The organism is Streptomyces sp. NBC_00385, from assembly GCF_035917155.1.
Classification (GTDB): Bacteria; Actinomycetota; Actinomycetes; order Streptomycetales; family Streptomycetaceae; genus Streptomyces; species Streptomyces poriferorum.
This window is the reverse complement of sequence record NZ_CP107951.1, coordinates 7,287,719-7,345,389: the sequence shown is the minus strand read 5'-3', so window position 1 is coordinate 7,345,389 and position 57,671 is coordinate 7,287,719. Positions and strand designations below refer to the sequence as shown.

The window sequence follows — 57,671 nt, the reverse complement described above, 5'->3', positions numbered from 1 at the left end:
GCCGTCTTGGTGAACTGGGTCTTCTTCCCGTCGAGCGAGATGAAGAACATCCACCCGCCGGCAGTGGGACTCAGCGTCGCGCGCAGGGCCTCGTCCCCGGGGTTGCCGATGGGCCCGGGCGGAAGACCGGCGTGGTAGTAGGTGTTGTAGGGATCCGGGTTGGTCCGGATCTCGTTCGACCTGATCTTGATCTCGCTCTGGTTCTTGAGGTAATTGAACGCCGAGTCGAATTCGAGCTTGCGGTTGGTGGCCACGTTGTCAGGCTTCAGGCGGTTGTAGACGACCTCGGCCATCTTGCGGAAGTCGTCGTGCGTGAGGCCTTCCGCCTGGACGAGGCTGGCCACGGTGAGTACCTGCCACGGGCCGTCCAGCTTGTACTTCTTGGCGGCCGCTTCGAGGCCGAGGTCCTTGTACTCCTCGTTCGACCTGGAGACCATCTTCTCCAGAATCGCCTCGGGCTTGGTCTCCTTCGTCACCGGGTACGCGGCCGGGTAGAGGAATCCTTCCAGCGGGTCCTTGATGTCCTTGTTCCTCCCGGCCCAGTCGGGCAGGCCGAGGTCGGACTTCTTGGACTTGGCGACGGCCTGCGTCGTGCCCTTCTTGAGGCCCAGCTTCTTGTCGACCATCGCGTAGACGGCCACATTGCGGGTTCCCTCGGGAATCACCAGAAGGTTCTGGCTCTTCGGGTCGACCATCATCTTCACGGCCTCGGACGCCGACATCTCCTCGTGGAGGAGATAGACCCCCGCCTGGATCGACTTTCCCTTGGGGTTCTCGTTCTGCGCGGAGACGAACGCGTCGACGCTCTTGACGACACCGGCCTTCTTCAGGATGTTGCCGATGTCGTACCCGTACGCGCCCTTCGGGATCTCCACCTCGACGGACCCCGAGCCGCTACCCGCGTAGTCGGGCGCCGAGCCGAACTTGTCCTTGTAGAAGGAGTAGCCGAAGTAACCGACTCCGCCGAGGCCGCCGGCCAGGACGAGGGAGACGACCAGACAGGCGCAGCCGCTGCGCCCCTTCTTCTTCTTGCCCTTGCCGCGGCGCTCGCCGTCGCCGTTCCCGCGGCGGGACTCACGCGGGTCGTCGTCGTACTCGTCGTCGTCCTTGGCTTCGCCGTCGTCCGCGCCCGTGAAGAACGGGTGGGTCTCCTCCGGCTGGACCTCGGGGTCCCAGTCCGGGTTCTGCGCCGGGGCCGCTGCGGGTTCGGCCTCCCGGCGGCCCGGGGGCTGCGGCGGCGGGTACGCCTCGGGGGTGCCGTAGTAGTCATTCGTCTCGCCGTAGCCGTACGAGGCGCCGGGCTGGCCCTCGTACGGCATCGCGGCGGGCTGCTGACCGGTGTCCCAGCCGCCGTTGTAGGAAGGCTGCTGGGCGTACGGGTCCTGCTGCTGACCGTACGAGGGCTGCTGCTGGTACTGCGGCTGCTGCTGGGCGTACGGATCCTGCTGGTGCTGCTGGTGCTGCTGCTGCTGCGCGTAAGGGTCCTGCGGCTGCTGCTGATACTGCTGCTGGGCGTACGGGTCCTGCGGCTGCTGCTGGGCATACGGGTCGGGCTGTTGGCCGCCGTACTGGCTCTGGCCGTGGGCAGGCTGCTGGCCTCCCCATCCCTGGTCCCCGTACAGGGGATCCTCGGGATGCCACGGTTCGGAGCCGGGGCCCCGGCCATACTCAGTCATCGATCCCCTTGAGCCGCGAGACGAGGTTCCGTCTCTTTGCTGTGCGGTGTTTGTTCGAACACCGCCGCATCGCGCGGAACGTTACCGTATCGCGATCAGACAACCACTTCGACGCCCTCGCCGGGTGGATTGCCCGAAGCCCGTTCGGACTCCAGAGCGTTCTGGAGGATCACCACAGCGGCAGCCTGATCGATGACGGATCGGCCTTTTCTGGACTTCACGCCCGATGCGCGCAGCCCTTGACTGGCCGTCACTGTGGTCATCCTCTCGTCCACCAATCGCACCGGAATGGGTGCAACCGCGCGGGCGAGCACATCGGTGAACGCGCGGACCTTGGCCGCGGCCGGGCCCTCACCGCCGCCCAGGGAGCGGGGCAGACCGACGATGACCTCGATCGGCTCGTACTCCGCGACGATCTGCCCGAGCCGCCGGTGGGCGGCCGGGACGTCGCGTCCCGGCACGGTCTCCACCGGCGTGGCAAGGATCCCGTCGGGGTCGCACGAGGCGACCCCGATGCGGGCGTCCCCGACGTCGATCGCCAGCCGGCGACCGCGGCGCATCGTCATGTCCGGCGTCACGCCGTCTCGGTGACGAGGCGTTCGACAGCGGCGACGGCGTCGCCGATGGCGTCCGGGTTCTGGCCGCCGCCCTGGGCGACGTCCGGCTTGCCGCCGCCACCGCCGCCGAGCGTCTTGGCGGCGGTACGGACCAGGTCACCGGCCTTGAGACCGCGCTCGCGGGCGGCCTCGTTGGTGGCGATGACGGTGAGCGGGCGCCCGTTGGCCGTGGTGAACAGGGCCACGACGGCCGGCCGGCCGCCCTGGATGCGCCCGCGGACGTCGAGGACGAGCTTGCGCAGGTCGTCGGCCGAGGTGCCGTCCGGCACCTGGCCGGTGACCAGGGCGACGCCCCGTACGTCCTTGGCGGAGTCGACCAGCCCGGCGGCGGCCGCCAGGACCTTCTCCGCGCGGAACTTCTCGATCTCCTTCTCGGCGTCCTTCAGCTTGCCGAGCATGGAGGCGATCTTCTCCGGGAGCTCCTCGGGGCGGCCCTTGACCAGCTCCTGGAGCTGGGCGACGACCGTGTGCTCCTTGGCGAGGAAGTTGTACGCGTCGACGCCGACGAGTGCCTCGATACGGCGCACACCGGAGCCGATGGACGACTCGCCGAGCAGCTTCACCAGGCCGAGCTGGGCCGTGTTGCCGACGTGCGTACCACCGCACAGCTCCTTGGAGAAGTCGCCGATGGTGACGACGCGGACCCGCTCGCCGTACTTCTCGCCGAACTCGGCGATGGCGCCCTGCTTCTTCGCCTCGTCGATCGACATGACCTCGGCCTGGACGTCGAGCTCCCGCGACAGGACCTCGTTGATCTTCTGCTCGACGTCGACGAGGACCGTGCCGGGTACGGCGGCGGGCGAACCGAAGTCGAAGCGGAAGCGGCCCGGGGAGTTCTCCGAACCGGCCTGGGCGGCCGTCGGTCCGAGCGCGTCGCGCAGCGCCTGGTGCGTGAGGTGGGTGGCGCTGTGGGCGCGGGCGATGGCGCGCCGGCGGGTGTTGTCGATGGCGGCGAAGGCGGGGGCGCCGACCGTCACCTCGCCGACCTGGACCGAGCCCTTGTGCACGGAGACGCCGGGGACCGGCTGCTGGACGTCGCGCACCTGGATCACGGCGCCGTTGTCGAGCCGGATCCGGCCCTGGTCGGCGAGCTGGCCGCCGCCCTCGGCGTAGAACGGGGTTCGGTCCAGGACGACCTCGACCTCGTCGCCCTCGGAGGCGGCGGGCGAGGAGACGCCGTCGACGAGGAGACCGACGATGGTCGACTCGCCCTCGGTGGAGAGGTAGCCGGTGAACTCGGTGACGCCCGAGTTGTCCGCGACCTCGCGGTAGGCGGAGAGGTCCGCGTGACCGGTCTTCTTGGCCCTGGCGTCGGCCTTCGCCTTGTCCCGCTGCTCCTGCATGAGGCGGCGGAAGCCGTCCTCGTCCACGGAGAGGCCCTGCTCCGCGGCCATCTCCAGGGTGAGGTCGATCGGGAAGCCCCAGGTGTCGTGGAGCAGGAACGCCTTGTCACCGGCGAGGACCTGGCCGCCGGCGGCCTTGGTCTCCGTGACGGCGGTCTCCAGGATGTTGGTGCCGCCCTTGAGGGCCTTGAGGAAGGCGGCTTCCTCGGCGAGCGCGACGGTCTCGATGCGCTTGCGGTCGGTGATCAGCTCGGGGTACTGCTGCCCCATCGTGTTGATCACGACGTCGACCAGCTCGTTCACGACCGAACCGGTGGCGCCCATCAGCCGCATGTTGCGGATGGCCCGGCGCATGATGCGGCGCAGCACGTAGCCGCGGCCCTCGTTGCCGGGGGTGACGCCGTCGCCGATGAGCATGACGGAGGTACGGATGTGGTCGGCGACCACGCGCAGCGAGACGTCCGTGCCGGCGGCGGCGCCGTAGCGGACCCCGGTGAGCTCGGTGGCCTTGTCCATGACGACGCGCAGGGTGTCGGTCTCGTACATGTTCTGTACGCCCTGCAGGATCATCGCAAGGCGTTCGAGGCCGAGCCCGGTGTCGATGTTCTTGGAGGGCAGGTCGCCGAGGATCGGGAAGTCGTCCTTGCCGTCGCCGGCGCCGCGCTCGTACTGCATGAAGACCAGGTTCCAGATCTCCACGTACCGCTCGTCGTTGACGGCCGGGCCGCCTTCGACGCCGAACTCGGGGCCGCGGTCGTAGTTGATCTCGGAACAGGGGCCGCAGGGGCCGGGAACGCCCATGGACCAGAAGTTGTCCTTCTTGCCGAGGCGCTGGATGCGCTCGGCCGGGACACCGATCTTGTCGCGCCAGATCTGCTCGGCCTCGTCGTCGTCGAGGTAGACCGTGATCCACAGCCGCTCGGGGTCGAGACCGAAGCCGCCGTCCGCCACGGAGCTGGTCAGCAGCTCCCAGGCGTACTCGATGGCGCCTTCCTTGAAGTAGTCACCGAAGGAGAAGTTCCCGCACATCTGAAAGAACGTGCCGTGCCGGGTGGTCTTGCCGACCTCCTCGATGTCCGGTGTACGGACGCACTTCTGCACGCTGGTGACGCGGGGTGCGGGCGGCTTGACCTCGCCCAGGAAGTACGGCTTGAAGGGCACCATGCCGGCCGGGACCAGCAGCAGAGTCGGGTCGTCCGCGATGAGCGACGCCGAAGGGACGACGGTGTGACCGCGCTCCTCGTAGAAGCTCAGCCAGCGGCGGCGGATTTCTGCCGACTCCATCAGTGGTCCTCATTCCGGTTGTACGAGTTGTAGGTGCGTGACGTGGGGGGAAGTCTGCGGGGCGCCTCGGGCTCGGCCGCCTCGACGGCGAAGTGGCGCTGCACGGGGAGATCGGGGTCGACGGGGGCTTCGAGCCCGAGCGCCTCGCCCAGTTCGGCCTCGCGTCTGGCCATGCCCTCGCGGACGTCCAGGGCGAAGTCCTTGAGCTTGTGACCGGCCACGAGCGCCTTGTCGGCGGCCTGCGCCGCGAGGCTCTCGGGGGTCAGCTGCTTGATCTTCCGGTTGACCTTGGCGGTGGCCCAGACGCCGGCGGCTGCGCCGGCGGTGAACCAGAACGTACGGCGGAACATCGCTGCGTCAGTCCTTCGATCCGCGGGAGTTTCTGCCGTTGCGCTTCCTGCCACGCGCGGACGGCACGGTCCGGCCGACGATCACCGAGCGCCGGGAGCGCGCTTCCGGTTCGGGGCTCGCCTTGCGGCCGATGGCCTGCCGGACCCCGTAGCCGAACGCCGCGACCTTGACCAGCGGGCCGCCGAAGGTGGAGGCGACGGTGGTGGAGAGGGCCGAGGCGTTGGAGGTGACTTCCTGGACGTCCGTCGCGATCGCGTCGACCTTGTCGAGCTGGGTCTGCGCGGATCGTACGGTCGCGGAGGCGTCGGCGAGCAGCGGGACGGCCTGTTCGGTCACGTCCGCCACGAGTTTCGTGGTCGCCCTGAGCGTCTGGGCGAGCCTCACCAGTACGACGGCGAGGAACGAAACCAGGATCGCCCAGAAGACGGCCACCAGGATCCCGGCCACCTCACCACCGGACACAGTGCACCGCTCTCTGGCTTGTCGTCTGTCTGTCTTGTTTCCTGCTGTTCGGCGGGGCCGTCGCGGCGGCCGGTCGCCGTGCCCCGAGCCTATCGCGCCGGGGCTCGCGCCCTGTACCGCATGACCGGTCGGCCGGGCGGGAGTTCCGGCAACGAGATTGTACGGAGCGCTTTCGGGCCAGTACTCTGCGTGTTTCATGCGACGCACTCAGCGCCCCTTTCCGTCCTCCGACGATCCCGGCCCCCCGACCGCCTCCCCCGGGGCTGCGACGCCCCGCCACCCGGGCAATCTGCCGGCGGAGCTGAACAGATTCGTGGGTCGCGACAGAGAGCTGGCCGATGTCGCCGGGCTGCTGGAGGAGTCGCGGCTCGTCACCGTCGTCGGGGTGGGCGGCGTCGGCAAGTCCCGGCTGGTCACCAGAGTGGCGGCGCTCCTGGAGAAACGGTACTGCGACGGCGTCTGGCTGGTGGAGCTGTCGGCGGTCCACGACGCGGCGCTGCTGGAGCACGCCCTGGTCGACGCGCTGGGCCTCACGGACCATACGAGCAGGCCGCCCCGCTCGACACTCCTCGAACACTGTGCCGAGCGCCGGCTCCTGCTGGTGATCGACGGTTTCGAGCATCTGGTCGACGCCTGTGCGGAGTTGGTACGGGATCTGCTGCGCCGCGCACCGGGGCTGCGGGTACTGGCCGCGGGCCGGCTGCCGCTGGACCTCGACGGCGAGAGCGGCTACCCGCTCGCGACGATGCGCGACGAGGACGCGTTGCTGCTCTTCGCCGAGCGGGCCGCCTCGGTGCAGCCTGATTTCCGGCTCTCGGAGCACAGCCGGGGGGCCGCCCTGGAGCTGTGCAGGCGCCTCGACGGCATTCCGCTCGCGCTGGAACTGGCCGCCGGCCGGCTGCGGGCGCTGTCGACGGAGCAGGTGCTGCAGCGGCTGGACGACCGGTTCCGGCTGCTGACCGGTGGCAGCCGCAGTGCGCTCGGCCGCCACCAGACGCTCCGCACGGCCATCGGCTGGAGTCATGAGCTCTGTGCGCCCGAGCAGCGGCTGCTGTGGGCACGGCTGTCCGTCTTCGCGGGGCAGTTCGACCTGGAGGCGGCCGAGTACATCTGCAGCGGTCCCGATCTGCCGGCCGACTCGGTGCTGGACGTGCTGTCCGGGCTGCTGGCGCAGTCCGTGGTCCTGCGCGAGGAGTCGGCCGTGGGCGCCCGCTACCGGATGCTGGACACGGTGCGGGAGTACGGCTCCGAGTGGCTCGCGGCCACGGGTGACACGGACCGGCTGCGCCGCCGTCACCGGGACTGGTTCCTGGGGCTGGCGACCTGGTGCGAGCTCGACTGGTTCAGCCCGCGGCAGGCGGAGGTGGCCGCCCGGGTGGAGAGCGAGCTGCCGAACCTGCGGCGGGCCATGGAGTGTTCGCTGGAGAGCCCCGAGGAAGCTCACCTCGCCCAGTACCTGGCGGGCACGCTCTGGTTCCTGTGGGTCGGCTGCGGACGCCTCTCGGAGGGCCGGCACTGGCTGGAACACGTACGGGAGGAGGAGACGCCGTACGACACCTCGCGGCTCAAGGCGCTGTGGGTGCTCGGCTACGTCGCGGTCCTCCAGGGCGATCCGGTGGGCGCGATCTCCGCGCTGACGGAGTGCCGGGAGGAGGCGGATCTGGCGGGGGACGCGGTGGCGTCGGCGTACGCGGTGCACCGCACGGGCTGCCTGGCCCTGGTCACGGACGACATGGCACGCGCACACGAACTGCTGCAGGAGGCGCTCGGCCGCTACCGGGAGCTCGGCGAACTGAACAGCAACGTGCTGATGGCCCAGATCGAACTGGCCATGACGGTCGGGTTCCAGGGCGATCTGGACGGCGCGGTCGTGATCTGCGAAGAGGTACGGGAGATCTGCGAGGACCACGGGGAGCGGTGGGCGCTCAGTTACGCGCTGTACGTCCTGGGCTTCGCGGCGCTGCAGCGGGGCCGGCCCGCCCGGGCCCGCGAGCTGCTCGGGGAGTCGCTGGCCATCAGCCACACGTTCCATGACCGCCTGGGCACCGTGCTCACCCTGGAGCTGCTGGCGCTCGTGACGGTGGTCGAGGGCGACCCGGCGGAGGCGGCTCTGCTGCAGGGGGCCGCCGACCGGATCTGGCCGTCGGTGGGGCTGCCGCTGTTCGGCTCGGCGCACTACGGCGGCCCCCGGGCCCGGTGCGAGGAGCTGGCCCGCCACGAGCTGGGCGAGGCCTTGTACGCGTCGGAGCGGAGCGCGGGTGCCGGGCTGGGCATCGACGCGGTGGTGGCCAGGGCCCTGTCGGGCAGGCCCGGCGAGTCCCGGCCGCAGCCGCCGGGGCAGCCGTCCCCGGCCGGGACAACGCGAAAGCCCGCCGCCTCCCCGATCGGAGAGGGGCGGGCCTGAGCGCCGGTGTTGAGCGGCTACGCCTGAATCAGCGGGCGTAGTACTCGACGACGAGCTGCTCGTCGCAGATCACGGGGATTTCCTTGCGGTTCGGGTCCCGGTCAAGGCGGAAGGCCAGGGCCTTCAGGTTCACCTGCAGGTAGCGCGGGGTCTCACCGTCGGTGTCGTAACCACCCTCGCGGGCCACCTGGAAGGGGTACTTCTCGCGGCTGCGCTCGCGGACCATCACGATGTCGTCCGGACGGACACGGAACGACGGCTTGTCGACCTTGCCACCGTTGACCTCGATGTGGCCGTGGACGACCATCTGGCGCGCCTGGTAGATCGTCTTGGCGATACCGGAACGCAGGACCAGCGCGTCGAGGCGGCGCTCGAGCTCGACGACCAGCGCCTCGCCCGTCTTGCCTTCGGCCTTCTTGGCGCGGTCGTAGGCACGCGCCATCTGGCGCTCGCTGATGTCGTACTGGGCGCGCAGACGCTGCTTCTCGAGCAGACGGACCTTGTAGTCCGAGTTCTGCTTGCGGCCACGGCCGTGCTCGCCCGGCGGGTAGGGGCGGGCCTCGAAGTACTTGACGGCCTTCGGCGTCAGCGCAATGCCGAGCGCGCGGCTCTTCTTGACCTTGGGACGCGACTGATTAGGCACGTTCTCCAGACCTCCGTTGTAGGTTAGGTTAGGCTCACCTTACTCAAGGAGATCGCATGTCTCGCCCTGGGAACACCACACACGTCACGGACAGCACAGACAGCGGCAGCACACAGAAAAGTGCTGCTACGACGGAAGGCCGATCTGATCGTGGTCAGCCGCGTCCCAGCGGGCTTGAAAACACACGGATGCCGTCAGCAGCCGAGCGCACACGAACTCTCGTACAGAGTACCTGCTCCGCGGTGCTGCTCATCCCCGGGCTGGAGACAGCGGGCTCGGACCAGCTGATGCCGCTGTCCCGGACCGTGGGTCCGGACGGTGACCTCTTCCTCGAATTCCCCGCTGACTCCCCGGCTGTGCGGGCCGCGACGCACGCCCAGGACGACGAGCTGGCGGCCGTGCTGGAGATCACGGACGTCGCTCCGGTCTCCGTCCCGCACCGCATCCGCGGCCGGGCCCGCGTCTGCGGATGGCTCACGTCCGTACCCGGAATGGCCGGCCCCGGCCGGATGCTGCTGCGGCTGGAGACGGGCGAGGCCCACGTCGAGGACCTGTGGGGTGCGGAGGCGGTCGAGCCCGAGGAGCTGCGGGACGCGGCCACCGACCCTCTCGCCGCCCACGAGGCGGAGCTGCTGCAGCATCTGCACGCGGCCCACGGCGAACGGCTGGGAACGCTGTGCGAACTCCTCGGCGACCGGTCCGCGGCCGGGACCGGGAGCCGGCCCTCCGTCGTGCCGGTCGCACTGGACCGTCTCGGACTGCGGGTCCGCTTCTTCGAGCGGAACGGGCCCTGCTTCGACGCCCGCTTCGAGTTCCCCGAGCCGGTGCGCGACATGACGGAGCTGCGCCACGCCATGCGCACCCTCTTCGATGCGGCCGCCCACTGAGCCCCGCCCGTCCGGAGCACCGTCGCGGCGGGGCACCGGGACCCGGCCGCTACGAACCGTCCGGCGTGCTCGCGCCGCCGTCGGTCTCCGTACGGCCCAGACGCTCGCGGACCCGGTCCGCCACATCGGCGTAGCGCGCCTCGGCCCCGTAGCGCGTGGGCCGGTAGTAGCGCCTGTCGCGGACGGCGTCCGGGGCGTACTGCTGGGCGGCGATGCCGCCGGGGACGTCGTGCGGGTAGACGTAGCCCTGCGCGTGGCCCAGCTTGGCGGCGCCCTTGTAGTGGCCGTCGCGCAGATGGGCCGGGACCGGACCCGCCAGCCCCTTCCGCACGTCGTCCTGAGCTGCGGAGATCGCCAGCGTCGCCGCGTTGGACTTCGGGGCGAGCGCCAGCGCGATGGTGGCGTGGCTGAGCGTGAGCGCCGCCTCGGGGAAACCGATCATCGCCACCGCCTGGGCTGCCGCGACCGCCGTGGGCAGCGCCGTGGGGTCGGCGAGACCGATGTCCTCGCTGGCCGAGATCATCAGCCGTCGGGCGATGAACCGGGGGTCCTCACCCGCCTCGATCATCCGGGCCAGATAGTGCAGCGCCGCGTCGACGTCGGAACCGCGGATCGACTTGATCAGCGCACTCGCCACGTCGTAGTGCTGGTCCCCGTCCCGGTCGTACTTCACGGCCGCCCGGTCGACGGTCTCCTCCAGGGTGACGAGGGTGATCTCCGCCTCCTGCTTGGACAGCGCCGCACCGGCCGCCGCCTCCAGCGCCGTCAGCGCCCGGCGCGCGTCGCCCCCGGCGATGCGCAGCAGATGCTCCTCCGCGTCCCCCGGCAGCGTCACCGCGCCGCCGAGTCCGCGCTCGTCGGTCAGGGCCCGGTGCAGCAGGCCGCGAAGATCGTCGTCGGTCAGTGACTCGAGCGTCAGCAGCAGCGAGCGCGACAGCAGCGGGGAGATGATCGAGAAGTAGGGGTTCTCGGTGGTCGCGGCGATCAGGGTGACCCAGCGGTTCTCCACGGCCGGGAGCAGCGAGTCCTGCTGCGCCTTGGAGAAGCGGTGGATCTCGTCCAGGAAGAGGACGGTCTCCTTGCCGTAGCCACCGGTGGCCCGGCGGGCGCCCTCGATGACGGCGCGCACTTCCTTGACGCCCGCGGTGATCGCGGAGAGCTCGACGAATCGTTTGTTCGTGGCCTTGCTGACCACGTACGCCAGGGTCGTCTTCCCGATGCCGGGCGGGCCCCAGAGGATCACCGACGAAGGGCCGGCCGGTCCCCCGCTCCCCTCGCCGACGAGGCGGCGCAGGGGCGAGCCCGGCTTCAGCAGATGCTGCTGACCCACGACCTCGTCGAGGGTACGCGGACGCATCCGGACAGCGAGAGGGCTGCTGGACGGGTCCTTCTCCTGGCGGTCTTCGGCAGCTGCGGTAAAGAGGTCGGGCTCCACGTTTTGAAGCCTATGTCACCGCACTGACATCCCTGCCGGGCCGGATGCCGGGCCGGCATCACCGGACGGACCGGTCAGCTGGTCCAGAAGTCCCACCAGCGGGTCAGGATCAGCATGCCGATGATGCCGATCCACAGGACCGGGGGCACCCAGTGGAACTCGGTGAGCCCGTTGCGCAGCCAGCTCGGCGCGGGAATGATCCGGTGCTTGATGTTGTGCGTGGTGACGTAGCAGAACATGAGGATCGTGGCGACCCAGGCCAGGCAGCACCACAGGCAGAGCGAGTTGATGTTGTACAGCGACTGGTACTGGAGCCAGGTGCAGAAGCCGACACCGAACAGCGTGCCCGCGTTCATCCCCAGCCAGTACCAACCGCGGAAGCGGGCTCCCGCGAGCAGCGCCAGACCGATCCCGATGATCACGGGGTAGGTGGCCATTCCGAGCATGGGGTTCGGGAAGCCGAAGGCCGACGCCTGGTCGCTCTTCATGATGTTGCCGCAGGCCACCACCGGGTTGAGACTGCAGCCCGGGACGAAGTTGGGGTCCTCCATCAGCTTGAGCTTGTCGATGGTGATGACCCAGGCGGCGAGAAGTCCGGCAGCGCCCGTGATGACCAGCAGCAGTGCCAGCGCGCGACTGCCGCCGATGGTCCTCTTCCCGCCGTCCTCGTCCTGGTCGGAGGAGGGATGGTCAACCGCTGCAGTCGTCATATCGCCGTTCCGTCAGTGAGTGGCCTGCTGGGGCACGGTCATTGTGCCGTACGGCCGCACCGGGCTTCCGTTCGATGGGCATAAAGACGCGCGTACGGATGCGGGCGCACCGGGCCCCGGAACGAGGGGGTACAGGGCAGTCACCGCCGTGACCCGGGGCTCCGTCCACGCTCTCGGGCGGGGTACGGCCCACCCGTTGGTGTCACGTCCGCCGCCGGACCGGAATCGCCCGGCAGGATGAACGGGCAGCCGTCAGGTTGACGGCGGGGGAACGGGGCGCCCGCAGCCCGCCGTTGAGGGGCGCCCGGCGCTCCCTGTCGTGGGCGGACCCAGCGGTCCGCCCACGACAGGTGGTTCACGCGAGGCGGGTACGGACCGCCTCGGTCACCTCGGCCAGGGGCACGGCCGTCTGCTCGCCGGACTCCATGTCCTTGAGCTGGACGTTCCCCTCGGCCAAATCACGCTCGCCGGCCACGATGGTGAAGCGCGCGCCCGAGCGGTTGGCGCTCTTCATCGCTCCCTTGAGGCCGCGGCCCCCGAACGCGAAGTCAGCGGCCACGCCCTCGCGGCGCAGCTGCGTGACGACGCCGAACAGGACCCGCCGCGCCTCCTCGCCGAGCGGTACGGCGAAGACGCTGGTGGTGGAGGGCAGTTCGAGCTCGATGCCCTCCGCCTCCAGCGCGAGCACGGTGCGGTCCACGCCGAGCGCCCAGCCGACCGACGGCAGCGCGGGGCCGCCGATCATCTCGGACAGGCCGTCGTAGCGGCCGCCGCCGCCGACGGCCGACTGCGAACCCAGACCGTCGTGGACGAACTCGAAGGTGGTGCGGGTGTAGTAGTCGAGGCCGCGGACGAGCTTCTCGTCGTCCTCGTACACGACACCTGCCGCGTTGAGCAGGTCCCGGACCTCCTCGTGGTACGCCTTGCAGGCGTCGCACAGGTAGTCGCGCAGCACGGGTGCGCCGGTCAGCTGCTTCTGGACCTCGGGGCGCTTGTCGTCGAGGACCCGGAGCGGGTTGATCTCGATGCGCCGGCGGGTCTCCTCGTCGAGGTCGAGCTCGCGCAGGAAGCCCTGGAGCGCGTCGCGGTAGACGGGCCGGCACTCCTTGTCGCCCAGCGAGTTCAGCAGGATGCGGAACTCGCGCAGGCCCAGGGTGCGGTACGCCTGGTCGGCCAGGATGATCAGTTCGGCGTCCAGCGCCGGGTCCTCGGCACCGATCGCCTCGGCGCCGACCTGCGAGAAGTGGCGGTAGCGGCCCTTCTGCGGGCGCTCGTAGCGGTAGTACGAGCCGGAGTACCAGAGCTTCACCGGCAGGTTGCCGAGCTTGTGGAGGTTGGCCTCCAGGGCGGCCCGCAGCACGGACGCGGTGCCCTCGGGGCGCAGGGCGAGCTCGGAGCCGCCCTTGGTGGTGAGGGTGTACATCTCCTTGGTCACGATGTCGGTGGACTCACCGACGCCGCGGGAGAAGAGGGCCACGTCCTCGAAGCCGGGGGTCTCGATGTAGCCGTAACCGGAGTTCTTCAGCGGTGCGGAGATCGCCTCGCGCACCGCGAGGTACTTCGCGGAGTCGGGCGGGGTCAGGTCGTACGTGCCCTTGGGGGCCTTGAAGGTGCTCACGATGTCGCTCTCGTCACATTCCTCGTCGGGGCGCGTCCATACCGCTCAGATACGGATTGGTGGCGCGCTCGCGGCCGATGGTCGTCTGGGGGCCGTGGCCGGACAGCACCACGGTCGAGTCGTCGAGCGGCAGGCACACACGGGCCAGCGACTCGAGGAGCTCGGCGTGGTCGCCGCCGGGCAGGTCGGTGCGTCCGACGGAGCCGGCGAAGAGCAGGTCGCCCGAGAAGAGGACCTGCGGAACGTCCGCGACCTCGGGCATCCTGAACGTCACCGACCCCTTCGTATGGCCGGGCGCATGCGAGACGCCGAACTCCATACCGGCCAGCAGCAGCTGCGCGCCGTCGCTCAGCTCCTTGACGTCGTCCGGCTCCCCCACCGTCAGTTCGCCCATGAGCGGCATCCCGATGGAGCGGCCGAGGGCCTTCTCCGGGTCACTCATCATGTAGCGGTCCTCGGGGTGGATCCAGGCGGGGACGTCGTGCGCGCCGCACACCGGCACGACCGAGGCGACATGGTCGATGTGGCCGTGGGTGAGGACGACGGCGACGGGCTTCAGCCGATGCTTCTTCAGCGCTTCCTCGACACCGGAGGCGGCCTGGTGGCCCGGGTCGATGATCACGCACTCCTCACCTGCGGCGGGGGCGACCAGGTAACAGTTGGTCCCCCAGGCCCCGGCGGGGAACCCGGCAATGAGCACGATCGTCCTTAATGGTCGTCCGACGAGGGAGGTCGGCTGCGAGGTCGCAGCAGTTCAGAGCCTACCGGCGCTCCTCATTCCACAGCTAACCCATATACGGTACGGGGCAACCCAGGCCCGATCACACGACGTACAAGGAGATCACCCGGTGGTCAGCAGCGATCAGCGGCGGCGGCAGCTCGCCAGGGAGAAGTTCGAGCGGCAGCAGCAGCGCCGGGAGGACGCCCGTCGGAGGACGAGGCGGCTGACCGTCGTCATCGCCTCCGCAGTGGCCGTGGTGGCGGTCATCGGCGGTGCCACGTACTTCGCCACGAGCGGCGACGACGACAAGGACAGCAAGGCGGATGCGGCCGCGAGCCAGAGCCCGTCGGCCTCTCCCTCGCCTTCGGCGAGCGAGAAGACGGTGCCCGAGCCCGCGATGAAGATCGACAAGAAGTCGAAGTACACGATGTCGCTCAAGACCAGCCAGGGCGACATAGCGTTCGAGATGGACGCCGCGAAGACCCCGCACACCACGAATTCCTTCAAGTCCCTGGCGGACAAGAAGTTCTTCGACGGGACGAAGTGTCACCGGCTGACCACGGACGGCATCTTCGTCCTGCAGTGCGGCGACCCGAAGGGTGACGGGACCGGTGGTCCCGGCTACACGATTCCCGACGAGAACCTGACCGCGCTGGGCAAGGCGGGCGCCGACGGCACGGTGACGTATCCGGCCGGCACGGTGGCGATGGCCAACACCGGCCAGGCGCACACCGGCGGCAGCCAGTTCTTCCTCGTCTACAAGGACAGCAAGCTGCCGCCCAGTTACACGCCGTTCGGCACGATGGACAAGGACTCCCTGAAGGCCGTCGAGGCCATCGGCAAGGCGGGGGTGACCGGCGGCGGTGCCGACGGTGCGCCGACGAAGGCCGTGAACATCTCGAAGGCGGCTGTGGACAAGGCCTGAGCCCCGGGCAGACCCGGCAGGAGCCGCCCGGCAGTCGTCCGGCGCGGCCGGACAGGACCGTCGGTCCAATTTCGGCCGTGCTGAGTGCGGACAGCCGGGCGGCCTGTCGCCTAGATTGGCGTTGTGCAGGGCGGGCGCGGCCCGCCCCAGGAAACTGTGGACGATGCCAGGGGGGCGAACCCCCTCACGGGCATCAGGTGGAGGAGGCGCTGTGAGCAGCGACCCGTGGGGCCGTGTCGACGAGACAGGCACCGTGTACGTGCGTACAGCCGACGGCGAGCAGGTCGTCGGATCGTGGCAGGCCGGTTCTCCGGAGGAGGCCCTGGCTTATTTCGAGCGCAAGTACGAGGGCATTGTGGTCGAGATCGGCCTCCTCGAACGGCGGGTGAAGACCACCGACCTGTCGGCGAAGGACGCGACGACCGCCATCGAGCATCTGCGCGGCCAGGTCGACGAGCATCACGCCGTCGGCGACCTGGACGCGCTGCGCAAGCGGCTGGACGCGCTCGTCGCGACGGTCGACGCGCGGCGCGAGGAGCGCAAGGCCCAGAAGGCGAAGCAGACCGACGAGGCGAAGCACGCCAAGGAGGCGCTGGTCGTCGAGGCCGAGGAGCTGGCGCAGAGCGAGCAGTGGCGCTCCGCGGGTGAGCGGCTGCGCGCACTCGTCGACACGTGGAAGGGCCTGCCGCGGCTCGACCGCAAGTCGGACGACGAGCTGTGGCACCGCTTCTCGCACGCGCGCTCGGCGTTCTCCAAGCGCCGCAAGGCCCACTTCGCCTCGCTGGACGCCCAGCGCGAGGAGGCCCGCAAGGTCAAGGAGAAGCTGGTCGTCGAGGCCGAGGCGCTCTCCGGGTCCACGGACTGGGGCGTGACCGCGGCCCGCTACCGCGACCTGATGACCGACTGGAAGGCGGCGGGCCGCGCCCAGCGCGAGGCCGAGGACGACCTGTGGGAACGCTTCCGCGGCGCCCAGGACGTCTTCTTCGCCGCTCGCAGCGGGGTCTTCGCGGAGCGTGACGCGGAGCAGGGCGAGAACCTCAAGCTCAAGGAGGAGCTCGCCGTCGAGGCCGAGAAGCTGGTGCCGGTGAAGGACCTGAAGGCGGCCAGGGCCGCGTTCCGGTCCCTCAACGAGCGCTGGGAGGCCATCGGCCACGTACCGCGTGACGCCCGTCCGAAGGTCGAGGGGCGGATGCAGGCGGTGGAGCGGGCGCTCCAGGAGGCCGAGGAGTCGGAGTGGCGCCGGACCAACCCGGAGGCACGGGCCCGTGCCGCGGGTCTGACCGGGCAGCTCCAGGCGGCCGTCGACAAGCTGCGTACGCAGATCGACAGCGCTCGCGCCTCGGGCAACAACGCCCGTGCCGACAAGCTGGCCCGTGAGCTGGAGGGCCGTCAGGCGCTCCTGGACCAGGCGCTCAAGGGCCTGGAGGAGTTCGGGGGCTGACGCCCGTCCGCCGGTACGAAAGGAGGGCCCCGGTACGCGTCGCGTACCGGGGCCCTCCTCGTCGTCGCTACGGCCGGCGGGCCGAGGTCACCCGGTAGACGTCGTAGACGCCCTCCACGCCGCGTACGGCCTTCAGGACGTGTCCCAGGTGCTTGGGGTCGCCCATCTCGAAGGTGAAGCGCGAGGTGGCCACCCGGTCGCGCGACGTCTGCACGGCCGCGGACAGGATGTTGACGTGCTGGTCGGACAGGATCCGGGTGACGTCGGACAGGAGCCGGGACCGGTCCAGTGCCTCGACCTGGATGGCCACCAGGAAGACCGAGGACTGGGTGGGCGCCCACTCGACCTCGAGGATCCGTTCCGGCTGCTGCGAGAGCGAGTCCACGTTGACGCAGTCGGCGCGGTGCACGGAGACGCCGCTGCCGCGGGTGACGAAGCCGATGATCGGGTCGCCGGGCACGGGCGTACAACAGCGGGCCAGCTTGACCCAGACGTCCTCGACACCCTTGACGACCACGCCCGGATCCGCCTTGGCGCGGCGCTTGTTGCGTCCGTGCGAGGGCGGGGAGCTCTCCGCCAGGTCCTCGTTGGCCGCGTCCTCGCCGCCGAGGGCCTGCACCAGTTTCTGTACGACGCCGGCCGCCGCCACATGTCCCTCGCCGATCGCGGCGTACAGGGACGAGATGTCGGGGTAGCGCATCTCGTGGGCGAGAGTGACCAGGGAGTCGCCCGTCAGGATCCGCTGGATCGGCAGGTTCTGCTTGCGCATCGCCCGGGCGATGGAGTCCTTGCCCTGCTCGATCGCCTCGTCACGGCGCTCCTTGGAGAACCAGGCACGGATCTTGTTGCGGGCACGCGGTGACTTGACGAAGCCGAGCCAGTCGCGGGAGGGCCCGGCTCCGGCCGCCTTGGAGGTGAAGACCTCCACCAGGTCGCCGTTGTCGAGCGTCGACTCGAGCGGTACGAGCCGCCCGTTGACCCGTGCTCCTATGGTCCGGTGGCCGACCTCCGTGTGGACGGCGTACGCGAAGTCGACCGGTGTCGCCCCCGCGGGAAGCGCTATGACGTCGCCCTTGGGCGTGAAGACGAAGACCTCGTTGCGGGAGAGGTCGAAGCGCAGGGACTCCAGGAACTCGCTGGGGTCCTCGGTCTCCTTCTGCCAGTCCAGGAGCTGGCGCAGCCACGCCATGTCGTTGACGGTGTCCTGGCCGCGTCCGGTGTTCTTGGGGACGTCGGTGCGCACCTTGGAGGCGCCCGCGACGGCTTCCTGCTTGTACTTCCAGTGCGCGGCGATGCCGTACTCGGCTCGGCGGTGCATGTCGAACGTACGGATCTGCAGCTCGACGGGCTTGCCGCTGGGGCCGATCACCGTGGTGTGCAGCGACTGGTACATGTTGAACTTGGGCATCGCGATGTAGTCCTTGAACCGGCCGGGGACCGGATTCCATCGCGCGTGCACCGTGCCGAGCGCCGCGTAGCAGTCACGGACCGTGTCGACGAGCACCCTGATGCCGACCAGGTCGTAGATCTCGGCGAAGTCCCGGCCCCGCACGATCATCTTCTGGTAGACGCTGTAGTAGTGCTTCGGCCGTCCGGTGACGGTGGCCTTGATCCGGGCGGCGCGCAGGTCGGACTGGACCTCGTCGGTCACTATGGCGAGGTATTCGTCGCGCTTGGGGGCCCGCTCGGCGACGAGGCGGACGATCTCGTCGTACATCTTGGGGTAGAGGATCGCGAAGGCGAGGTCCTCCAGCTCCCACTTGATGGTGTTCATGCCCAGGCGGTGGGCCAGGGGGGCGTAGATCTCCAGCGTCTCGCGGGCCTTCTTCTCCTGCTTCTCCCGCTTGAGGTACCGCATGGTGCGCATGTTGTGCAGCCGGTCGGCGAGCTTGATGACGAGGACCCTGGGGTCCTTGGCCATGGCGACGACCATCTTGCGTACGGTCTCGGCCTGCGCGGCCTCACCGAACTTGACCTTGTCCAGCTTGGTGACGCCGTCGACCAGCAGGGCGACCTGATCGCCGAAGTCACGGCGCAGGGTGTCCAGGCCGTACTCGGTGTCCTCGACCGTGTCGTGCAGCAGCCCCGCCATCAGAGTGGCCGGATCCATACCCAGCTCGGCGAGGATCGTCGTCACGGCCAGCGGATGCGTGATGTACGGGTCGCCGCTCTTGCGCTTCTGGCCCCGGTGCCAGCGCTCGGCGACCTGGTACGCCTTCTCGATCTGGCGGAGCGTGGCGCTCTCGATCTTGGGGTCGTTGCTGCGGACGGTACGCAGCAACGGTTCCAGGACCGGGTTGTACGGACTGGAGCGCTGCACGCCGAGGCGGGCCAGCCTGGCCCGGACCCGGTTGGACGAGCCGCCGCCGGTACGGGCCACCGGGCCCGCGGGCGTCGCCGCCGGCTTGGCGGGCGGCTTGGGTGCGGTGGGGGCCGGGGCGGCAGGGACGGCCGGCTGCGCGGGGGAAGCGGGCGCGGGCCCGTTCGCCTCGGCCGGGGCCGGGCCCGTGCCCGGCTCGGGCGCCGGGGGCTTCGGCTTCTCCGCGGGCTGCTGCTTCGCGGGCGTGGCTGGGGCCGCCTCGGGCTTGTCGGGCTGCGGGGCGGCGACTGGCTGGGCCTCGTCTGGCAAGAGCGCTCCTCGTGCGGATCCGGACACCCGGAAAGGCCATCGTATCGACCCTGCGGCCGGAGCTCCCCCGGGGACGGGGAGAGCCCTCACAACGCGGAACGGGCACCCGGTTGTTCCCGGGTGCCCGTCGCGTGGTGCGGTCGGCTGTTCCGACTGCCGTCCGGCTGCCGCTCAGACCCTGATCAGGGCCTCCAGCGGGGCGCCCCGCAGGTGCGGTGCCAGGGCTTCCCGGCCGGCCAGGAAGCCCAGCTCCATGAGGACGCAGACGCCGGCGACCGAGGCTCCGGCCCGCCGGATCAGCTCCAGGGAGGCACCGGCGGTCCCACCGGTGGCCAGGACGTCGTCGATGACCATGACACGGTCGTCGGCCGACAGGTCCTCCGCGTGGATCTCGATCTCCGCGGTGCCGTACTCGAGCTCGTATGCCTGGCCGAGCGTGGCTCCCGGCAGCTTCCCGGCCTTGCGGACGGGAACGAATCCGAGACCGGCCCGTACCGCGACCGGTGCGGCCAGGATGAAGCCGCGGGCCTCCAGACCGACGATCTTCGTGGCGCCGTGCCGTACGCACAGTTCCGCGAGGGCGTCCGTGAGAGCCGTGAACGCGACCGGGTCCGCCAGCAGCGGGGTGATGTCCTTGAACATCACGCCGGGCTTCGGGTAGTCCGCCACGTCACGGATCCGGCTGAGCAGCAGTTCCCTGGTGCTCTCGGTGGTGCTGGTCATCGACGCTTCCCCGGAGTCCGTCCGTGGCCCCTCGGGGGCTCCTGGCGCTGTCCGACGACCGCACCGGCGGGCGCGGCGTCCTCGGTCCGCTCGTCCTCCTGCTCGGCCTCGTTCAGCTCACCCTTGGCCGCGGCCGCGGCGCGCTTGGCGAGGATCCGCTTCTTCAGCGCCTTCATCTGCGGTTCGCGTTCCTTGAGGTCGGCGACGAGCGGAGTGGCGATGAAGATCGAGGAGTACGCACCGGCGGCGAGGCCGACGAAGAGTGCCAGCGAGATGTCGTTCAGCATGCCGGCACCGAGGACACCGCCACCGATGAACAGCAGACCGGCGACCGGCAGCAGGGCGACGACCGTGGTGTTGATCGAACGGACCAGCGTGCCGTTGATGGAACGGTTGGCGATCTCGCTGTACGTCCACCGGGTCTGCTTGGTGATCCCCTTCGTGCCCTCCTTGAGGCTGTCGAAGACGACGACCGTGTCGTAGAGGGAGTAACCGAGGATCGTCAGCAGACCGATCACCGTGCCCGGGGTGACCTCGAAGCCGACGAGCGCGTAGACACCGACCGTGATGGTGATGTCGTGGATCAGCGCGACGAGGGCCGCGATGGCCATACGCCATTCGAAGGCGATCGCCAGGTAGATCACGACGAGGACCATGAAGACGCCGAGGCCGGTCCAGGCCTTGTTGGCGATCTGCTCACCCCAGCTGGGGCCGACCAGATCTGCCGCGATCTTCTCCTCGGACACGTCGAGACCCTTGGCGAGTTCGCCCTTGATCTCGTCGGACTTCGCGGTGTCGACCTCGGTGATCTGAATGCGCAGACCGCCGTTGCCCAGCTTCTGGACGATGGCCTGGTGCCCCGAGGCCTCGGTCGCGAGGTCCTCCGCGGTGTCCACGGAGACGCTCGTCTTCGGGGTGGTGAAGACGGCCCCGCCCTTGAACTCGATGCCCATGTTCAGGCCGCTGACCGCCAGGCCGACGATGGCCGTGATGGTGATCAGGATCGAGACGCCGTACCAGATCTTGCGCTTGCCGATGAAGTCGTAGCCGACCTCGCCGCGGTAGAGACGGGCGCCGAGATTGCCGAGTCGCGACATCTCACGCCTCCTTCGGGTCGGTGGGGGCGTTGACACGGCGCGAACGGCGAAGCGGGGGCTTGGCGCCGAGCCGCTTCGGGTCCAGTCCGGACCACGGGTGACCACTCGCGAAGAACTTCGTGCGGGCCATGATCGTCATGACGGGCTTGGTGAAGAGGAAGACCACGACCACGTCCAGCAGGGTGGTGAGACCCAGCGTGAACGCGAATCCCTGGACCTTGCCGACGGTGACCACGAACAGGACCGCCGCCGCCAGGAACGACACGAAGTCGGAGACCAGGATGGTGCGCCGGGCGCGCGGCCAGGCCCGTTCGACGGCCGGGCGGAGTGTGCGGCCCTCGCGGATCTCGTCCCGGATACGTTCGAAGTACACGATGAACGAGTCCGCGGTGATACCGATCGCGACGATGGCGCCACAGACCGCGGGCAGGTTCAGCGCGAAGCCGATAGCCGGGCCGAGGAGCGACATGATCGTGTAGGTCAGGATGCCGGAGACCAGGAGGCTGAGGAGCGCGATGAACGCCAGTCCGCGGTAGTAGGCCACCAGGTAGATGACCACCAGGGCCAGGCCGATGGCACCGGCGATGAGGCCTGCGCGGAGCTGCTCGCCACCGAGGGCGGCGGTGACGGTGGTGACGCTCTGCTCCTGGAAGGAGAGCGGCAGCGCACCGTAGGAGAGCACGTTGGCCAGTTCCTCGGCGGACTGCTGGGTGAAGCTGCCCGAGATCTCGGCGTTCTTGCTCAGCGCCTGGCTCACGGACGGCGCCGAGACGACTTCGCCGTCGAGCGCGATGGCGAACTGGTTCTGCGGCTGCTGCTGCTGGGCGAGCTTGCCCGTGGTCTTGTTGAACTTCTTGGAGCCGCCGTCGGTGAACTCCATCTGGACGATCCACTGACCGGTCTGCTGGTTGATCGCGGCCTTGGCACTGTCCACGTCCGTGCCGTCGACCTCGGCCGGGCCGAGGACGTACTTGGCGCTGCCGTCCTGCTCACAGGCGACGACCGTGTCGGTTGCCTTGGAGCCCTGGCTCGCCTTGGAGCGGGAGGCCTTGCTGGAGCAGTCCAGCGCCTCGAACTTCTTCTGCAGATCGGCGGCGGCCGCCTGCTCCTCGGCGGAGGCGGTCGGGGTGGCGCTCGCCTCCGGCGTGGTGCTGGCCTTCGGCGAGGGCGTGGGGTCCGCCTTCAGGGCGCCGGTGACCGCGCGGCCCTGCGTGGTGGCGCTGGTGCTGGGCTTCGCGGACGGGCTCGCCTTGTCCGAGGCCGAGGCGCTCGGATTCGCGGACGGGCTGGCCTTGTCCGTGGACGAGGCGCTCGGCTCGGGCGTCGGCGTTCCCTGGGCGACGGTCAGCACGGGCCGGAAGTAGAGCTTGGCGGTCGTACCGACCTGCTCACGGGCCTGGGCGGAGTTCGTGCCCTTGGGGATGTTGACGATGATGTTGCTCTCGCCCTGGGTCTGAACCTCGGCCTCGGAGACACCAAGACCGTTGACGCGGCGTTCCATGATCTGGACCGCCGTGTCCATGTTGGTCTTGTTGATCGCCGACTCCTGGCCGGGCTCGGCCTTCGCCTCCAGCGTGATGGACGTGCCACCGGCCAGGTCGATGCCGAGTCGCGGCGTCGGCTGGTCGGCAAGGAACATCCCGCCGGTGAGAGCGACCATGGCGATCAGGATCAGAGCCAGGGAACGCCCCGGCCTGCCCTGACCGCCGGCCGGTCCTCGGCCCTTCTTCGGTGCTGCCACCTTCTCGTTTCTCCCTGTCCAACCGCCCCGCGCCGGGTACGCGCCCGAGCGGCCACGAAGTTTAGTGGGGACCCGCCCCCGCAGAAGACCGCACGGTCCGGGGATGGCCGGATGCCTGTGGGCTCACGGCATCCCCGGGTCGTGTGCTACTTCGCGTCGGCCTCGCCGTCGGCCTTGCCATCGGACTTCTTGTCGGCCTTGTCGTCGGCCGGCTCCGCGTCGTCCGCCTCGGTCTTCTTGACCAGGTCGGTCTTCGCGTCGTCGTCGGCTGCCTCGTCGGCCTCGGTCAGCGAGGAGGCGTCGTCCGGCACGACCGTGCCGTCGACGTCGAGCTCCTCGGTGTCGCCGTGGACGATGCGGTTGTACTCCGCGTCGTCGAGAACGGCGCCGATGGCGTTCTTCGCGTAGATGGCGTGGACGCCGGGGGCGACCTCAAGGAGGACCGTGTCGTCGTGAAGCTCCTTGACGGTGGCGTACATGCCCCCGATCGTCCGGACGCCGGTGCCGGGCTGCATTTCATTGCGCATGTTCGCAGCCGCCGCCTGCTTCTTCTTGGCGGACCGCGTCATCAGGAACATGGCCCCGATGAGCACGATGAAGGGGAGGAGAGTCACGGGATTCACGGGACGATTTTCCTTCGCACGACCGCGCTGGAAGGCGGCCTGGTCTACGGGGGTGGGTACACCGACCTTTAAGGGCGGCATCGGCGGAGTCTAAGCGAGTCCGCATCGATGGAACAACGCCCAGCATGGCACCGTGGTTCCTCTGTGGGTCAACCTGTGATGCATCACGCCCCGAACAGGCCCTGTTGTCCCTTTCCGCCGTGCTGTGGAGGCACCAGCCCGAGATGAGCCCAGGCGGCCGGGGTGGCGACGCGCCCCCGAGGCGTCCTGGCCAGCAGTCCTTCCCGTACGAGGAAGGGCTCCGCGACCTCCTCGACCGTTTCGCGCTCCTCACCCACGGCCACCGCGAGGGTGGACAGGCCCACCGGGCCGCCGCCGAAGAGTTTCAGCAGGGCGCCGAGCACCGCCCGGTCCAGCCGGTCCAGGCCCCTGGCATCGACCTCGTACACCCTGAGGGCCGCGGCGGCGATCTCGCGGTCGATCCGGCCGTCGGCCTTGACCTGGGCGTAGTCCCGGACGCGGCGCAGCAGCCGGTTGGCGATGCGGGGCGTGCCGCGGGAGCGCCCGGCGATCTCGGCGGCGCCCTCGACGTCTATCGCGACGTCCAGGAGGCCCGCCGAGCGGTGAATCACCCGTTCCAGTTCGGTGGGGGCGTAGAACTCCATGTGCCCGGTGAAGCCGAAGCGGTCGCGCAGCGGGGGCGGCAGCAGTCCGGCCCGGGTGGTCGCGCCGACCAGGGTGAAGGGCGGCAGCTCCAGCGGGATGGCGGTGGCTCCGGGCCCCTTGCCGACGATCACGTCGACCCGGAAGTCCTCCATGGCCATGTAGAGCATCTCCTCGGCGGGCCGGGACATGCGGTGGATCTCGTCGAGGAAGAGCACCTCGCCCTCCTGGAGCGAGGACAGGATCGCGGCCAGGTCCCCCGCGTGCTGGATGGCGGGGCCGGAGGTGATCCGGATCGGCGCGTTCATCTCCGCCGCGATGATCATGGAGAGGGTGGTCTTGCCCAGGCCGGGGGCGCCGGAGAGCAGCACGTGGTCGGCGGTGGCGCCACGGGCACGGGCCGCCTTGAGGACCAGGTCGAGCTGTTCGCGCACCTTCTCCTGGCCGACGAACTCGTCGAGGTCCTTGGGGCGCAGCGCCGCCTCGACCGCGGTGTCCTCGCCGTCCGCTCCCGCGTCGACGAGCCGCTCGTCGAGGAGCTCGTCGGTGTCGGGTCCGGTCTCGTCCCAGTTCATCTCGTCAGTCCCGCCTCGGGTGTTTCGGTGCCGTGCCGTGGGGTGCCAGGCCGGGCGTCAGGGGTGGTGCCCGGGTCCGCTCAGCGCGCGCGGTTGAGGGTCTGCAGGGCGGCGCGCAGCAACTGCGGCACGGGCGGCTGGGCGCCCTCCGCGAGGGCCGCCTCCGCCTGCGGGGCCACGGCGGACACCGCTTCGTCCGCCTCGCGGGTGGCGTAGCCGAGACCGATCAGGGCGGCCTGGAGCTGATCGCGCCAGGAGGAGGTGACCGCGGTGCCGATGCCCTGCTGGCCGATGTGGGCGCCGACGGGCTCGCCGAGTCTGTCCTTCAGTTCGAGCAGGAGTTTCTGGGCGCCCTTCTTGCCGATGCCGGAGACGGCGGTGAGCGCCTTCTCGTCGCCGGTGGCCACGGCGATGCGCAGGGCGTCCGGGCTGTGTGTGGCGAGCATGGCCTGGGCGAGCCGGGGCCCGACTCCGCTGGCGGTCTGGAGGAGCTCGAAGACCTGCCGCTCGTCGTCGTCGGCGAAGCCGTAGAGCGTCAGCGAGTCCTCCCGTACGACGAGGGAGGTGGCGAGCTTGGCCTCCTTGCCGGTACGGAGGCCGGCGAGGGTGTTCGGTGCGCACTGGACGGCCATGCCGATGCCGCCGACCTCGATCACGGCCGTGGTCGGACTGAGCGCGGCGACGGGGCCGCTGACGAAGGCGATCATCGGGGGACCTTCCGGACGGGGGCTGCTGCGGTGCGCGGGACGCGCGGGGTACGGGCAGCCGCTGCGGCCGCCGCGTGCGCCTGCTGGAGGCGGTTGAGCGCGGGGGCGCGCCAGATGTGGCAGATGGCGAGGGCGAGGGCGTCGGCGGCGTCCGCCGGTTTCGGCGGGGCGTCCAGGCGCAGGAGCCGGGTGACCATGGCGCCGACCTGCGCCTTGTCCGCGCGCCCGCTGCCGGTGACGGCGGCCTTGACCTCGCTGGGCGTGTGCAGGGCGACCGGGATGCCGCGACGCGAGGCGCAGAGCATGGCGACGGCACTGGCCTGGGCGGTGCCCATCACCGTACGGACGTTGTGCTGGGCGAACACCCGCTCCACGGCGACGAATTCGGGCCGGTGCTCGTCGAGCCACTCCTCGATGCCGCGCTCGATGGCCACCAGCCGGTGGCCGAGCTCCGCGTCCGCCGCGGTGCGCACGACGCCCACCCCGATCATCGTCAGGGGCCGGCCGGCGACGCCCTCGACGACTCCGACGCCGCACCGGGTGAGCCCGGGGTCCACGCCGAGTACCCGCACGATTCGCCCCCTCCCTGCCGATCGGTCAACTGTTCCCGCAGGCTATCGGCTCGCACTGACAATGCGACGGGCCGACGGGGTGTGTCCCCGTCGGCCCGTCCACGGAATGCCTCGCCGGTCGCCCGGCAGCCGTTCAGGCGTCGACCTTCTCCATGACCTCGTCGGAGACGTCGAAGTTGGCGAAGACGTTCTGCACGTCGTCGCTGTCCTCCAGCGCGTCGATCAGCTTGAAGATCTTGCGCGCGCCCTCTTCGTCGAGGTCGACCTGCATGGTGGGCAGGAAGTTGGCCTCGGCCGAGTCGTAGTCGATGCCCGCCTCCTGGAGCGCGGTGCGGACCGCGACCATGTCGGTGGCCTCGCTGACGACCTCGTAGCTCTCACCGAGGTCGTTGACCTCCTCGGCGCCGGCGTCGAGCACCGCACCCAGGACGTCATCCTCGGACAGTTCGCCCTTGGGGACGATGACGACGCCCTTGCGGTTGAACAGGTACGAGACCGAACCCGGGTCGGCCATCGAACCGCCGTTGCGTGTCATGGCGACACGTACGTCGGACGCGGCACGGTTGCGGTTGTCGGTGAGGCACTCGATGAGCACCGCGACACCGTTGGGGCCGTAGCCCTCGTACATGATCGTCTGGTAGTCGACGCCGCCCGCTTCGAGACCGCCACCGCGCTTGACCGCGGAGTCGATGTTCTTGTTCGGGACCGAGCTCTTCTTCGCCTTCTGGATCGCGTCCACAAGGGTCGGGTTGCCCTCGGGGTCCACACCTCCGGTGCGGGCCGCGACCTCGATGTTCTTGATCAGCTTCGCGAAGAGCTTGCCGCGCTTGGCATCAATCACGGCCTTCTTGTGCTTCGTTGTAGCCCATTTAGAGTGGCCGGACATCTGCCTTCTCCTTCGCGTCACCAAATTCCGTACGAACCCGAGAGATCCTACCGGGGTCGAGTCAGGTGACTGCGCGCACCATGTCGACGAAGTACGCGTGAACCCGGTGGTCCCCGGTCAGTTCCGGGTGGAATGACGTGGCAAGGGCGTTTCCCTGCCGTACCGCCACGATGTGCCCGCCGTGCTCGGCCACCACCTTGACCTGCGCGCCCACGGACTCGACCCACGGGGCCCGGATGAAGACGCCCTCGACGGGGCCGCCCTCGATCCCGGCGACCTCGACGGCCGCCTCGAACGACTCGTTCTGCCGCCCGAAAGCGTTACGCCGCACGATCATGTCGATGCCGCCGAGGGTCTCCTGGCCCGAGCGCGGGTCGAGGATCTTGTCGGCGAGCAGGATCATCCCGGCGCAGGTGCCGTAGACCGGCATCCCGGCCCGTACCCGCTCGCGGAGCGGTTCCAGCATGCCGAACAGGGCGGCCAGCTTGGACATCGTGGTGGACTCGCCGCCCGGAATGACCAGGCCGTCGACCTCGGCGAGCTCCTCGGGACGCCGGACCGGCCTGGCCAGGGCGTCCGCCGAGGCCAGGGCGATCAGGTGTTCCCGTACGTCGCCCTGGAGAGCCAGGACTCCGATCACAGGGGTGTCGCTCATCAGTGACTACCAGCCGCGGTTGGCGTAGCGCTCGGCCTCGGGCAGCGTGTCGCAGTTGATGCCGACCATGGCCTCGCCCAGGTTGCGGGAGGCGTCCGCGATGATCTTCGGGTCGTCGTAGAAGGTGGTGGCCTTCACGATGGCGGCGGCACGCTTGGCCGGGTCGCCGGACTTGAAGATGCCGGAGCCGACGAAGACGCCCTCGGCGCCGAGCTGGCGCATCAGCGCGGCGTCGGCCGGGGTGGCGACGCCACCCGCGGAGAAGAGGACGACGGGCAGCTTGCCGAGCTCGGCGACCTCCTTGACCAGCTCGTACGGGGCACGGAGGTCCTTGGCTGCGGCGTACAGCTCGTTGTTGTCGTAGCCGCGCAGGCGGGCGATCTCGTTCTTGATCTGGCGCAGGTGGCGGACAGCCTCGACGACGTTGCCGGTGCCGGCCTCGCCCTTCGAGCGGATCATGGCCGCACCCTCGGCGATGCGGCGCAGGGCCTCGCCCAGGTTGGTGGCACCGCACACGAACGGGGTGGTGAACGCGAACTTGTCGCTGTGGTTGACCTCGTCGGCCGGGGTGAGGACCTCGGACTCGTCGATGTAGTCGACGCCGAGGGACTGCAGCACCTGGGCCTCGACGAAGTGACCGATGCGGGACTTGGCCATCACCGGGATGGAGACGGACTCGATGATCTCCTCGATCATGGTCGGGTCCGACATCCGGGCCACGCCGCCGTCCTTGCGGATGTCGGCCGGAACCCGCTCCAGGGCCATGACGGCCACGGCGCCCGCGTCCTCGGCGATCTTCGCCTGCTCGGCGTTGACGACGTCCATGATCACGCCGCCCTTGAGCTGCTCGGCCATGCCGCGCTTGACGCGGGCGGTACCGGTGGCGGGGGCGTCGGCGGACTGCGGGGTGGCGGGATTCGTGGACACGGATCGACCTCACTGGGAGAAAGAGCTGCTGAATGTGCGGGGCTGATGCACTGCTGAGCAAACTCTCCGGCACCAGTCCACAGCAAGGGCCAATGGGAGGCCGGTGGATCGTTTTGGCCCGGTGGATCGTTTTTGGGCAGGGGGAATCGGTTTTTGGCCTGCTGGATCGGTTCGGTCCGGGGTGGCGGGCGCGGGGCGTGCCGCGCCCGCCGCCGTCAGCTGACCGGGCGGTCCGCGAGGGCGACCGGCGGCTCGTCGTCCATCTCGAAGGCCAGCGGGAACGGGGCGTGTCCGGCCAGCCGGCACCAGCGCACGGTGCGGTGACGGCGCAGCGCCCGGGCCGCCCGCACCGCGTCGTTGTGGAACCTGCGCGCCATCGGAACCCGGCGCACGGCCGCGGCCAGCTCGGAGGCGGCCTCCTCGCCGCCCGGGATCTCCTTCACCGCGTCGACCTGTGCCCGCTCGCCGAACACCGCGCGCAGGGCGGTGCTGAGCTCGCTCTCGGCGACCTCACGGTGCTCCTCCTCCGACTGCCGGGCGGCGTGCGCGGCCTCGTAGAGCACGATGGAGGCCGCCGGGTCGAGGACACCGGACGTGGCGAGTTCCTGGGTGACCGAGGCGCGGCGCAGGAGTTGGGCGTCGAGGGCGGCCCGGGCCGCGTCGATCCGGGTGTGCAGCCGGTCGAGACGGCCCGCGGTCCAGCTGAGGTACAGGCCGATCGCGATGAGCACGACGGCGGTCCAGATGAGGGTTTCGGTCACGGGCGCAAAGGCTACCGGTGAGCGGGCGCCGGACAGCCGCCCCGGGCGGCGCGGGTACCGTCCCGGGAGGCGCTCAGTCCCGGGCCAGCCCGAACCGGGCCCGCAGCCCCGTGCGTTCGTCCGTCGCCACCGACGCGGCCCCGTCCGCCACCGTCTCGTACACCGCGAGGATGTCCGCCCCGACCGTCGACCAGTCGAAGCGCCGCACGTGCGCGCTGCCCAGCTCGGACAGCTCCGCACGCCGTTCCGGGTCGCCCAGCAGCCGGATCGCCGAAGCGGCCAGGGCGTCCGCGTCCTCGTTGGCGAACAGTTCCCCCGCCGTCCCCAGGTCCAGGACCTGGGCGAACGCGTCAAGGTCGCTGGCCAGGACCGGTGCGCCCGCCGACATGGCCTCGACGAGGATGATGCCGAAGCTCTCGCCGCCCGTGTTGGGCGCGACGTACACGTCGACGCTGCGCAGCAGCCGCGCCTTGTCCTCGTCGCTCACCATGCCGAGGAACTCGACGCGCGCGCGCATCTCCTTCGGGAGCGAGGCCACGGCCTCCTCCTCGTCGCCCCGGCCCGCCACGAGCAGCCGGGTGTCCGGGCGTGCCGCGAGGATCGCGGGCAGCGCGCGCATCAGGACGGGCAGTCCCTTGCGTGGCTCGTCGATGCGCCCGATGAAGCCGATCGTGCCGCCCTGCCATTCGGGCCTGGGCTCGGCCGCCGCGAAGAACCCGACGTCCACCCCGTTGGGGATGACGACCGCGTCGCCGCCCAGGTGCTCGACCAGGGTCCGGCGCGCGTACTCGCTGACCGCGATGCGCGCGCTGATCTTCTCCAGCGCCGGCTGGAGGATCGGATAGGCGGCGATCATCGCCCGCGAGCGCGGATTGGACGTGTGGAACGTGGCGACGATCGGCCCCTGCGCCGCCCAGCAGGTCAGAAGCCCCAGCGAGGGCGAGGTCGGCTCATGGATGTGGATCACGTCGAACGTGCCGTCGTGCAGCCACCGCCGCACCCGGGCAGCGGACAGGAAGCCGAAGTTCAGCCGGGCGACGGAGCCGTTGTACGGGACGGGCACGGCCCGGCCCGCGGACACCACGTAGGGCGGCAGCGGCGTCTCGTCGTCGGCCGGGGCCAGCACGGAGACCTGGTGGCCGAGCCGGATCAGATGCTCGGCCAGATCACGGATGTGGAACTGCACGCCGCCCGGAACGTCCCAGGAGTACGGGCAGACGATGCCGATCTTCACTGCTGGTCTCCGATGGGTCCGAGGTCCGCGAGCCAGAGCCGTTGCAGCATGTGCCAGTCCTCGGGGTGCGCGGCGATTCCGGTGGCGAAGGCATCGGCCAGCGCCTGTGTCATCACAGACGTCCTCTCCGTGCGGTCACCTGAGCCGGGTACCTCGACGGGCGGATGGATCCGCGCCTTCATCACCGGCGTGTCGTCGTACGAGAGCGTGACCGGCAGCAGCAGGGCACCGGTCTGCTGAGCCAGCAGCGCCGGACCTGCGGGCATCCGGGCCGTGTCGCCGAAGAACGTCACCTCCACGCCCGAGGCCGACAGGTCACGGTCGGCCACCAGGCAGACGAGGCCGCCCTCGCGCAGCCGGCGCGCCAGCGTCCCGAACGCGGTCCCTCCGTTGTGCGCGAGCACCTCCATGCCGAGGCCCTCGCGGTACGCCACGAACCGGTCGTACAGCGACTCGGGCTTGAGCCGCTCGGCGACCGTGGTGAACGGAACCTTCAGGTCCGTGGTGACCCACGCGCCCGCCAGGTCCCAGTTGCCCAGGTGCGGCAGGGCGAGGACGACCCCGCGTCCCGCGTCGAGCCCTTCGGTCAGCCGGTGTGCGTCCGTCACGTCGATGGACGCCTTGATCCGCTCCGGCGTCCAGGTGGGCAGCCGGAACGACTCCATCCAGTAGCGCATGTACGAGCGCATGCCGGCCTTGGAGAGTGCCGCGAGCCGGGCCGGACTCGCGTCCGGCACGACCCGCGCCAGGTTCGACTCCAGCCGCAGCACACTCTTGCCGCGCCGCTTCCACACCTGGTCGGCGATGGTGCGGAACAGCGCCTTCGCGACCGGTTCGGGCAGCTTCTTGACCGCGGCCCAGCCCAGCCCGTACAAGCCGTCGCTCAGCCGATCACCGGCACCGGGCTTCGTGTCCCCGGGCACGCCGCTCACTGAGCCGCCTCGCTCCCCCGGTCCCCCGCAGCCGATACCGCGGCGGCCGCGTCGGCCTCGGCGGACTCACGGCGCACGGTCACGACCCGCTGCACCAGCGTCACCAGGCTGCCGACGGCGACGATCCACAGAGCGATCGGGAGCAGGATGTCGATCCCCGGCACACCGAACGCGTGCAGGCCCGCCAGACCGGCGGCGACCAGTGAGATCACCAGGCGCTCGGCACGCTCCACGAGTCCGTTGACCGCGACCGGCAGCCCGATCGACTCGCCGCGCGCCTTGGTGTACGAGACCACCTGGCCGCTCGCCAGGCAGAAGATCGCGACCGCGCACAGGACGTTGTCGTCGCCACTGCCCGCGTACCAGAGCGCGAAGCCGGCGAAGATCGCCCCGTCGGCGACCCGGTCGAGCGTCGAGTCGAGGAACGCGCCCCAGCGGCTGGAGATGCCCGCCTGTCGCGCCATGTTGCCGTCGACGAGGTCGGAGAAGACGAAGATCGTGATGACGATCGTGCCCCAGAAGAACTCCCCCATCGGGAAGAAGACCAGCGCACCTGCCATCACCCCGGCCGTGCCGATCAGAGTGACCGCGTCAGGGCTCACGCCCAGACGCAGCAGCAGTGCGGCGAACGGCGTGAGGACACGCGTAAAAAATGCACGCGCGTACTTGTTCAGCATGGCCTTCCCGAGGGTCGGTGGGCCGCATGGCCCCATCGGCCACCGGCTGGCCCATCGTAGTCACGACCGCGGGGATCCACTGTCCGGGCACCCTGGGAGAGACCGTCGGCCCGCCGTGGACGTGACTCCCGGTTCCGTACGACGGTGTACGGCGTATGGACGCAAGCCGGACACAGTGCCAAGCTCGGAACTACCGCGGGCGTCGTCGTAGCCGCCGCGGCGGCTCTCCTTCGTGCCCGCGCGGCCACTCCCCATCCCGCGCCGGCGGTCCCCCCGCCCGGCGCCACCACCCGGGAGGCACGCGTCATGGGCGACAAGGCACACACGCACACCGGAGCCGCCGGAAGAGCAGCCACGGCCGACCATCCCTCCGCCATCAGGAACGTGGTGCTGGTCGGCCACAGCGGATCAGGCAAGACCACTCTCGTCGAGGCCCTCGCACAGACCGCGGGCGCGGTCAACCGGGCCGGCCGGGTCGAGGACGGGACCACGGTCTCCGACCACGACGGGATCGAGCAGCGACGGCAACGCTCGATATCACTCACCCTCGTCCCCGTGGAATGGGACGGAGTCAGGATCAACCTGCTGGACACTCCCGGATACGCCGACTTCGTCGGGGAGCTCAGGGCCGGTCTGCGCGCGGCGGACGCGGCGCTCTTCGTCGTCTCGGCCGCCCAGGAGGCCGACGCCGTCGCCGCCACCACCCGCGCCGTGTGGGAGGAGTGCGCGGCGGTCGGCATGCCGCGCGCCATCGTCGTCACCCACCTGGACACCGCCCGCACCTCCTTCGACGCGATGACCCGGATCTGCGGCGAGATCTTCGGCGGCGACGACCCCGACGCCGTGCTGCCGCTCTACCTGCCGGTGCACGGCCCCGAGGCCGCGGACGGACACGCACCGCTGACCGGGCTCACGGGGCTGCTCTCGCAGCGGATCTTCGACTACTCCGGCGGGGAACGGCAGGAGCGGCCACCGGCCGAGTCCCAGCAGGCGCCCCTGGCGGATGCCCGCAACCGGCTGATCGAGGGGATCATCGCCGAGAGCGAGGACGAGACCCTGATGGACCGCTACCTCGGCGGCGCCGGCATCGACATCAGGACACTCGTCGACGACCTCGAACGCGCGGTCGCGCGTGGCACCTTCCACCCCGTCCTCACCGCCGCCCCCGCCGCCGACGGCGCCCGTCAGGGGATCGGCACCGTCGAACTCCTCGACCTGATCACCGGCGGCTTCCCCACCCCGCTCGAACGCCCGCTGCCCGCCGTCACCACCCTGCACGGCGCCTCGCTCCCCGCCCTGGACTGCGACCCGCAGGGTCCCCTGGCAGCCGAGGTCGTCAAGACGGACTCCGACCCGTACATCGGCCGGCTCTCGCTCGTACGCGTCTTCTCCGGCACCCTGCGCCCCGACGACGCCGTGCACATTTCCGGCCACGGACTCGACGACCCCGGTCACGAGGCCCGACCCCTCCACGAGACCGAGATCCGCGTCGGGGCCCTCTCCTCCCCCTTCGGCAAACAGCAGCGGCCCGTCACCGCCTGCATCGCCGGCGATCTCGTCTGCGTCGCCCGGCTGGACACCGCAGAGACCGGCGACACCCTGTCCGCCCCCGACCATCCTCTGCTGATGCAGCCGTGGACGATGCCCGACCCCCTGCTGCCGCTCGCCATCGAGGCACACGGCAAAGCCGACGAGGACAAGCTCTCCCAGGGGCTCGCACGCCTCGTCGCCGAGGACCCGACCATGCGCCTGGAACAGAACCAGGACACCCACCAGGTCGTCCTGTGGTGTCTCGGGGAAGCCCACCTGGACGTGGCACTGGACCGGCTGCGCACCCGCTTCGGCGTCCAGGTCGACGCCGTCCCCCACCGCGTCGCCCTGCGCGAGACGTTCGCCGGGCCGTCCACCGGACGCGGCCGCCACGTCAAACAGTCCGGCGGCCACGGGCAGTACGCCATCTGCGAGCTCGACGTCGAGCCGCTGCCCCCCGGCTCGGGCATCGAGTTCGTCGACAAGGTGGTCGGCGGATCGGTACCCCGGCAGTTCATCCCCTCCGTCGAGAAGGGCGTCCGCGCCCAGGCCGCCCGCGGTCTGACCACCGGACATCCCCTGGTCGACGTCCGCGTCACGCTGCGGGACGGCAAGTCGCACTCCGTGGACTCCTCCGACGCCGCCTTCCAGACGGCGGGCGCCCTGGCTCTGCGCGAGGCCGCGGGCGAGGCCCGCATCCAGCTCCTGGAACCCGTCGCCGAGGTCCGTGTACTGATCCCCGACGACTACGTCGGCCCGGTGATGAGCGACCTCTCCGGCCGCCGCGGCCGCGTGACCGGCACCGAGCAGTCCGGCACCGGACGCACCCTCGTACGGGCCGAGGTCCCGGAGCTGGAGATCGGACGCTACGCGGTCGACCTGCGCTCCCTGTCCCACGGAACCGGCCGGTTCGGCCGCTCCTACGCCCGCCACGAGGCCATGCCCCCACAGCTCGCCGACCGCCTCCACCAACAACAACAGGAGAACGGCACCAAAGGAACATAGATCCCCCGGCTGCTCACCCTCGCCCACAGCGTTGTCCACAGGGCCGGACGGGGTACCGATCCGGACGATACGCTGTGCTGCCAGGTCAGAAAGTGTGCCGGGCCCGGCAGTTGGGAAACAGCCGCAGGAGCGGTTCCTCGGCGGCGAGTGGGGGCGACAGTGGCCAGCAACGGATTCGATTTCTCTCCCGGAGCGCAGATTCCGCTCCAGGGGGCGGCAGGAGCGGCGGTGGCGACCAACGCCCTCGCCTCTGCCGCGTACCGGGACAGCCCGGTGGAGGAGATCCTCAAAGCCAACAGCGAGTGGCACAAGTCGGAGGTCAAGGCAGGGCGTTCCAAGCTCTTCAAGTCCGACTACTTCAAGCCCAACCTCGGCGAGGCCTTCTCCCGCGCCGTCCAGGAACGCATGCTGGGCGGCGCACGGAAGGCGCTCATCCAGTCCTTCGGCAGCGACCCCCAGACCGTCGTCGAGCACTGCCTCTCCGCGACCCGCCTGCGCAAGGCCCGTGACACCAAACTCACCGCGGTGACCGCCCTGTTCGGCTTCGTCTTCCTGCCCGGAATGCTGCTGTGGGTCATCGCGTTCCGTCTGCGTGACGGCCTCGCGAACACCAAGGACAAGGCCCTGGCCGCCATCGGCAACGCGCTGCTGCCCATCGTCGGCATCGGGGCCCTGTTCCTCCTGGTGGCCATGCCCCTCAACGGGCTCCTGGCCCTGTACCTCCGAGCGATGATCGTGGCGCCCGTCATCGGCTGGCTGATCGCCAAACGGATCGCCGAGAAGTCCGCCCAGGACATGCGCGCCCGCTGGGAAGGGCTCCTCTCCGGCGGCGGCGTCATCGCGAAGATCCCGGAAGCCGTGCCGAAGAACCCCAACGAGACCGCCCGCGAGGCACTCCGCCAGGGCCTGGAGAAGCTCTCCGCCGAACAGCAGTCCAACTCCGTCTTCTACGCCGGCCCCAAGGGCATCCTCGGCATGGGCACCCGCTGGGGCAGCTGGCAGCTCGCCGAAGACCTCGTCGCCAAGGACCCCGCCAAGGAGTTCCACCAGTTCCGCAGCTGGGACCTGATACGCGTCATCCATGACCAGCTCAAGATGCTGGAGCGCGGTCCCCTGAACACCGGCGGATTCCCCACCCCGTCCGTCACCCACTGGATCGTGTCGCCCGTCGGGGAGAACACCGACGAGGTGTCCCGCCCCGAGGGCGAGGACGTCGCCACCTTCCAGGTCAAACCCCACGAGATACAGCGGATCTGCAACCACCAGCAGTTCGGCGGCGGCGACCGCCACTACCTGGGTGTCCAGTTCACCCTCTGGGACGGCCAGCTGGTCATCACCATGATGATCACCGTCACGGTGCTCTTCGAGACCCTGCGCATCGAGGTCACCGGGCATGCCCTCGGCCCCGTCCACTCCCTGTTCACCAGCAAGCCCGCCGCCAAGAAGAAGACGGTCAACAAGACCGTCAAGTTCTGGGAGACCCGCGACATCGCACTGGCCCTCGTCGAGTCGAAGGAGGTCGTCCGCCTCGCCCTGCGCGCCCCCTTCACCTGGTACCCGCCGCTCCTCGACTACCTCGGCGGCAAGATCGCCCTGCCGGAACCCTTCGGGCTGCGGCACGCCTGGGCCGAGAAGCCGTGGCGCCACCGCTTCATGGCGGACGACGCGATGCGGGCCGCCACACCCGTCCTGCGCGTCGTGCACAGCGCCGCCATGAAGGTCCTGGAGGAGAACGGCGTCGACACGGACCGCTTCGACAACCGCTCGTCGATACTGAGCGGACTGGTCCAGGACCCCACCCCGCGCAAGGCCGACCTCTACGACGCCTAGGAACAGCGAGAGGGACGCCCCGGAAGACCGGGGCGCCCCTCTCGGTACAGGAAGAAGGCGGCGGTCAGACGCCGCGCGGCCAGGCGTCGGCCAGCATCGCGCGTGTGTCCGCCAGCAGCTGCGGCAGCACCTTGGTGTGACCCACGACCGGCATGAAGTTGGTGTCGCCACCCCATCGCGGCACCAGATGCTGGTGCAGATGCGCGGCGATGCCCGCACCGGCCACAGCGCCCTGGTTCATCCCGATATTGAACCCGTGCGCCCCCGACGCCCCGCGCAGCGCGGTCATCGCACGCTTGGTGAAATCGGCGAGCTCCACCGTCTCCGGACCGTCCAGCTCGGTGTAGTCCGCGACATGCCGGTACGGCACCACCATCAGGTGCCCACCGTTGTACGGATACAGGTTGAGCACCGCGTAGACCTTCTCGCCGCGTGCGACGACGAGCCCGTCCTCGTCCGACTTCGAGGGGATCTCACAGAACGGACAGCCGTCGCCGGCCTCCGGGCCGGTCGGCTTGTTCTCGCCCTGGATGTACGCCATCCGGTGGGGCGTCCACAGGCGCTGGAACGCATCGGGCGTCCCCACTCCGATCTGCTGCTCCGGCTCACTCGTCATGCCGATCAGCATATTGCGTACCCCTCCTGAAGCGTGTCGCCGGGGCCGATCCCGTCCACTCGGCGCGATGCTGGCCCGATGCGCGACCGCACCCCGGCCCGGCCGTCACCCGCCCTCACACTCTGGGAGCAGCGCACCGAGGTGCCTCTCTTCGCCGCCTCCCTGCTGTTCCTGCTCGGCTACGCGGTCCGCGTCCTCGCCCCGGACGACGCCGAGCCGTGGCACGACCTCGCCCTCGCCCTGGTCGCCGCCACCTGGCTCCTCTTCGTCATCGACTACGCCGTGCGGATCCGCCTCAGTGGCCTGGGCCACCGCTTCGTCCGGGTCCGCTGGCTCGACACGCTCGTGCTCCTGCTGCCACTGCTGCGCCCGCTGCGGCTGGTCAAGGTCTACACGGCCATCCAGAAGCGGCACGACGAACCGCGGCTGAGCCTGTACGCACGGGTGATGTCGTACGCCGGCCTGGCGGCTCTGCTGCTCGGCCTATCCGCGTCCCTCGCGGTCTACCACCAGGAGCACGACGCGCCGGACGCCTCGATCCGGACCTTCGGCGACGCGGTCTGGTGGGCGTGCGCGACGCTCACGACGGTGGGGTACGGGGATGCCGTGCCGGTGACGCCGTGGGGCCGGGTGGTCGCGGCGTTCCTGATGGCCTGCGGGCTGGCGCTGCTGGGGGCGGTGACGGGTTCGTTCTCGTCGTGGCTGATCCAGGTGTTCCGGCGGGAGGACGAGAAGGGGCCCCCGGTGAGCGGGTAGCTCACCGGGGGCCCCTGCCGGGCACGGATCAGACCTGGACGCGGTCCTCCACGGCCTTGGCGATCTTGGCGATGGCGTCCTCGACCGGGATGCCGTTCTCCTGCGAACCGTCGCGGTAGCGGAAGGAGACGGCACCGTTGGCCATGTCCTCGTCACCAGCGATGATCATGAAGGGCACCTTGGCCTTCTGCTGGTTGCGGATCTTCTTCTGCATCCGGTCCGACGAGGCGTCCACGTCGACCCGCAGCCCCTGCTTGCGGGCCTTGGCGGCGAACTCCTGGAGGTACGGGATGTGCGCGTCGCCGATCGGGATGCCGACCGCCTGGACGGGCGCCAGCCACACCGGGAAGGCACCCGCGTAGTGCTCGAGGAGCACGGCGAAGAAGCGCTCGATGGAGCCGAACAGGGCACGGTGGATCATGACCGGGCGCTGCTTGGTGCCGTCGGGGCCGGTGTACTCCAGGTCGAAGCGCTCCGGCAGGTTGAAGTCGAGCTGCACGGTCGACATCTGCCAGGTCCGGCCGATGGCGTCCTTGCACTGCACCGAGATCTTCGGGCCGTAGAAGGCGGCGCCGCCCGGGTCCGGGACCAGCGGCAGGCCCTGCTTCTCGGCGACCAGACGCAGCGTCTCGGTGGCCTCTTCCCAGACCTCGTCCGAGCCGACGAACTTCTCCGGGTCCTTGGTGGAGAGCTCCAGGTAGAAGTCGGTCAGACCGTAGTCGCGGAGCAGGTTCAGGACGAAGGTGAGCAGCCGGTCGAGTTCCTCCGCCATCTGCTCACGGGTGCAGTAGATGTGCGCGTCGTCCTGGGTGAAACCGCGCGAGCGGGTCAGGCCGTGCACGACGCCCGACTTCTCGTACCGGTACACCGTGCCGAACTCGAAGAGGCGCAGCGGCAGTTCACGGTAGGAGCGGCCGCGCGCGTCGAAGATCAGGTTGTGCATCGGGCAGTTCATCGGCTTGAGGTAGTAGTCCACCCCGTCGTCGAGCTGCATGGGGGGGTACATGCCGTCGGCGTACCAGTCCAGGTGACCGGACTTCTCGAAGAGCTTGCCCTTGGTGGCGTGCGGCGAGTAGACGAACTCGTAGCCCTCCTCCTCGTGACGGCGGCGCGAGTAGTCCTCCATCGCCATGCGGATGACGCCACCCTTGGGGTGGAAGACCGCGAGGCCCGGGCCGATCTCGTCCGGGAAGGAGAAGAGGTCCAGCTCGCTGCCCAGCTTGCGGTGGTCGCGCTTGGCGGCCTCCTCCAGGAACTCCAGGTGCGCCTTCAGCTCGTCCTTGGTCGGCCAGGCGGTGCCGTAGATGCGCTGGAGCATCGGGTTCTTCTCACTGCCGCGCCAGTACGCCGCGGCGTTGCGCATGAGCTTGAACGCCGGAATGAACCGGGTGGTCGGCAGGTGGGGACCCCGGCAGAGGTCCTTCCAGCACAGCTCGCCGGTCTTCGGGTCGAGGTTGTCGTAGATGGTCAGCTCGCCGCCGCCCACCTCGACGTCCGCGCCGTCGTCCGTGGAGGCGGAGCCCTTGATGCCGATGAGCTCCAGCTTGTACGGCTCGCCGGCGAGCTCCTCGCGGGCCGCCTCGTCCGTCACGACCCGGCGGGAGAACTTCTGGCCCCGCTTCTGGATCTCCTGCATCTTCTTCTCGATGGCCTTGAGGTCCTCGGGCGTGAACGGCGTCTCGACGTCGAAGTCGTAGTAGAAGCCGTCCTTGACCGGCGGGCCGATGCCGAGCTTGGCCTCGGGGTGCAGCTCCTGGACGGCCTGGGCCATCACGTGTGCGGTGGAGTGCCGCAGGATGTTGAGGCCGTCCTCGGAGGAGATCAGGACGGGCTCGACGGTCTCTCCGTCGGCGACGACGTACGCCAGGTCCTTCAGTTCACCGGCGATGCGGGCGGCGACGACGGTGCGCTCGCCGGGGAAGAGCTCGGCTGCCGTAGTGCCCGTCGTCACCACGCGCTCTTCCCGCTCGGAATCGCGTTGGATGGTCACACGGACGTCTGACACCGGTCTCTCCTGACTGAGGGGGCGCACCCGCATTCCCATGGCGGACGCAAGGGGAATCGTACCGAGCCGACGGCCCCCATAGCGAAATGGGCCGCCTGCGCCCCCGCTACTCCCCCGTGCAGGCCTCCTCGAAAGAGTCGACGTTCTCCTGGAGCGACTTCATCAGCCGGTCCCGTTCCTCCTCGTCGACCTGGACCGGGACCACCTGCGAGGCCCTGGTCAGACGCCGGAAGCCGCCCCGGCTCTCCAGCCTGCCCTCGACCCGCACGGGAAGCCCCACCAGGTGGGCCTGGCCTGCGATCCGGTACGCCTCCTCGTCGAGCTCAAGTCGTACGTGCGGCACCTCGGCGCCCGCCAGGACCCGCAGCCGTACGATTCCGGCCCCGCGCGGCCCCGCGCGGCGAAGGCGCACGACGGCCCCGGTGATCCGTACCGCCACCGCGGGCTCGTCCCGGAGGTAGCGGGCACCGGCCCGGCGCAGGGCCGGCAGGTCGCCCGGGGAGAACTCGACTGCTTCCGGGCGGGCCGGACAGCCGTCGGGGGCTCCGGCGGCGGGCGCCCAGTCCAGCGCGATGCCGGCCCCCTCCGAGCCCCGGACGAGCGCGATGACCGCCTCGGTCAGTTCCCGGCTGACGCCTGCCTCGACCGCGGAGTCGAAGGCCTCCATGCCGCCGGTGGCCCGTTGGTAGTCGACGGCCTCCCGCGCGGCGTGCAGGGCGTGGTAAAGCCGTACGGCGAGGGGGCGGCCCGCCTCGACGGGGAGGAACGCCGTGAGGTCGCGGCCACCGGGCGAGGGGCCGATGAGGACGGAGCCGAGCGTCGCCAGGGCACGGCGGCGGTGGCGGGCGCCGTGGTAACCGGCCCGGCCGCGGACGGCGAGTGCGCCGGCCAGCAGGATCTGGCGGGCGGCGCCGTGCAGCTGCTCCGCGCCGGTCCAGGCGGCCGCGCCGGCGGTTCCGGTCGCGGGTTCGGGCACCTCGCGCCACCAGCGGATCTCGTCGCTGGGGACGGCGAGGGAGACCAGGACCTCGCGGGCGGAGGGCGCGGCGCTGCGGGCGAGGGCGGTCAGGGCCTCCGCCAGCAGGTCCTCGCTGTCGGGGAACGCGGTGGTGTCGGGTACGAGCAGGCTGGTGGAGCGGCCGGGCGGCCCGGGCGGGGTCCAGCGGCTGTACCGGCCGGGCGCCCCGCCGCGTCGCTGCCAGCCGTGGCGGGCGAGGAGGACGCCGAGGACCGCGGGGTCGACCCGTGCGGGGTCGGGGAGGCCGTCGGCCGGTGAGGCGGTGGGCCAGGGGCCCGCCTGTTCGGCTGGGTGGGGTCGGACGGCTGACGGGAACACTTCGTGGACGGGCTCGTCCATCGGCCGGTGCATCAGGGTCTCCCTCCCGCCCCGACGCGGGTCATGATCTCGCAGAGCGCTCGGTCGTCGAAGATGCGCGAGGTCGGGATCCGCACGGTCGTCCGGTGCCGGCCGGTCACGGCGTGACCGGCCAGGTTGGTCCAGTAGCAGCAGTGCCGCAGGTCGAGGCGGTCGTGTCCGGCGCGCAGCCAGTCGTCCTGGCTCCGGGGCACGAGCATCACGACGAGGATCTTGTGCACGGACACGGGGGTCCGTGCGAGCTTCACGAGGTGGGCGTTGTCGAGCGTGAAGGCGAAGGTCGGGCCGGGTGGCCGGGGCGGTATCTGGTAGGTGCACTTCAGCTGGACCTTGATGGTCACCTCGTCGTCGACGACGTGGCCGGGGGCTCCGTGGCTGACGTGCCAGTCGATGCCGTTGTCGGGGAAGGGCTGGGACAGGGAGCACCCCGCCGCGGCAGCGACCGCGTGCAGGTAGCCCACCTGGAGGGTCTCCATGCAGGCGGTGGTGGCGAGTGCGCCGCGCAGCGGTGCGGTCCGCTGGGGCAGCAGCCCACTCGGTTCGGGCTGCGCGAGCGCCATGGCTCCGTATGCCTTCCGGGCTGTGCCGATGGGTGTGTGGGACGTGGCGGCGTTTCAGCTTCCGGCCCCGTCACCTGTGTTGTCACCGCACGGGACCACCCTCAAACGGCGTATCAGGCAAAGGGTGCGGGTATCACCGAACCGGGCAGAGAAATCACACCATCTGCCGCTCGGGCGCGAGGAGTTCGGGGATGACTCATTGGTATGAGGGGCCGTTGGCCGCTTTCGACACCGAGACGACGGGAGTGGACGTCGAGCAGGACCGGATCGTTTCGGCCGCGCTCGTCGTCCAGGACAGTTCCGGCGGGCGGATGCGCGTCACCCGCTGGCTGGTGAATCCGGGGATTCCGGTGCCCGTGGGGGCGACGGAGATCCACGGTCTGACCGACGACCATCTCCAGCGCAACGGGCGGTGGCCCGCGCCGGTGGTGGAGGAGATAGCCAGGGCGCTGGCCGAACAGAGCGCGGCGGGCCGGCCGCTGGTCGTGATGAACGCACCGTTCGATCTGACACTGCTGGACCGTGAGCTGAGACGGCACCGGGCGTCGTCGCTCGGCGGCTATCTGGAGAACGCCTCGCTGTGTGTGCTGGATCCGCGGGTGCTGGACAAGCATCTGGACCGCTACCGCAAGGGCCGTCGTACGCTCACGGATCTCTGCGAGCTGTACGGGGTGGTGCTGGACGGGGCCCATGACGCGGCGGCCGACGCGGCGGCGTCGCTGGAGCTGGTCCGGGCGGTGGGGCGGCGGTTCGCCACCCGGCTGGAGCGGCTGACCCCGGCGGAGCTGCACACGCTCCAGGCGGTGTGGCACGCGGCCCAGGCGCGGGGCCTGCAGGCGTGGTTCGCCAGGAGCGGGACGCCGGAGACGGTGGATCCGGCCTGGCCGCTGCGACCGGAGTTCCGTGCAGCGGCGTGAGCGGACGCGGTCCCGGCACCCGGACACGCAGAGGCCGGTCCGTCGGTGTTGCTGACGGACCGGCCTCTCCCGGGGTGGGCGATACTGGGTTCGAACCAGTGACCTCTTCGGTGTGAACGAAGCGCTCTCCCACTGAGCTAATCGCCCGGGAACGGGTTGAACCATACAGGGCTCGGCGGGTGTGGTTCAAACCGCTTCCGGCCGAGCCGCTGGACCATGCCACCCGAGCGAGGCACCCAGGCCCGATATGCTGACATATGGGCAGTGGTTGCGGCCCGTGTCGCCGGGACGCGCGTACTCAGCCGGGGATCTGAGTACCTGTGCGCATGCCCGGCCGCGTGGCCCGCACCACACTCGCCTCCATGGAACATGTGCCGCCACCCGCCGAGGAACTGGTCATCCTCGACCGTGAGCTCGCCCGGCTCGATCTGCGCCGGTCCGAGCTGCTGACCCGCCGCACCTGGCTGCTGAGCGTGCTGCAGACACCCGGTCCCCGGACGGCCGCTCCGCACACACCGCAGTTCCCGCCGCCCGCGGCGCGTACCGCGGCCTGGGGTGCGGGCTGGATCGGGACTCCGGCCTCGTCCGGTTCGCCGTCCGCGCCGTCCGCTCCCCCGGTCCGTACCCGCAGCGCGCAGAACGTGCTGCTCACCCTCGGCGGTCTGCTGCTGGCGATCGCCGCGATCGCGTTCACCCTGGTGAGCTGGGGTCAGATGGGGATCGGCGGACGCTCGGCGGTCCTGACCGCCGTCACGGTGGCGGCGCTGTCCGCGCCCGCGGTGCTGCTGCGACGGGGGCTGTCCTCGACGGCGGAGGCGCTCGGGGCGCTGGCCTCGGTGCTGATGGTGCTGGACGCCGTCGCCCTGTACCTGGTCGCGGTTCCGGACACCGGCGGCCTCGGGTACGCGGCCGTGGCCTCGGCCGTGCTCGCGGTGCTCTGGGCTGCCTACGGTCTGCTGCTCGACCGGTTGCGGCTCCCGCTGCCGCTGGCCGTGGTCAGTACGCAGCTGCCGCTGGTGCTGTGGGCGTGGGCCGCGGAGGCGGACGCCCTGGTGTTCTCCGTCGCGCTGCTGGCGACGGCGGCGCTGGACTGCGTGATCGCCGTGTGGTCCAAGGGAGTTGCGGTGCGGGTCACGGCCTGTGCCGGTCTGTGTGTCACCGGCGGCGCGGGACTGCTGGTGGCTCTGGTGAAGTCGCTGTCGGCCGGTGGTCCGGCCGCTGCGGTGGTGCCGGGGGTGCTGCTCCTGGCCGGTGCGGCGATCGCTCTCGCAGGGGCCCGCCGGGCGCCGGCGACGGTCGCGGTGGCCGCGGGCGCGGTGGCCGGACTGGCCGCGGTCGCCGCGGTGGGCGGGGTCGCGGCGGGCGGGGTGCCCGGCGGCTGGGCGGTGCAGGTGTACCTGGTGTGCGGGGGCCTGGTCCTGCTGGGCGTACGGGCTCCGCTGGGGCGTCCGGCCGGGCAGGGTCTGGTGTGGGCCGCGGGTGCGGTGACGGCCATGTCGGTCCTGTACTCGGCCGCCCCGGTGGCGGTGGTGCTGGTGGGTCCGGTGGCTCAGCTGGGTCGGCTGTGGGCGGGTGCGCCGGAGGGCGGGATCCGGGGAGCGGTGGGGGCCACGGACCTGCCGTGGCAGGACATGGCGGCGGCTCCGGCGGTACTGCTGACGGTGGCCGTGGCGCTCGGGGGGGCTTACCGGTCGTGGGAGCAAGTGACGCGCCGGGCCGGGAAGGCGCTGTCGCCCCGGCCCGGGTGGCGGACGGCCGTCGGTGCGTCGGCCGTGGTGCTCGGGTGGGCGGGGCTCACGGTGCTGCCGCCCGCGTTGGACGTCTCCTTCACGACGGCTGTCGCGTCGCAGTCGGTGCTGGTCGCGGGGGTTCTGATCGTGGCGGTGGCCGCGCTGCGCCGCGGAACGACGGGGGTGGCGCCGGCCGCGGGCGTGTGCGGCTCGGTCGGTGCGCTGGGTGTCGCGTTGCTGTCGCTGGGCTCGGAGCCGGCCACCTATGCGGTGTTCGGTGCGCTGCTGCTGATGTTCGCGGGTGCTGCGACGGCGCTGGACGCGCCCGAGGACCCGTCGCGTGCGCCGGTGCTGGTGACCGTGCAGGCGGTGGTGACGTGCGCGGCGGTGGTGTGTGCCGGCGTTCTCGCCCTCGCGTTCGGTGTGTCGGTGGGGCTCGCGTCGTACGAGGCGGCGCCCGTGATGCTCGTCGTCCCGGCGATGACGGCCGTTCTGGGTGCGCGGCTGAGGGGGCACGCGGTGGCGCTGCCGCTCGAACTGACCGGCGGCGCGGTGGGCCTGGCCGCGGTCGTGGCCGCTGTCGAGGACCCGCCGTTCCTGGCTCTGGTGCTGGCTCTGTGCGGGGTGCTGGCCGCGGCGACGGCGCTGCGTTCGGAACGGCGGGAGGCGGCCGGGTATCTGGCGACGGCGCTCTTCGTGCTGGCGTCCTGGGTGCGGCTGTCGGCGTCCGGGGTGTCGTCCCCGGAGGCGTACACGCTGCCGGTGACCGTGCCGGCGCTGGTGATCGGTGTGCTGCGCCGTCGTCGTGATCCTTCGGCGTCGTCGTGGACGGCGTACGGGGCGGGCCTGGCGGTGACGCTGGTGCCGGCGCTCTTCGCCGCCTGGGGCGATCCGCACTGGCTGCGGCCGTTGCTGCTGGGGGTGGCGGCGCTGGTGATCACGCTGCTGGGGGCGCGGTTGCGGCTCCAGGCGCTGCTGGTACTGGGCGGGGCGGTGCTGGCGCTGGACGCGTTGCACGAGCTGGCGCCGTATGTGGTGCAGGTGGTGGGTGCGATGCCGCGCTGGGTGGCGCCGGCGCTGGCCGGAGTGCTGCTGCTGGCGGTGGGGGCGACGTACGAGAAGAGGATGCGGGACGCCCGGCGGCTGCGGGACGCCCTGGGCCGGATGCGGTGACACGCGGCCGGCCCGGGGCGCCCTCACGGGCCTCAGGCCGGCATGCGGTCGCCGACGAGGGCGAGGTTCTCGATGGCGGCGAGTCCGTACAGCGCGGTGTCGTTGGTGTAGACCCAGTTGGCCTCGCTGCCCGGGACGGTGGTGACCGGGCCGCTCACCTTCTCGGTCTTCCAGGGTGCGGATTCCTTGTAGCCGTCGCTGTTGTAGAACTTCTCCCAGGCACGGGCGGCGAGCTTCTCGTCGCCCGTCTGCACGGCCGCGTAGGCGTCCATCCTGGAGTGGCCCTGGAACAGGAGCAGGGTGCCGAAGTTGGAGCCGTACCGGGCGGCCTGCTCGGTCTTGCTCGCGTTGAAGTAGCGGCAGTAGTCGAGGTACGCCTCCTTGAACTTCGGCATGTCGATCAGGCCGATGAGTTCGGCGCACAGTTCGTTGAGTCCGAAGACTCCGGACAGGTGGGAGACGCTGACGACGGGTTCGGTGGCGACGGCGAACTTCCCGGTGTCCAGGTCGTAGAGGCCGCTGCCCTGCACGAATCCGTTGGGCTGGGCGGCGATCGTCTCCATGGTGCCGAGCACCCGGGCCCTGGCCTTCTCGGCCTGCGGACCGCCGCGCTCCCATTCGGTGAGCCAGGCGGAGACGAGTCCGCTCCAGTCGGTGCCGAAGCCGACGGACAGGGCGTGCCGGTCGGGGGTGTAGGGCTCGGTACGGATCTTGCGGAGCGGGTCCAGGCCGAGGAAGGTCTCGTCGGAGTCGACGTTGGCGCGCATCAGGTCGCCGACGCGTTCGTCCGCGGTGAGGAAGTAGTAGAAGCGCCGGTAGGTGGTGTTGGCGATGCGCTGCTGCTTGGCGCTGTCGGCGTAGTGCTGGACGCCGTGGCGGGTGCCGAGGCCGGCCCAGTCGCCGAGGTGGTAGACGTCGACCTCGCCGGTGTGGCGGGTCATTGCCTCGGCGAAGCGGAAGATGTCGGCGCGTCCGGAGCGCAGGTAGGCGTACCAGAGCCAGAGGTCGGGCGAGAGTTCGGAGTTGTCCCAGGCGTAGCCGCCGACGTCGTAGCGCCACTGGTGCCGGGCGGGGTCGTACGAGTGCATGATGTCGCCGTAGTCCCAGAACCCGTACCAGCGGCGCATCTCGACCTGGTCCTTGTAGTACGTGAACAGGAAGTCCAGGTGGTCCTCGATCTTCGCCTTGGCGGGCGTGGAGCGGTCGACCGGCGAGAAGAGTCCGCCGAAGACGCCGGCGCCGACGAGCTGGGAGGGCGGGGCGACGAGCTGCGGGAGGGTGCGCACGGTGCGGGTCTGCTGGGCGAGGGCCTCGGCGCTGGGGGTGGAGTCGTTGGCCCAGAAGACGAGTTCGCTGGTGCGGGCGATGCCGTACGGGGTGCCGAACCCGGGCTCGTAGTCCTCGTAGGTGATTTCGAGGCCCTGCAGTTGTTCGGCGAAGGTGTCCTGGCCGAGGCCGTCGTGGTAGAAGCGCAGGTCCATCGGCTCGGCCTCGGGCGACCAGAGCCAGAGGGTGACTTCGGCGGCGTCGGTGTCGGCGCCGCGGATGTCGAGCTGGGCGGGGAACTTCTCCCAGAAGTCGCGCAGTCCGAAGGAGAGCCCGCCGCTCGCGCCGCCCACGTACCCGAAGCCTGAGGCGCGTCGTCCGCCGCCTGCGGCGATCCAGCCGTGGCCCTTCTTGGTGCGCTTGCGCAGCGAGAAGCCGTCGGCGGAGAGCTGGCTGAGGGTGTAGTCGCCCCAGGTGGGGATCAGCGGGAGGCGGGTGGTGACGCGCTGGTCCCAGGTGGCCGGGTCGGGCAGCTTGGTGCCCTCGAACTGGGCCGCCTGGACGGCGGCTCCGGGGTCCCGGCGCAGTCCGGTGATGCCCTTGACGGCTTCGCGGAGCATGCCGGTCTCGTCGCCGCCGATGCGGATGTGGCGGTCGTACGTCTCGTCGCGCATGGGGACGGTGAAGCGGACGCCGAGGCCGCGGATGAAGTCGCCGCTCGCCTTGCCGGGTTCCTGGGTGCCGTCGAAGGTGATGGTGTGCATCATGCGGAACGACTCGGCGCCCGCGTAGAAGTAGAGCCGGACGGAGAACGGGAGCCAGGAGCGGTTTCCGTGGCGGTGCTTGCCGTCGATGCGGACGACGGCGCGGACGGGCCCGCTCTGCTCCACCTCGGTCCTGCCGATGGCGCTCTCGAAGCGTTCGTACTTCTCCTGCCCCTGGTCGCCGTCCTCGATCTCGCCCTGGCGGATGAGGACGAGGCGGCCGTTCTTCGCGATCTCGGTGGAGCCTCGGGTGAGGGAGGTGACGAGCGAGGAGCCGGTCTTGCCGATCTTCGCGGTGATGACTCCGGTGGAGACGGTGATCGAGCCGCCGCTGTTCTTGACCGTGACCTTGTGGGCGGCGGTGGCGGGTTCGCCGGTGGTGAGGGTGAACTTCTTGGCGCCGCCGGCCTCGGGGCCGACCGCGTGGGCGGTCCACTTCAGGGAGCCGTCGGGCCATTTGGCGGTGGCCCAGGTCTGGACGGGGATGTCCTTGCCGTCGGCGGTGGCGAGGGCGAACTTCTGGTCGGCCGGGTAGCGCCCCTTGGCCCAGGGGACGCCGAAGGTGGATCCGGGCGAGGCGCCGAGGCCTTCCTCCTCCAGCCAGTTGATCTCGACGGGGCCTTCGTCGGCCTTGCCCGTGGCGGCGGCCGCCTGCTGGGCGGGGTCGTTCAGCGCCCAGGAGAAGGTGGTGGCCGCGCCGGCGACGGCGGCTGCCTTGAGGACGGTACGGCGGGGGATCGGGGACATCACGACTCCAATTCGTGGCGGAAACGGGCATGCCTGATCGCACGCTGACGCGTGGTGGGACGTGGTGCGGTAGGTGGGGCCGGCCGTCGGGTCAGCGGCGGTCGGCGGCGACCGCGGCTGCGGCGAGGCAGCCGAGGGCGGGCGCGGCCAGGGGCGGGATCTGCCAGGCGGCGAGGGCCAGGGCGACGAATCCGCCGACGAGCAGCAGTGACCCTGCCGGGTCGGTGAGGGTCCGGCGGCCCGCGGCCCGCGCGGTGGCCGCCCAGGGTGTGCCGGGGTGCCAGGCGGCGGCCGTACGCAGTCCCCAGACGGCCACGGCCGGCAGTCCGAGCAGGCTCACGGCGATGAGCGGACGGCCGCCCGGGAGCAGGCCCGACCGGGCGACCTGCCAGTCGAAGGCGAGCAGCGCGAGGGCCGCCCACCACAGCAGGGAGATCCGCCAGCCGCTGCGGAAGGCCTCCCGTACGTCGGCGGCGAACTCCCGTACCCCGCCCGCCTCCCCGGCGAGGTAGCGGCGCAGGTGCCGGCTCCCCGCGGCGAAGGCCGCGGGGAACGTGACGAGCGGCAGGGCGGCGACGGTGATCCACACGCCGGTGAGCAGGCATTCGGAGAAGACGCTGAATCGCTCCCGGACGAAGGAGGTCCTGGGTGCGGCGGGGGATTTCGTCGCCACGGGGTGCTCAGCCCTTCAGGCCGGAGGTGGCCATGCCGTCGATGAGGTAGCGCTGGAAGGCCAGGAAGAAGGCGAGGACCGGCAGCAGGGCCACCAGTGACATCGCGATCATGCCGCCGTAGTCGGCGACGGCGTCCTGGTCGATGAACATCCGCAGCCCCATCGAGACTGTGTACTTGTCCGGCTCGTTGAGGTACAGCAGGGGGCCCATGAAGTCGTTCCAGGCCTGGATGAAGGTGAAGATGGCGCTGGTGATGAGCGCGGGCCGGCACAGCGGCATCACGATCGACCAGTAGATCCGCAGGTGCCCGCAGCCGTCCAGCCGGGCCGCCTCGTCGAGTTCCTTGGGCAGCCCGCGCATGAACTGGACCATGAGGAAGACGAAGAACGCGTCGGTGGCGAGGTACTTGCCGATCAGCAGCGGAGTGAAGGTGTTGATCAGCTCCAGCTTCTGGAACATCACGTACTGCGGAATGATCAGTACGTGGTACGGGAGCAGCAGAGTCCCGATCATGATGGCGAACATCGCGTTGCGCCCGGCGAAGCGGACCTTGGTGAAGGCGTAGGCCGTGAGCGAGCAGGAGATGACGACACCGATCACGGAACCGACCGAGATGTAGGCCGAGTTCAGGAAGAACTTCCAGATCGGGATGTCGGCGATGCCGTCGGCGAGGCGCCGGTAGTTGTCGGTGATCGGGTCGGTCGGCAGGAGGTTCAGCGCACCGACGATGTCCTCGCTGGGCTTGAACGAGGCGCCGATCGTCCACACGACCGGGTAGAGGACCACCGCGAGGATGGCGAGGGCGCCGATGTGCCAGGCGAGGGAGCCGGGGAGCCGGCGTCGTACGGCAGTGGTGTCCATCGGGGTCATCGGCCCCCCTCCTCGTAGTGCACCCAGCGCTTCTGGGACCAGAACAGCACGGCGGTGACCAGGCCCACGGCGACGAGCAGCAGCCATGCCATGGCGGAGGCGAAGCCCATGCGGCTGTTCGCGAAGCCCTGGTCGTACAGGTAACAGGTGTAGACGAGCGTCGCGTCGGCCGGGCCGCAGCTGCCGTTGCTGACGATGTAGGCCGATCCGAAGATCTGGAAGGAGTGGATGGTCTCCAGCAGGACGTTGAAGAACAGCACCGGCGAGATCATCGGCAGGGTGATGCTCCAGAACTTGCGCCAGGCACTGGCCCCGTCCACGTTCGCCGCTTCGTACAGCTCTCTGGGGACCTGCTTGAGACCGGCCAGGAAGATCACCATCGGGGCGCCGAACTGCCAGACCGTGAGGCCCACCAGCGCATAGATGATCATGTTCGGATCGCCGATCCAGCCGCCCGCGTCGATGCCGAACAGCTGCTGTCCCCGGTCGACGACGGCGTCGTCGGAGAACAGGGCACGCCAGACGATGGCGGCCGAGACGCTCGCGCCGATCAGCGACGGTGCGTAGAACGCGGCCCGGTAGAAGGACTGGCCCCAGCGCTTCTGGGCCAGCAGCATGGCCACGGCGAGCGCGGCGGCCAGCTTGATCGGGGTGCCGATCACCACGTACCAGGAGGTCACCTTGACCGACTGGCGCCAGCGGGGGTCGGCGAACATGTCGGTGAAGTTCTTCAGGCCGACCCACTTCGGGGCGTCGAAGAGGTTGTAGTCGGTGAAGGCGAGGTACAGCGAGAAGACCATGGGCCCGGCGATCAGGAACAGGAAGCCCGCGATCCAGGGCGACATGAAGAGATAGCCGGTCAGATTCTCGCGGTGGCCCCGCGGTCGCGGAGCGGGGCGGGTCTTGCGTCCCGGGCCGCTCCGCTCCACGTCGGCGAGGTCCTTGCCGAGGACCGGGCCGCTCGTGGAGGTCTGGATGTGAGTCACCGCGTCATTCCTCTCAGTTCGAGGCGAGGGCGGTCTTCGCCTCGGAGAAGAACTGCTTGACGGAGTCCTCCGGCGAGGCCTTGCCCAGGGACATGTCGCCCGCGATGCGCAGGAACGCCGCCTCGACGACGTCGGCACCGGCCGGGTGCGGGGTGATGGGCTCCAGCACGCCGGCCTTGGCGATCTCGGTCTCGTACGCGCCGATCGCCTTGCTCGGGGCGTCGGTGGGCTGGAAGGCCTCGAACTGCGCGGTGGTGGCGGGGACTCCGCGGTCGTAGCCCATGATGCGGGCGACCGCGGGGTCGTGGGTCATGAAGCTGATGAAGGTGGCGACCTCGGCGGGGTGCTTGGTGCGGGCCGTGCCGCTCAGCATCAGCGAGCCGAGGTACTGGCCGGTCTTCTTGCCGTCGGTGGTCGGGATGGGTGCGAGGCTGTAGCTGCTCTTGCCCTCCGCGCTGTAGCGGACGGAGAAGTTGTCCCAGGTGAACTCACCGGCTGACAGGCCCTTGGCGAGCGCGGAGGCCGGCTTGATCTGCTCGACCTTCTTCTGGTCGGCGTAGACGCCGGACTTGACCCGGGCCAGCGCCTCGGTCCAGTAGGGCAGCAGTTCGTTCTCGCCGAAGCCCATGCCCTCCTCGGTGAAGAACGCCTTGCCGTTCTGCCGCAGCACCAGGTCGTACAGGTACATGACTCCGTGGGGGCCGGAGTCTCCGGCTATGCCCTGGCCGGACTTGATCTTCTGCAGGCCCGCGTACCAGTCGTCCCAGGTCCAGCCGAGGCTGTGGTCGACGCCCGCCTTCTCGAAGACCTTCTCGTCGATGACGAGGGACATCGAGTTGCTGCCGACCGGGACGCCGAGCAGCTTGCCGTCGATCTCGGCGAACTTCTCGAGCCCCGCGCGGAAGCCCTCCAGCTGGAGGTTGCCCTTCTTCGCCTGCGGGTTGAGGTCGAGCAGGACGTTCTTCGCCTCGTACTTGCGCAGGAACGTCACCGCGTTCTGGATGACGTCCGGCGGGTTGCCGCCGGCGGCCTGGGTGTTGAACTTCTTCCAGAAGTCCGGGTACTGCTGGAAGTCTGTCTTCACCTTGATCTTCGGGTGCTTCTTCTCGAAGAGCTTGACGCACTCCTGGACCTTCTTCGCCCGGTCGTCGGCGCCCCACCAGGCGTGCCGGATGGTGACCGGCCCGTTCGAGCCGCCGCCCGAGCCGCAGCCGGCCGCGGTCAGCCCGAGACCGGCAGCCGAGAAGCCCGCGAGCTTCAGCATCTGCCGCCGGTCCATGCCCTGGTTCCGAGACATAGTTCGCCCCTACGCTTGATTGAATCGTTTTAGAAAGCGCTTGCCGGGTCAAAGTAAGGAGCGGCACCGGCGACGTCAATGGCTGGGACGAAAATCGATCGAAGCGCTTGAACGGGACACCCGGGAACGCCGACGGCCCGGAAGCTTCTGGAAGCTTCCGGGCCGTCGGTCCGGGGTGGGCGATACTGGGTTCGAACCAGTGACCTCTTCGGTGTGAACGAAGCGCTCTCCCACTGAGCTAATCGCCCGGGCGCACGCCAAACATTACCCCATGTCAGCGGCGTTCCCCGACCATCCCCAGGTCACTCGTCGATCTTCCACGGCATGACGATTCCGAACTTCCACACGTAGATCCCCACCAGCACCGCGATGATCACGAGCCCGACCGCCGTGAGGGCGATGTTGCGCCGCCGCACCTTGGGATCGAGCGCGCGCTGGGCGGCCTCGGTGACCTTCCGGCGCGTCCAGCGCAGCACCAGCTGAGCCCAGACGAACTCGGTCGCCCAGATCGCCATGCCGCCGAAGATCACCAGCCAGCCGGGACCCGGCAGCGGCAGCATGACGATGCCCGCCGCCACGACGGCCAGGCCGACCACGAACACACCGACCTGCCAGCTCAGGTGCAGCGTCCTGGACGCCTTGATGAACCCGGGTGCCCGGGAGCCGAGCTCCCGGTCCTCCTTGCTCACGCCCTCCGTGACGTCCCCCGTCACGCTCTCGCGCTCTTCCCCCGCCGCGGGCGCCGGATCCGCCGGTGCGGCAGCCCCGTCCCGCTCGTCACTCTCCGCATTCATGGGGGTCAACCTACCCGAACGCTCCTCGTCACCGGAATGGCCGCATGACTCAAAGTTACACACCCCTGTACGAGCTACCTGAAGGATCACAAAACGGTCAGAGGGGTTTACAACGCCACCGTAGGTGGCATGTCGATTTCGCCGACGTGCGAATCCCCGAGCGCACACTGAGCGAAAGGCCCTGGCGCTTATGAACACCACGGTCAGCTGCGAGCTGCACCTGCGCCTCGTTGTGTCGAGCGAGTCCTCACTGCCTGTACCCGCGGGCCTGCGGTATGACACGGCCGATCCGTATGCCGTGCACGCCACCTTCCACACCGGAGCGGAGGAGACGGTCGAGTGGGTTTTCGCCCGTGACCTCCTTGCCGAGGGGCTGCACAGGCCCACCGGCACCGGAGACGTCCGCGTCTGGCCATCCCGAAGTCACGGCCAGGGCGTCGTCTGCATCGCACTGAGTTCTCCAGAGGGCGAAGCCCTGCTGGAGGCCCCCGCGCGGGCCCTGGAGTCGTTCCTGAAAAGGACCGACGCCGCGGTTCCGCCCGGGACCGAGCATCGTCACTTCGATCTCGATACGGAGCTCTCACACATCCTGGCCGAGAGCTGAGCCAGGCCGAGAGCCGCACGGTGCCGTCCGACTCGGGGAGACGGCGCCGCGCGGACAACCTCATACGGCTGACACCGGCGCCGTCCTCACGGAATCCACCGTGGGGGCGGCGCCGGTCCGCGTTCCGCCGCTCTCCCGCGCCTCCCTCGGCCCCGCGTGACGCCCGTCAGGGCCCCCACACGCCGGGCGGACGCCGTCGGCACCCTCCGCGCCCCTCCGGGCCTTCAGGTCCGCCCCACAGGCCCCGTGGGCCCCTGGCGCCCCGGAGCGCCGGGGGTGAACCAGTAGAGTCAGCCGGCATCGGCGGGTGCCCCGTCCCGCCGGAGCCAGGGAGCGGAAGCGTGCTGATCCCCCACGACACCCGGATCGCCCTCGAAGTGGTGGTCGATCTGGTGAACACCGCGCCGGAGAGCGAGCAGCCCGAGGGCGGCGACCCCGTCGACGGGCTCGCCGACACCGACGCGCTGTACGCGTTCGCCGGACGCCACCGGGTGAGCGGGGTGAACGAACTCGACGAGAAGGACCTGCGCGCCGTCCACGACGTACGGGCGCGGTTCGCCGAGGTCTTCGCCGCGGCCGACGCACAGGTCGCCGCCTCGCTCGTCAACGCACTCGTGGCCGCCGCGGGCACCACCCCGCAGCTCAGCAACCACGACGGCTACGACTGGCACGTGCACTACTTCGCACCGGACGCCTCGCTCGCCGACCACCTGGCGGCCGACTGCGGGATGGCCCTCGCCTTCATCATCGTGGCGGGCGAGACGGAGCGGCTGCGGCGCTGCGAGGCGCCGGACTGCCGGCACGCCTTCGTCGACCTCTCACGCAACCGTTCCCGCCGCTACTGCTCCAGCCGTACGTGCGGTAACCGCTTGCACGTGGCCGCGTACCGGGCGCGCCGCAGGGAAGCGGCCGGCTGACGGCTCACAGCACGAAGAGATCGTGCAACGCGGCCATCAGCAGCAGGCCGCCGATCACCGTGAGGAAGATCATCAGAGGGGGCTGGGAAAGCGCGAAGAGGCAGCCACGCGGCTCTTCGGCTGGGGGTGCGGGGGCGTCGCCCCGGGAGGTGTCCACCATCTCGGGACGATCATGACGCAGACCGGCCCCGGTTGGCGATCAACACACCTTTTCGTGACGGGAGTTCACCCCTGACACGGTGGGCCGAATCGCTCCGGCGTCCGATCACCCGTCAGGCTTTCGGAGTTCCGCTCCCCCCGCACCCCCATGACCGTGCCGGTCAGCCCAGGTCGCGCAGCATCCGCAGCTGTGCGGCGCGGTGGACCGAGGTGCCGCCCTCGTGGCCGTTCCAGGGGTACACCTCGATCTCCTTGGGACCGGCCCAGTTGTTGTAGGCGGCGAAGACCGTGGACGGCGGGCAGATGGGGTCCATCAGGGCCACGGAGTACAGCGCCGGCATCTCCGCCCGGGCCGCGAAACTGATTCCGTCGAAGTAGGAGAGGGTCCGGAACACCTGCTCGGCATGGCCGTGCTGGGTGGCCAGGAAGCGCACGATCTCCTGGTACGGGTCCTTGTCGGTGATCTCGACGGCCCGCCGGTAGTGCGTCAGGAACGGTACGTCGACGAGCGCCGCCTTGACGTGGGGGCTGAGCCCCGCCACGGCCTGGGCGATGCCGCCGCCCTGGCTGCCGCCGTGCACGACGATCCGGTCCGGGTCGACGGACGGGTGGGCGCGGGCCACCTCGACGGCGCGCACCGCGTCGGTGAACACCCTGCGGTAGTAGTAGTCGTCGGGGTCGAGGATGCCGCGGGTCATGAAGCCCGGCGACTGCGGTCCGGCGCCGCCGTGCGGGTCGGCGGTGGAGCCCGCCGAGTGACTGTTGACGGCGCCCTGGCCGCGGGTGTCCACGACCAGGGTGGCCCAGCCCGCCGCAGGCCAGACCAGGTGGTCGAAAGGCAGTCCGCGCCCGCTGCCGTAGCCCAGGTAGTGCACGACGGCGGGCAGCGGGCCCTCGGCGCCGGCGGGCACGTTCAGCCAGGCGCGTATGCGGTGGCCGCCCCAGCCGGCGAACGACACGTCGTGGACGTCGACGTTGCTCAACGCGGCGTCGTATGCGCTGAATTCGGCATCCAGCGGGTGCTCGGCGGCCTCGTCGAGGGTGCGGCGCCAGAAGGCGTCGAAGTCGTCGGGCTCACCGGACTCCGGCCGGTAGGTGCGGAGTTGGTCCAGGGGGAGGTCGAACAGGGACACGGCGTCTCCATTTCGGGCATGCGGAAGGGAACGGCGGAGGGTGACAGGGAAGGGAGAGGGCGGGCGGGGGCGGCGGGGTTCAGCGCGGTGTGGAACTGGACGCGCGCACGACGAGTTCCGGCTGGAGCACGACGCTGCGGTGCTCGTGGGTGCCGCCCTCGTCGTCCGCCTCCTCCAGCAGGAGCTCGGCGGCCATCCGGCCCATCACGACCGCCGGCTGGCGGACCGAGGTGAGCGGTACGGCAGCGGCGGCGGCGAACTCGATGTCGTCGTACCCGACGATGGCGATGTCCTGCGGGACCCGCACCCCTGCCGCGTACAGGGCCTGGAGTACGCCCAGGGCGAGCAGGTCGTTGGCGCAGAACACGGCGGTGGGGCGCGGGACGAGCCCGAGCAGCCGGGCTCCGGCGTCCCGGCCCGCCGCCACGTCGAGGCGGTCGGAGGGGATCTCGACGAGCGCCCCGGGCGGCAGCCCCGCCTCGGCGAGCGCGGACAGCGCGCCCTCGCGACGGTCCCTGATCTGGTGCAGGTCGCCGGGTCCGCTGACGTACGCCACCGAGCGGTGCCCGGCCGAGATCAGGTGGCCGACGGCCAGCGCGCCACCGCGCACGTCGTCGACGGAGACCGCGCAGCTGCCCGTGCCGGAGGCGACCCGGTCCACCAGGACGTAGGGAATCCGGTGACGGCTGAAGGAGTCGAGGTTGCGGCCGGTGGCGTCGGCCGGTGTGACCAGTACGCCGCAGACCCGTTGTTCCGCGAACATACCGAGGTATTCGGCCTCCTCGGCAGGGCTCTGGCCGCTGTTGCAGACCATGACGCCGAGCCCTGCCTGGCGGGCGGCGCGTTCGGCGCCACGGGCCACGTCGACGAAGAAGGGGTTGCCCATGTCCAGGACGAGGAGCGCCATGATCCGGCTGCGGCCCGCCCTGAGCTGGCGGGCCGACTCGCTGCGGACGTATCCGAGCTCCTCGATCGCGGCCAGCACCCGGGCCCGGGTCTCGGGCAGCACGGCCTCGGGGCGGTTGATCACATTGGAGACCGTTCCCACGGAGACCCCGGCCTGCCGGGCCACATCCTTGATGCCTGCCACACGCGCCACTAGTCCTGCCCCACTGCCCTTGGCCGCGCTCGTCCAGCGGCGTCACCCCATCGTACGGACGGCGGTGAATGAATTGTTTCAATCCGGGTGGGACGCTAACCCGCTCGCCGAACGCCGTCAAGGATCATGGCTGAATCGATTCATGGGGGCGCTGTCCTTGCGGTGTCACGCACGAGCCGGGCAGTGGGCCCCGAAGCAGGCCGGGCAGCGGGCCGGGACCGAACGGGGCCGGTCAGATGCCGTGCTTCTTCAGGATGGCCTCGATGTCGCTGAAGTCGTCGCCGGGCCCTGCCTCGGCGGACTGCTTCTTCGGCTTCTGCCGCGGCTCGGCGGCGGGTACGCCTGCCCCCAGCGAGGGTGCCGAGGCCGCCGGTGCCACCGCGCCGGCCTGCGCGGCCCGGGCCGCCTCCTTGCGCTCCTTGCGGGTGCCCCCGCCGCGGCGTTCGATCGCGCGGGTGGTCATGAACAGCAGCCAGGCCACTCCCAGCACCCCGAAGCCCAGCCAGACACTCGGCTTGAAGGCGATGTCCGACACCCACTCGACGACGCCGGTCAGCACCAGGCCGATCGGAACCAGCGAGTAGGCGGCGATCCGGGTCGCCGTGAGGAACCGCTTCCGGTACGCGGTGACGGCGGCGATGCCCAGGCCCGCCGCGGACACCGCGGAGCAAATGGTCTCGGCAAGCATCGGTGCCTCCAGGCGCAGGGGAAACGTCCCTTCCATCCTGCACCGGCGACCGGGCGGGCGGCCATGCTCCGAGCCCACATCAGGGACATTTCAGGGCCGGGATCCTCCCCAGGTGCCGTGCGGCCCACGACCGGACCGCGTTCCGTCCGCTCCCCCGAGGCCCGTCGTGGCACCTCCGCGCACCCTGGGAGACTGGTCCCATGAGCGATTCCACCCCCGCAGCGCCGGTCGTCCTCGATGTCTGGTGCGACCTCCAG

Annotated in this window: 50 protein-coding genes, 2 tRNA genes and 1 pseudogene (2 of these 53 running past the window's edge); 12 read left to right on the top strand and 41 right to left on the bottom strand. The window is 70.3% G+C overall.

Annotated elements, in window-relative coordinates; genetic code table 11:
• The 5 genes from mltG to OG959_RS32760 all read right to left on the bottom strand — a co-directional run.
• Positions 1-1,676, bottom strand: the 5' portion of a protein-coding gene (mltG, locus tag OG959_RS32780; RefSeq protein ID WP_326664306.1) for an endolytic transglycosylase MltG. It extends 55 nt beyond the left edge of the window; only the first 1,676 of its 1,731 coding nucleotides appear in the window; its start codon is at positions 1,674-1,676; its stop codon lies off the left edge, out of view.
• Between the two features lie 95 nt (positions 1,677-1,771).
• Complete coding sequence (gene ruvX / locus OG959_RS32775; protein ID WP_442805762.1) at positions 1,772-2,236, bottom strand: Holliday junction resolvase RuvX; 465 nt, start codon at positions 2,234-2,236, stop codon at positions 1,772-1,774.
• A 14-nt stretch (positions 2,237-2,250) separates the two neighbouring features.
• Entirely contained in the window at positions 2,251-4,920 is a 2,670-nt protein-coding gene (gene alaS, locus OG959_RS32770) for an alanine--tRNA ligase (protein ID WP_326664304.1), read from the bottom strand.
• Positions 4,920-5,270: a DUF6167 family protein gene (locus OG959_RS32765; protein WP_326664302.1), complete on the bottom strand. Its 351-nt coding sequence runs from the start codon at positions 5,268-5,270 to the stop codon at positions 4,920-4,922. Before OG959_RS32765 ends, alaS begins: the two co-directional genes overlap by 1 nt.
• A 7-nt stretch (positions 5,271-5,277) precedes the next feature.
• On the bottom strand, positions 5,278-5,718 hold the full coding sequence (locus tag OG959_RS32760) for a DUF948 domain-containing protein (RefSeq protein WP_326666777.1): 441 nt from the start codon (positions 5,716-5,718) through the stop codon (positions 5,278-5,280).
• 211 nt (positions 5,719-5,929) lie between these two features.
• Between OG959_RS32760 and OG959_RS32755 the strand changes: the two are divergent.
• A pseudogene (locus OG959_RS32755) lies at positions 5,930-8,150 on the top strand (ATP-binding protein).
• A 15-nt stretch (positions 8,151-8,165) separates the two neighbouring features.
• Here OG959_RS32755 and rpsD read toward each other — a convergent pair.
• Complete coding sequence (gene rpsD, locus OG959_RS32750; RefSeq protein WP_136327444.1) at positions 8,166-8,780, bottom strand: 30S ribosomal protein S4; 615 nt, start codon at positions 8,778-8,780, stop codon at positions 8,166-8,168.
• A gap of 188 nt (positions 8,781-8,968) precedes the next feature.
• Between rpsD and OG959_RS32745 the strand changes: the two genes are divergently transcribed.
• The gene (locus OG959_RS32745) at positions 8,969-9,667 is read left to right on the top strand and encodes a DUF2470 domain-containing protein (protein ID WP_326664300.1); all 699 of its coding nucleotides are present in this window, start codon (positions 8,969-8,971) and stop codon (positions 9,665-9,667) included.
• 49 nt (positions 9,668-9,716) lie between these two features.
• Here OG959_RS32745 and OG959_RS32740 read toward each other — a convergent pair whose 3' ends face one another.
• From OG959_RS32740 to OG959_RS32725, 4 genes are all read right to left on the bottom strand, one after another.
• Positions 9,717-11,102 carry a replication-associated recombination protein A gene (locus OG959_RS32740; RefSeq protein WP_326664298.1) on the bottom strand — a complete coding sequence of 462 codons (1,386 nt, stop codon included), beginning with the start codon at positions 11,100-11,102 and terminating at the stop codon, positions 9,717-9,719.
• A gap of 74 nt (positions 11,103-11,176) precedes the next feature.
• On the bottom strand, positions 11,177-11,812 hold the full coding sequence (locus tag OG959_RS32735) for a vitamin K epoxide reductase family protein (RefSeq protein WP_326664296.1): 636 nt from the start codon (positions 11,810-11,812) through the stop codon (positions 11,177-11,179).
• A 355-nt stretch (positions 11,813-12,167) separates the two neighbouring features.
• Positions 12,168-13,430, bottom strand: coding sequence for a histidine--tRNA ligase (gene hisS / locus OG959_RS32730; protein WP_148016300.1), 1,263 nt, complete (start codon positions 13,428-13,430; stop codon positions 12,168-12,170).
• Positions 13,431-13,443: 13 nt separating this feature from the next.
• Positions 13,444-14,130, bottom strand: a complete 687-nt coding sequence (locus tag OG959_RS32725; protein WP_326664294.1) for an MBL fold metallo-hydrolase — start codon at positions 14,128-14,130, stop codon at positions 13,444-13,446.
• 148 nt (positions 14,131-14,278) lie between these two features.
• On the opposite strand from OG959_RS32725, the gene OG959_RS32720 reads away from it, so the two are divergent.
• Entirely contained in the window at positions 14,279-15,076 is a 798-nt protein-coding gene (locus OG959_RS32720) for a peptidylprolyl isomerase (RefSeq protein ID WP_326664293.1), read from the top strand.
• Positions 15,077-15,287: 211 nt separating this feature from the next.
• Positions 15,288-16,517 carry a DUF349 domain-containing protein gene (locus OG959_RS32715; protein ID WP_326664292.1) on the top strand — a complete coding sequence of 410 codons (1,230 nt, stop codon included), beginning with the start codon at positions 15,288-15,290 and terminating at the stop codon, positions 16,515-16,517.
• Positions 16,518-16,584: 67 nt separating this feature from the next.
• Here OG959_RS32715 and OG959_RS32710 read toward each other — a convergent pair whose 3' ends face one another.
• The 15 genes from OG959_RS32710 to pgsA form a co-directional block, all read right to left on the bottom strand.
• Positions 16,585-19,146: a RelA/SpoT family protein gene (locus tag OG959_RS32710; RefSeq protein WP_326664291.1), complete on the bottom strand. Its 2,562-nt coding sequence runs from the start codon at positions 19,144-19,146 to the stop codon at positions 16,585-16,587.
• A gap of 171 nt (positions 19,147-19,317) precedes the next feature.
• A complete protein-coding gene (locus tag OG959_RS32705) occupies positions 19,318-19,869 on the bottom strand; it encodes an adenine phosphoribosyltransferase (protein WP_326664289.1) in 552 nt (183 codons plus the stop codon).
• On the bottom strand, positions 19,866-20,966 hold the full coding sequence (secF, locus tag OG959_RS32700; protein ID WP_326664287.1) for a protein translocase subunit SecF: 1,101 nt from the start codon (positions 20,964-20,966) through the stop codon (positions 19,866-19,868). Before secF ends, OG959_RS32705 begins: the two co-directional genes overlap by 4 nt.
• A gap of 1 nt (position 20,967) precedes the next feature.
• Positions 20,968-22,707: a protein translocase subunit SecD gene (gene secD / locus OG959_RS32695; RefSeq protein ID WP_326664285.1), complete on the bottom strand. Its 1,740-nt coding sequence runs from the start codon at positions 22,705-22,707 to the stop codon at positions 20,968-20,970.
• A gap of 146 nt (positions 22,708-22,853) precedes the next feature.
• Positions 22,854-23,330: a preprotein translocase subunit YajC gene (gene yajC / locus OG959_RS32690; protein WP_306069493.1), complete on the bottom strand. Its 477-nt coding sequence runs from the start codon at positions 23,328-23,330 to the stop codon at positions 22,854-22,856.
• A 164-nt stretch (positions 23,331-23,494) separates the two neighbouring features.
• Entirely contained in the window at positions 23,495-24,568 is a 1,074-nt protein-coding gene (ruvB, locus tag OG959_RS32685) for a Holliday junction branch migration DNA helicase RuvB (protein ID WP_326664282.1), read from the bottom strand.
• Between the two features lie 80 nt (positions 24,569-24,648).
• On the bottom strand, positions 24,649-25,275 hold the full coding sequence (gene ruvA / locus OG959_RS32680; RefSeq protein ID WP_219570308.1) for a Holliday junction branch migration protein RuvA: 627 nt from the start codon (positions 25,273-25,275) through the stop codon (positions 24,649-24,651).
• Positions 25,272-25,847, bottom strand: a complete 576-nt coding sequence (ruvC, locus tag OG959_RS32675; protein ID WP_219570309.1) for a crossover junction endodeoxyribonuclease RuvC — start codon at positions 25,845-25,847, stop codon at positions 25,272-25,274. Before ruvC ends, ruvA begins: the two co-directional genes overlap by 4 nt.
• 133 nt (positions 25,848-25,980) lie before the next feature.
• Entirely contained in the window at positions 25,981-26,733 is a 753-nt protein-coding gene (locus OG959_RS32670; RefSeq protein ID WP_123468415.1) for a YebC/PmpR family DNA-binding transcriptional regulator, read from the bottom strand.
• Between the two features lie 61 nt (positions 26,734-26,794).
• Positions 26,795-27,388, bottom strand: coding sequence for a pyridoxal 5'-phosphate synthase glutaminase subunit PdxT (gene pdxT, locus OG959_RS32665; RefSeq protein ID WP_326664281.1), 594 nt, complete (start codon positions 27,386-27,388; stop codon positions 26,795-26,797).
• A gap of 6 nt (positions 27,389-27,394) precedes the next feature.
• Positions 27,395-28,315, bottom strand: a complete 921-nt coding sequence (pdxS, locus tag OG959_RS32660; RefSeq protein ID WP_148016286.1) for a pyridoxal 5'-phosphate synthase lyase subunit PdxS — start codon at positions 28,313-28,315, stop codon at positions 27,395-27,397.
• Between the two features lie 215 nt (positions 28,316-28,530).
• On the bottom strand, positions 28,531-29,076 hold the full coding sequence (locus OG959_RS32655; protein WP_326664280.1) for a hypothetical protein: 546 nt from the start codon (positions 29,074-29,076) through the stop codon (positions 28,531-28,533).
• 73 nt (positions 29,077-29,149) lie between these two features.
• Positions 29,150-30,310, bottom strand: a complete 1,161-nt coding sequence (locus tag OG959_RS32650) for a glycosyltransferase family 4 protein (RefSeq protein WP_326664279.1) — start codon at positions 30,308-30,310, stop codon at positions 29,150-29,152.
• Positions 30,307-31,233: a phosphatidylinositol mannoside acyltransferase gene (locus tag OG959_RS32645; protein ID WP_442805676.1), complete on the bottom strand. Its 927-nt coding sequence runs from the start codon at positions 31,231-31,233 to the stop codon at positions 30,307-30,309. Before OG959_RS32645 ends, OG959_RS32650 begins: the two co-directional genes overlap by 4 nt.
• A gap of 5 nt (positions 31,234-31,238) precedes the next feature.
• Positions 31,239-31,919, bottom strand: coding sequence for a phosphatidylinositol phosphate synthase (gene pgsA / locus OG959_RS32640; RefSeq protein ID WP_148016282.1), 681 nt, complete (start codon positions 31,917-31,919; stop codon positions 31,239-31,241).
• A 306-nt stretch (positions 31,920-32,225) separates the two neighbouring features.
• Between pgsA and OG959_RS32635 the strand changes: the two genes are divergently transcribed.
• The gene (locus OG959_RS32635; RefSeq protein WP_326664276.1) at positions 32,226-34,454 is read left to right on the top strand and encodes an elongation factor G-like protein EF-G2; all 2,229 of its coding nucleotides are present in this window, start codon (positions 32,226-32,228) and stop codon (positions 34,452-34,454) included.
• A 159-nt stretch (positions 34,455-34,613) separates the two neighbouring features.
• Positions 34,614-36,284: a hypothetical protein gene (locus tag OG959_RS32630; RefSeq protein WP_326664274.1), complete on the top strand. Its 1,671-nt coding sequence runs from the start codon at positions 34,614-34,616 to the stop codon at positions 36,282-36,284.
• Positions 36,285-36,348: 64 nt separating this feature from the next.
• Here OG959_RS32630 and OG959_RS32625 read toward each other — a convergent pair whose 3' ends face one another.
• Positions 36,349-36,912, bottom strand: a complete 564-nt coding sequence (locus OG959_RS32625; RefSeq protein WP_219570316.1) for an HIT family protein — start codon at positions 36,910-36,912, stop codon at positions 36,349-36,351.
• A gap of 66 nt (positions 36,913-36,978) precedes the next feature.
• Here OG959_RS32625 and OG959_RS32620 point away from each other — a divergent pair, with 66 nt between their 5' ends.
• The gene (locus tag OG959_RS32620) at positions 36,979-37,656 is read left to right on the top strand and encodes a potassium channel family protein (RefSeq protein ID WP_326664273.1); all 678 of its coding nucleotides are present in this window, start codon (positions 36,979-36,981) and stop codon (positions 37,654-37,656) included.
• Positions 37,657-37,684: 28 nt separating this feature from the next.
• On the opposite strand, the gene thrS is transcribed toward OG959_RS32620, so the two are convergent.
• From thrS to OG959_RS32605, 3 genes are all read right to left on the bottom strand, one after another.
• Positions 37,685-39,661 carry a threonine--tRNA ligase gene (gene thrS, locus OG959_RS32615; RefSeq protein ID WP_326664271.1) on the bottom strand — a complete coding sequence of 659 codons (1,977 nt, stop codon included), beginning with the start codon at positions 39,659-39,661 and terminating at the stop codon, positions 37,685-37,687.
• Positions 39,662-39,767: 106 nt separating this feature from the next.
• Positions 39,768-41,030 carry a hypothetical protein gene (locus tag OG959_RS32610; protein WP_326664269.1) on the bottom strand — a complete coding sequence of 421 codons (1,263 nt, stop codon included), beginning with the start codon at positions 41,028-41,030 and terminating at the stop codon, positions 39,768-39,770.
• Positions 41,030-41,596, bottom strand: coding sequence for a DUF4365 domain-containing protein (locus OG959_RS32605; protein ID WP_148016276.1), 567 nt, complete (start codon positions 41,594-41,596; stop codon positions 41,030-41,032). Before OG959_RS32605 ends, OG959_RS32610 begins: the two co-directional genes overlap by 1 nt.
• Positions 41,597-41,787: 191 nt before the next feature.
• On the opposite strand from OG959_RS32605, the gene OG959_RS32600 reads away from it, so the two are divergent.
• Entirely contained in the window at positions 41,788-42,513 is a 726-nt protein-coding gene (locus OG959_RS32600) for a 3'-5' exonuclease (RefSeq protein WP_326664266.1), read from the top strand.
• Positions 42,514-42,588: 75 nt separating this feature from the next.
• Here the strand turns inward: OG959_RS32600 and OG959_RS32595 are convergent.
• Positions 42,589-42,660: transfer RNA gene (locus tag OG959_RS32595), tRNA-Val, on the bottom strand.
• Between the two features lie 215 nt (positions 42,661-42,875).
• Here OG959_RS32595 and OG959_RS32590 point away from each other — a divergent pair.
• Positions 42,876-45,416, top strand: coding sequence for an SCO7613 C-terminal domain-containing membrane protein (locus OG959_RS32590; protein WP_326664264.1), 2,541 nt, complete (start codon positions 42,876-42,878; stop codon positions 45,414-45,416).
• A 32-nt stretch (positions 45,417-45,448) separates the two neighbouring features.
• Here OG959_RS32590 and OG959_RS32585 read toward each other — a convergent pair whose 3' ends face one another.
• The 7 genes from OG959_RS32585 to OG959_RS32555 all read right to left on the bottom strand — a co-directional run bounded on the left by OG959_RS32585 (position 45,449) and on the right by OG959_RS32555 (position 52,814).
• The gene (locus OG959_RS32585; protein WP_326664262.1) at positions 45,449-48,193 is read right to left on the bottom strand and encodes an exo-rhamnogalacturonan lyase family protein; all 2,745 of its coding nucleotides are present in this window, start codon (positions 48,191-48,193) and stop codon (positions 45,449-45,451) included.
• 91 nt (positions 48,194-48,284) lie between these two features.
• Positions 48,285-48,866, bottom strand: coding sequence for a hypothetical protein (locus tag OG959_RS32580; RefSeq protein ID WP_326664260.1), 582 nt, complete (start codon positions 48,864-48,866; stop codon positions 48,285-48,287).
• 7 nt (positions 48,867-48,873) lie between these two features.
• A complete protein-coding gene (locus OG959_RS32575; RefSeq protein WP_219567744.1) occupies positions 48,874-49,737 on the bottom strand; it encodes a carbohydrate ABC transporter permease in 864 nt (287 codons plus the stop codon).
• A complete protein-coding gene (locus OG959_RS32570) occupies positions 49,734-50,723 on the bottom strand; it encodes a carbohydrate ABC transporter permease (RefSeq protein WP_442805675.1) in 990 nt (329 codons plus the stop codon). Before OG959_RS32570 ends, OG959_RS32575 begins: the two co-directional genes overlap by 4 nt.
• Positions 50,724-50,736: 13 nt before the next feature.
• Positions 50,737-52,020, bottom strand: coding sequence for an ABC transporter substrate-binding protein (locus OG959_RS32565; protein ID WP_326664258.1), 1,284 nt, complete (start codon positions 52,018-52,020; stop codon positions 50,737-50,739).
• 176 nt (positions 52,021-52,196) lie between these two features.
• A tRNA-Val gene (locus OG959_RS32560) sits at positions 52,197-52,268 on the bottom strand.
• Between the two features lie 54 nt (positions 52,269-52,322).
• On the bottom strand, positions 52,323-52,814 hold the full coding sequence (locus OG959_RS32555) for a TIGR02611 family protein (RefSeq protein ID WP_326664256.1): 492 nt from the start codon (positions 52,812-52,814) through the stop codon (positions 52,323-52,325).
• A gap of 190 nt (positions 52,815-53,004) precedes the next feature.
• Between OG959_RS32555 and OG959_RS32550 the strand changes: the two genes are divergently transcribed.
• Together OG959_RS32550 and OG959_RS32545 are read left to right on the top strand one after the other, a co-directional pair.
• A complete protein-coding gene (locus OG959_RS32550; protein ID WP_003959770.1) occupies positions 53,005-53,418 on the top strand; it encodes an SsgA family sporulation/cell division regulator in 414 nt (137 codons plus the stop codon).
• A gap of 341 nt (positions 53,419-53,759) precedes the next feature.
• Positions 53,760-54,335 carry a CGNR zinc finger domain-containing protein gene (locus tag OG959_RS32545; RefSeq protein WP_326664254.1) on the top strand — a complete coding sequence of 192 codons (576 nt, stop codon included), beginning with the start codon at positions 53,760-53,762 and terminating at the stop codon, positions 54,333-54,335.
• Between the two features lie 4 nt (positions 54,336-54,339).
• Here OG959_RS32545 and OG959_RS32540 read toward each other — a convergent pair whose 3' ends face one another.
• From OG959_RS32540 to OG959_RS32525, 4 genes are all read right to left on the bottom strand, one after another.
• A complete protein-coding gene (locus OG959_RS32540; RefSeq protein ID WP_164494018.1) occupies positions 54,340-54,495 on the bottom strand; it encodes a hypothetical protein in 156 nt (51 codons plus the stop codon).
• 160 nt (positions 54,496-54,655) lie between these two features.
• Entirely contained in the window at positions 54,656-55,627 is a 972-nt protein-coding gene (locus OG959_RS32535; RefSeq protein WP_326664253.1) for an acetylxylan esterase, read from the bottom strand.
• Positions 55,628-55,706: 79 nt separating this feature from the next.
• The gene (locus OG959_RS32530; RefSeq protein ID WP_306069506.1) at positions 55,707-56,726 is read right to left on the bottom strand and encodes a LacI family DNA-binding transcriptional regulator; all 1,020 of its coding nucleotides are present in this window, start codon (positions 56,724-56,726) and stop codon (positions 55,707-55,709) included.
• Positions 56,727-56,958: 232 nt separating this feature from the next.
• Entirely contained in the window at positions 56,959-57,414 is a 456-nt protein-coding gene (locus OG959_RS32525) for a hypothetical protein (protein WP_326664251.1), read from the bottom strand.
• Positions 57,415-57,614: 200 nt separating this feature from the next.
• Between OG959_RS32525 and OG959_RS32520 the strand changes: the two genes are divergently transcribed.
• Positions 57,615-57,671, top strand: the start of a protein-coding gene (locus tag OG959_RS32520; protein ID WP_326664249.1) for a DsbA family protein. The gene runs 459 nt beyond the window's last position; only the first 57 of its 516 coding nucleotides appear in the window; the start codon lies at positions 57,615-57,617; the stop codon falls past the right edge of the window.

Coding starts and splice junctions, on each gene's coding strand:
- OG959_RS32525 (WP_326664251.1), bottom strand. CDS start 57,414: ATGCTTGCCGAGACCATTTGCTCCGCGGTGTCCGCGGCGGGCCTGGGC.
- OG959_RS32735 (WP_326664296.1), bottom strand. CDS start 11,812: ATGACGACTGCAGCGGTTGACCATCCCTCCTCCGACCAGGACGAGGAC.
- ruvA (WP_219570308.1), bottom strand. CDS start 25,275: ATGATCGCCTTCGTCAGCGGCCCCGTCGCCGCGCTCAGTCCGACCACG.
- OG959_RS32745 (WP_326664300.1), top strand. CDS start 8,969: ATGCCGTCAGCAGCCGAGCGCACACGAACTCTCGTACAGAGTACCTGC.
- pgsA (WP_148016282.1), bottom strand. CDS start 31,919: ATGCTGAACAAGTACGCGCGTGCATTTTTTACGCGTGTCCTCACGCCG.
- secF (WP_326664287.1), bottom strand. CDS start 20,966: ATGTCGCGACTCGGCAATCTCGGCGCCCGTCTCTACCGCGGCGAGGTC.
- OG959_RS32610 (WP_326664269.1), bottom strand. CDS start 41,030: ATGCACCGGCCGATGGACGAGCCCGTCCACGAAGTGTTCCCGTCAGCC.
- OG959_RS32565 (WP_326664258.1), bottom strand. CDS start 52,020: ATGTCTCGGAACCAGGGCATGGACCGGCGGCAGATGCTGAAGCTCGCG.
- OG959_RS32540 (WP_164494018.1), bottom strand. CDS start 54,495: ATGGTGGACACCTCCCGGGGCGACGCCCCCGCACCCCCAGCCGAAGAG.
- OG959_RS32765 (WP_326664302.1), bottom strand. CDS start 5,270: ATGTTCCGCCGTACGTTCTGGTTCACCGCCGGCGCAGCCGCCGGCGTC.
- OG959_RS32590 (WP_326664264.1), top strand. CDS start 42,876: ATGGAACATGTGCCGCCACCCGCCGAGGAACTGGTCATCCTCGACCGT.
- ruvX (WP_442805762.1), bottom strand. CDS start 2,236: ATGCGCCGCGGTCGCCGGCTGGCGATCGACGTCGGGGACGCCCGCATC.
- OG959_RS32705 (WP_326664289.1), bottom strand. CDS start 19,869: ATGACCAGCACCACCGAGAGCACCAGGGAACTGCTGCTCAGCCGGATC.
- OG959_RS32575 (WP_219567744.1), bottom strand. CDS start 49,737: ATGACCCCGATGGACACCACTGCCGTACGACGCCGGCTCCCCGGCTCC.
- OG959_RS32670 (WP_123468415.1), bottom strand. CDS start 26,733: ATGTCCGGCCACTCTAAATGGGCTACAACGAAGCACAAGAAGGCCGTG.
- OG959_RS32555 (WP_326664256.1), bottom strand. CDS start 52,814: ATGAATGCGGAGAGTGACGAGCGGGACGGGGCTGCCGCACCGGCGGAT.
- alaS (WP_326664304.1), bottom strand. CDS start 4,920: ATGGAGTCGGCAGAAATCCGCCGCCGCTGGCTGAGCTTCTACGAGGAG.
- OG959_RS32635 (WP_326664276.1), top strand. CDS start 32,226: ATGGGCGACAAGGCACACACGCACACCGGAGCCGCCGGAAGAGCAGCC.
- OG959_RS32600 (WP_326664266.1), top strand. CDS start 41,788: ATGACTCATTGGTATGAGGGGCCGTTGGCCGCTTTCGACACCGAGACG.
- OG959_RS32605 (WP_148016276.1), bottom strand. CDS start 41,596: ATGGCGCTCGCGCAGCCCGAACCGAGTGGGCTGCTGCCCCAGCGGACC.
- OG959_RS32625 (WP_219570316.1), bottom strand. CDS start 36,912: ATGCTGATCGGCATGACGAGTGAGCCGGAGCAGCAGATCGGAGTGGGG.
- OG959_RS32620 (WP_326664273.1), top strand. CDS start 36,979: ATGCGCGACCGCACCCCGGCCCGGCCGTCACCCGCCCTCACACTCTGG.
- pdxT (WP_326664281.1), bottom strand. CDS start 27,388: ATGAGCGACACCCCTGTGATCGGAGTCCTGGCTCTCCAGGGCGACGTA.
- ruvB (WP_326664282.1), bottom strand. CDS start 24,568: ATGAACTGGGACGAGACCGGACCCGACACCGACGAGCTCCTCGACGAG.
- OG959_RS32585 (WP_326664262.1), bottom strand. CDS start 48,193: ATGTCCCCGATCCCCCGCCGTACCGTCCTCAAGGCAGCCGCCGTCGCC.
- OG959_RS32550 (WP_003959770.1), top strand. CDS start 53,005: ATGAACACCACGGTCAGCTGCGAGCTGCACCTGCGCCTCGTTGTGTCG.